The sequence below is a fragment of the Alkaliphilus transvaalensis ATCC 700919 genome, assembly GCF_000621485.1.
Taxonomy (GTDB): Bacteria; Bacillota; Clostridia; order Peptostreptococcales; family Natronincolaceae; genus Alkaliphilus; species Alkaliphilus transvaalensis.
Window position 1 is genome coordinate 1 of the sequence record NZ_JHYF01000006.1, and the last position, 57,671, is coordinate 57,671.

Sequence of the window (57,671 nt, forward strand, 5' to 3'; positions counted from 1 at the left end):
TCTCAGGTCGGCTACTGATCGTCGCCTTGGTGAGCCATTACCTCACCAACTAGCTAATCAGACGCGGGCCCATCCTGTACCGAAATTCTTTGACCCATAAGGGATGCCCCTTTAGGGTTTTATGAGGTATTAGCAACGGTTTCCCGTTGTTGTCCCTCTGTACAGGGCAGGTTGCCCACGCGTTACTCACCCGTCCGCCGCTAAGTTTATTAAATTCCATCCGAAGACTTCCTTTAATAAACTCCGCTCGACTTGCATGTGTTAGGCACGCCGCCAGCGTTCATCCTGAGCCAGGATCAAACTCTTAATAATAAAGTAGATAACCAAAATTTATATAAATTTTGTGTTAGTCACTTAGTTCAAAATCGATTTGCCAATTTCATTTATTTAAAATAAGTTTTGGCAATGAGATTGTTGAACATCATAAAACCTTTACAGTTTTATCATTGACGTAAAATTTTTGCTATGCTGGCTTAAATCTATACTGTTCAGTTTTCAAAGACCTACTTGTTTCAAGGGCTTACGCCCCATCGCCATCAACAGGCGACTTAACTACTATATCACATATAACTTAATGTGTCAAATATTTTTTTATGCTTTTTATTTTTTTAAGTTATTATAATCTCACTAAAAGAATTATCATAAAATTACTTTAAGATCTTAACCTAAAATTCTTTAAAATCTTAACCTTCTTCTAACTAATCCTCTATGTTAACTCCTTAGAAGTAGCTTTAAAGTTTATCACCTTATCGTTATTATCAATATTGTTGTGAAACATTATAATTTATATGAAATAACTTTCGGTAATCATTGAAACAGCTTGCTTTATGATACCACAGATATAATTGCCCTTTAGGGACGACTTGTACTACTATACAGGAACTTTAGCTTAAAGTCAATGGTTTTTAAAAGTCCAATTTAAGGTAAACATTTGATTTACCTATAACCTAAAGGGCTTACTTTATAGTAGACTTTGTTTGCTATTCTATTTTGTTAAGTTCTTTCCTAAACTTCTCTATTATTTTTTTCTCCATTCTAGAAACAGTCATTTGAGATACTTTTAGCTCATCGGCTACTTGCATTTGAGTTTTTTGATTAAAGAAGCGATCTTTTAGAACCTTCTTCTCTACTTCATTTAATTTTTCCATAGCCTTTTCTAAAAAGTCTTTATTTTCTAGGGTATCAAAATTCTTATCGGTTTCACCTATTAAGTCAATTAATTGAACATCTTTATCTTCACCATCATTATCGTAGGTAAGATCTAATGATTTTGGTGTGTAAACTTGACTTGCTTCCATAGCTTCCATAATTTCTTCTTCAGAACATTCTAGGTATTCTGCGATATCTTTAATCATAGGAGTTCTTTGGAGTTTTTGATGAAGGATTGTTTTAGCCCCATTAATTTTTTTAGATAATTCTTGTATTCTTCTTGGTACTCTAATTGACCAACCTTTGTCTCTAAAATGCTTTTTTATCTCTCCAATAACTGTTGGAGTAGCAAAACTTGAAAACTCGAAACCTTTAGTAATGTCGAATCTTTCAATAGCAAAAATTAAACCCATAGAAGCTACTTGATAAATATCTTCATAATCAATTCCTTTATTAACAAACTTTTTAGATAAAATTTCTGCTATATATAAATGACGATTAACCAATAGATTTCTTATTTCTTTATCACGACTTTGGGAATATAAATGAAATAAGTCCTTTTCTGTCATTGATTGAAGGGAGTCTACATGTTTAATATCTCCAGTAGCTTTTGCTACATTTCTCATTAGCGATCAACCCCCACATACTTTGTCATCATAATTGTTGTTCCGCAACCAACACTAGAACTGATTTTAACATCATCCATTAGTGATTTAATTATAAAAATCCCCAAACCTCCTTCTTTTTCTTGATTTAAATGGTCTAGATCGGGATTTTTAATGTCATTTATCATGCAACCTCTGCCACTATCACAGACTGTAACGACTAATTTGTTTTCTTCTATTACAAAACTAACTTTAAAATTATCATCGTCTTTATGTCCATGGGTAATAGCATTTGAACATGCTTCAGCAATAGCAACCTTTAGATCTTCAATCTCTTCGATATTAAAGCCCATACGATTAGCTATTCCTGTTACTGTTAGACGTACTACACTAACGTATTCTGGTTTATTAGGTATAGATAGCTTTATTTCGTCTTTGTTGGTTTTATTCATATCTTCTTGCTCCTTTACATTAACCATAATGTTTTTAACTTCACCCCTTAATGATAAAAATTTTATCCAGACCAGTAATATTTAATAACTTCTTAATACTTGGTTTAATATTAAAAATAATAATATTTTTATTTTCTTCTTTTAATCTTTTAAGTGCTCCTATTAATACACCTAACCCAGTGCTATCAATATAATCTAATCCTTCTGCATTGATCTTAATATTTTCTTTTCTTTCTTCAATTAATTTGATAAAGGTATCCTTTAATTGCCCAGCAGTATAGATATCAACTTCTCCAGTCAATTCCATACTCCACTGGTTTTGCTCCTCGTCAAAATGCTTATTAATCTTTAATGACATTAATACATTACCCCCTCCATCAACTCTCTCATAGTTATTACCCTTTAAAATAAATGTTAAACATTTTATTAATTACCTTCATTTACCTTTTTGACAACCTATACACATATATATTGTTTTTATATAAAGAAAACAAAAGTGCAGTTATGAACTTTTGTTTTCTTACTTGTACTCATTATTTTATACTAAAAATAATTGGTGTTATTCTATCTCTTCTTCTTCTTCTTCTGCTGCTTCGTGCTGAGGAATTAAAGCTACTGAAACAATTTTTTGCTCTAAATGGGTTTTCATTAGGGTTACCCCTTTAGTGTTTCTTCCCATTCTAGAAATATCCTTAACATTAAGTCTGATAACTGTTCCATCGTTATTGATTAGTAGAATATCATCTTCATTATCAACAATCTTTGCACCTACTAAACAGCCACTTCTTTCATTAACATTATAGGTTTTTACGCCTTTTCCACCTCTTGATTGTACACGATATTCCTTTAAGTCAGTTCTCTTTCCGTAGCCTTTTTCACTTACAACAAGAAGATCTTTTGATTCATCTGTTATTTCCATAGCTACTACAACATCATTTTTAGATAAGTTTATCCCTTTAACACCTGTAGCTCCCCGGCCCATATCCCTTACTTCTTTTTCATTAAACTGAATGGCCATACCGTTAGATGTTACAAATATAACTTCTTGTCCTTCGTTAGCTGATCTAACACTAATTAGTTCATCATCTTCTCTAATGTTGATAGCCATTAACCCAGACTTTCTAGTATTTTCAAACTGTCTTAACTGGGTTTTCTTAATAACACCTTTTTGGGTAGCCATAATTAAGTATTGTTGGTCACTATCTTTATTTACAGGTATAATCGCTGCAATTTTCTCATTAGCTGTTAATTGTACTAAGTTTACTATAGCAGTACCTTTTGCTTGTCTTTTAGCTTCTGGGATTTCATATGCATTTAACTTGTATACTCTACCTTTATTAGTAAAGAATAAAAGGTAGTTATGGCTTGATGTAATTACAAGCTTTTCTACAAAATCTTCTTCCCTAGTGGTTAGTCCAGATATTCCTTTACCACCTCTTTTTTGACTCTTATAAGTATCTAATGGCAATCTTTTTACGTAACCGAAATGAGTCAATGTAATTACAACATCCTCTTCATCGATTAGGTCCTCAATGTTGATTTCTCCTTCATCAAAGGCTATTTCAGTTCTTCGTTGATCTCCAAACTTCTCTTTGATTTCGGTAAGCTCATCTTTAATAATATTTAAGATAAGGGTCTCACTTGCTAAAATTTCTTTTAGCTCTTTTATAATTCTTAAAAGTTCTTGATACTCAGCCTCAATCTTCTCTCTTTCCAAGCCTGTTAATCTTTGTAAACGCATATCTAAAATCGCTTGGGCTTGTCTTTCAGATAAGCCGAATCTCTCAATTAAGCCACTCTTTGCCACGTGCACAGTTTCAGAGCTTCTAATTAATGAGATAACTTCATCCAAATGATCTAATGCTATTTTTAATCCTTCTAAAATATGAGCCTTCTCTTCTGCTTTTTGAAGATCAAAACGAGTTCTTCTTATAATGATATCTTTTTGATGTTCAATATAATGGCTTAAAATTTCCTTTAAATTCAATACTCTTGGTTGTCCATTAACCAAAGCAATCATAATAATACTAAAAGTATCTTCCATCTGAGAATGTTTATACAGCTTATTTAAAACTACATTAGCATTGGCATCTCGCTTCAACTCAATTACAATTCGCATTCCCTTACGATCACTCTCGTCTCGTAAATCAGAAATGCCTTCTATTTTCTTATCTCTAACAAGATCAGCAATTTTTTCTATTAATCTAGCTTTATTAACTTGATAAGGAATTTCAGTTACGATAATTTGCTGTTTGTTATTTTTTAATTCTTCGATACTGGCTACAGCTCTAACCTTTACTTTTCCTCGTCCAGTTCTATAGGCTTCTTTAATTCCATATTTACCCATAATAGATGCTCCAGTTGGAAAGTCAGGGCCTTTTATATGCTTCATAATATCTTCTACATCGGCTTCTGGGTTATCTATTAATTCTGTTACACCATCAATAACTTCAACTAAATTATGGGGTGGAATAGATGTTGCCATCCCTACGGCAATTCCATTTGATCCGTTTACCAGTAAATTTGGATACCTACTAGGTAATACAGAAGGTTCCTTTAATGAATCATCAAAGTTCGGAGTATAGTCTATTGTTTCTTTCTGGATATCTCTAATCATTTCCATAGAAATTTTGGATAATCGAGCTTCTGTATAACGCATTGCTGCAGCCCCGTCACCATCCACAGAACCAAAGTTACCATGTCCGTCTACAAGTAGATACCTAGTTGAGAAGTCTTGCGCCATTCTTACCATAGCATCATATACAGCGGAATCTCCATGGGGGTGATACTTACCTAGTACGTCCCCAACAATACGGGCTGACTTACGATGGGGTTTATCAGGGGTTACGCCTAACTCGCTCATAGCATAAAGTATTCTACGGTGAACAGGTTTTAATCCATCTCTAACATCAGGTAAAGCACGTCCTACAATTACACTCATGGCATAATCTATATAGGATTTTTTCATTTCATCTTCTATACCTATAGGGACAATCTTGTTATTTTCTTCGCTCATTTCTCTTATCCCTCCAATTACACGTCTAAGTTTTTAACGTATCTTGCATTGTTTTCTATAAATTCTCTTCTAGGTTCTACTTTATCTCCCATCAGGGTAGTAAAAATATCGTCTGCTGCTGCAGCATCATCTACATTTACTTGAAGTAGTGTCCTTGTGGCCGGGTCCATAGTTGTATCCCATAATTGCTCTGGATTCATCTCACCTAATCCTTTGTATCTTTGTATATCTGCCTTAGTCTCTCTACCTAGTTCATCTAGTCTCATATTTAATTCTTTTTCAGAGTAAGCATAATACTCTGTTTTTCCTTTTTTCACCTTATAAAGTGGAGGCTGTGCTACATAAATATGCCCTAACTCTATCAAAGGCTTCATATATCTAAAGAAGAAGGTTAACAATAATGTACGAATGTGGGCTCCATCAACATCGGCATCTGTCATGATGATGATCTTATGGTATCTTAATTTTTCAATAGTAAAATCTGCCCCTATTCCTGTACCAAAAGCAGTAATCATAGACCTAATTTCGTTATAGCCTAATATTTTATCTAATCTTGCTTTTTCTACATTAAGTATTTTACCTCTTAAAGGTAGAATAGCTTGGGTAGCTCTATCTCTTCCTTGTTTTGCACTACCACCCGCAGAGTCACCCTCTACTAAATAAATTTCGCTTAATGCAGGATCTTTTTCAGAGCAGTCGGCCAATTTTCCAGGTAGAGCTGTATTTTCTAATACACCTTTTCTTCTGGTTAACTCCCTAGCCTTTTTTGCAGCTTCTCTTGCTCTTTGAGCCTTTAAGCCTTTTTCTACTATTTGTCTTGCTTCCGTAGGGTTTTCTTCTAGAAAGGCTTCTAGATTTTCATTTGTAATGGTTTCAACAATTCCTCTAATTTCACTATTTCCAAGTTTTGTTTTTGTTTGACCTTCAAATTGTGGCTCTGTCAGTTTAACTGAAACAATTGCTGTTAATCCTTCTCTTATATCTTCACCTAATAGATTTAGATCTTTTTCTTTTAAAGCACCTATCTTTCGAGCATAGTCATTAATAACCCTTGTTAATGCTGACTTAAACCCGATTAGGTGAGTTCCCCCTTCATGGGTATTAATATTATTTGCAAAACTATAGATATTCTCGGTATAGGATTCTGTATATTGCATTGCAACTTCCACAACTGAATCATCTTTTTGTTTTTCGAAATAAACTACTTTATCATGAACATTTTCTCTATTTTTATTTAAGTGATTTACAAATTCTATAATCCCACCATCATAATGAAAAACATTCTTTTTGGGATTTTCTTCTCTTTCATCAATTAGGATAATTTTTACACCTTTATTTAAGAAGGCCAATTCTCTTAATCTATATTCTAATGTCTCATATTTATATTCTGTTTCATCAAAAATTTCAGCATCAGGTTTAAATAGTACAGTTGTTCCTCTTTCTTCAGTTTCGCCAATTAATGTTACATCTGATAGAGGGTTCCCTCGTTCATATCTTTGTCTATATAACTTACCGTCTACTCTAACTTCAACTTCTAATGATTCAGATAAAGCATTTACTACAGAAACCCCTACACCATGAAGACCACCTGAAACCTTATAGCCTCCACCGCCAAATTTTCCTCCTGCATGAAGAACAGTTAATACCGTTTCTAGTGTTGATTTACCTGTCTTAGGATGGGTATCAATTGGGATTCCTCTTCCATTATCTATAACTCTAATCGAATTATCTTTTAGTATCGTTACAACAATTTCATCACAAAAACCAGCTAGGGCTTCGTCAATACTGTTATCTACCACTTCATATACTAAGTGATGTAACCCCTTTGGCCCTGTAGAGCCAATATACATACCAGGTCTTTTTCTAACTGGTTCTAGCCCTTCAAGGACCTGTATCTGTTGAGCCCCATATTCTTGTGTGTTATTTTCCATTTCACTACCTCCTACTAACAAGTTGAGATCATCATTTGATTAAATGCTTCTACATAAATAAACTGCTACAAATATGTATCGGATTTTGACCGGAACAAATGTCTAGCAGATTAGAATTTATCTATATCATCTATAAAACCCGCTCTTTTTTGTAATGTTAATGCTGAAATGGGAGAATAATATATTATCGTTTTCCTAGTTTTCTTCCCATTTTTTGATGATTTTTCTAATCTTTCAGTAATGACAAAGGACCTTGCCTCTTCCTGTAATATTTCTTCTACAAATCCTTCTTCTTTACATATTTGCAAAAAGTACTGACTATGTTTTGATTTTGTAGTGGATTGCATATCAAAAATTGCGATAACTTCTTTAAGTGGAACAACAACTTCCCCCCCTAAATGAAGAAACATTCTAATCACCCCAATTGTTTTTTTCCATTCCTTTATTATAACCTTAATTTTACATGAATAACAAGACGATAGGGATAATTTTTTAAAATTAGTCTCTTTTTCTTATTTCTCCCTTTTCTACATTAAACACATATCTATTATCTTGATAAACAGCTTTTAGTTGTTCAATCATTGTGGTTGTTATAAAGGTTTGGACATTTTTTAAGTTATTGATTAAATAATTTTGCCTTTTTATATCTAGTTCACTCATCACATCATCTAAAAGTAGTATTGGATATTCTCCAACTTCACCTTTTATCAGTTCTAATTCTGCCAGTTTGAGGGACAATGCAGCGGTTCTTTGTTGTCCTTGAGATCCAAAGTTTTTTACGTCTAAACCATTAACCTTAAAAATAAGTTCATCTCTATGGGGCCCAACTAAGGTAGAACCCCTTCTCCATTCTTGGTCACTATATGATTTAAGTTCATTTGCAAAACTTTCTATGATCTCGTTCCTTTCGTCCTTCTCTTTAAAGGGCACGCTACTATCATAGTGTATTTCCAGTGTTTCAACTTCTTCTGTAATTTTCCGGTGCATAAGTTTGGCAAGAATGCCTATTCTTTTTATAAATTTTTTACGGTAAGTAATAAGGGTCGTGCCCGCTTCTATCAATTGTTGATTCCATATTTCTAAATCGATTTTTTTATTTCTATAGTCCTTAAGTAATTTATTTCTTTGTTGAAGAATTCTATTATATTGATTGAGGGTATAGTAGTATTTGGGGTATATTTGACAAATTTCGTTGTCAATAAATTTTCTGCGTTCTACTGGCCCACCTTTTATAATTTTTAAATCATCTGGTGCAAAGATGACAACATTTAAATTACCTAATAGTTCACCATTTTTTGTAAGTGGTATTTGATTTACTTTTAATTTCTTTTTTTGTAGGTAATCTAATCTAACCTCAATTATTGCATCTGACGATGCTTTTTTTACCGTCACTTTAGTATAGGATTGACTTTTGTTAATTTTTATCATTTCTTGGTCTTTGCTGGTTCTAAAGGATTTCCCCATAGAAGATAAATAGATCATTTCAATAATATTAGTTTTCCCTTGTGCATTTTCCCCTACAAATATATTTAATCTTGGATGAAGTTGTATATTTAATTCCTCATAATTTCTAAAATTAATTGCTTTAATTTCTTCTACAATCATTTTAATCCCCCTACCTCATCCTACCTTCTCATTCAACTTCTATTTCTATATCATCAAATACCACGATATCACCAGGTTTTATTTTTTTTCCCCTTTGAGTGATTACTTTTCCATTAACCTTTACTTCTCCACTTAAAATCATTAACTTAGCTTCTCCACCACTTCCAACTGCACTACTATATTTTAGCAATGAATCCAATTTAATATATTCGTCTTCAATTTTTATTTTCATATTTTACCTCCTTAAAAGGAACTCTTTAATACTATTGTATCGTTTTTGTCTCTTTGTTGATAGCTATATCTTCTCCTATTGGTTATAAAAATATAAACCCAGCAAAATACAATGCTGGGTTAGTAGCTTAGTGGGATCTAACAGGCAATACTAAATAAATAAAATTATCATTATGAATTGATCTTATTATACCTGGACTAACATTAGTTGTTAAATCTAGGTAAATTTCTTCGTCATCTATTGATTTTAGTGCTTCTATAAAATATTTAGCATTAAATGCAATTTCTAAATCTTTACCTGTCAAATGGATTCCGATTTCTTCATATACTTTACCTAGCTCAGAATTGGATGTGATTACCATCTTATCGTCACCTACACTAAACTTTACTAAATTACTCTTCCCTTCTCTACCTAATAGAGAAGCTCTCTCAATACTATTTAAGAAATTCTTAGTATTTATTTTGATTCTACTTTTGTATTCTTTTGGAAGAATTTGATTATAATTAATAAATTCTCCTTCTAATAGTCTAGAGATTAATTTAGTATTACCTATTGTAAATAATCCGTGGTTTTCTGTAAGGGCAATTTTTATAGGTTCTTCTTCATCTACATTCATAATTCTACTGATCTCATTTAAGGTTTTTGCAGGAATAACAACTTTATAACTACTATCAGCGGAAATTTTTCCTCTTCTTAAAGCTAATCTGTAGCCATCTAAAGCCACCATATTTAATTTTTCTTCTTCTATCTCCATCAATACGCCAGTTAATATAGGTCTTGATTCATCTTGAGAAGTTGCAAATACTGTTTGTCTAATCATATTTCTAAATAATTCTTGTGGTATTTCATAAATCTGTTCTTCTTCAACCACAGGTAGTTCTGGAAAATCATTTGCACTTTGACTTAATATGTTAAACTTTGAGTTCTCACATTTAATAAGTACTTGATGATCATCTTCAATACTAATATCAACAGTAGCATCTGGAAGTTTTCTTATAATTTCACTAAATAGCTTAGCATCTATGACAATAGATCCTTCTTGTAGTACTTCAGCTTCTATGATACTTTCAATTCCTATTTCTAAGTCTGTACCTATTAGTTTTAATTGTCCAGAAGTAGCTTCTAGATAGATCCCCTTTAAGATAGGTAGATTAGATTTAGATGAAACAGATTTTTGTACAATGGATATACTATTTAAAAGATTTTTTTGCGGACATGAAAAGCGCATTTGTGGATAACCTCCCTGGCTATTTTATAAATAAATAATATAAAAATATAGTAGTAATAGTAATAGGGCCTGTTAGTTTGTGAATAATGGCTTAAATCCCTTAGCTACACACAGATTGTACTGTGTATAAGTTGTGGAGAAGGAATCACATTTTATCCACATTTCTACAAAAAAAAATTTTCAAAAAGATATCAACAGGCTATACACAGAGGGATGTTAATGAATATTTCATTACATATCCCCCTTTAATTCCTTCATAATTGACTCAATCGTTTCCTTTAGATTTGAATCGGATAAAATATCATTTGATATTTTATCATGGGCATGCATAACTGTAGTATGATCTCTACCACCAAATTCCTCACCAATTTTAGGTAAAGATAAATCGGTTAGTTCTCGTGTAACATACATGGCTATCTGCCTTGGATATGCTATAGCTCTTGTACGTTTCTTAGAATCTATATCTTCAAGCTTAATATTAAATCTTTTAGATATTACTTCTTTAATTAATGGAATATTTAATTGTTTTGGCTTAGAAGAGAAAATTTCTTTTAATGCTTCACTGGCAAGGTCAACTGTTATCTCACTGTTGGTTAGAGAAGAGTAAGCAACTATACGAATTAAAGCTCCTTCAAGTTCTCTAATATTGGCCTGTATCTTTTTAGCAATAAAAATTGTCACTTCATTAGGTACATCTATATTCTCCATTTGAGCCTTTTTTCTTAAAATAGCGATACGTGTTTCGAAGTCTGGCGGTTGAATATCTGTTATTAACCCCCATTCAAACCTTGAGCGCAAACGATCTTCTAAAGTAGGGATTTCTTTTGGAGGACGATCACTTGAAATGATAATCTGTTTGTTAGATTCATGTAAGGCATTAAAAGTATGGAAGAATTCTTCTTGGGTTCTTTCCTTACCTGCTATGAATTGAATATCGTCTACTAAAAGAACATCTACATTACGATAGCGGTTTCTAAATTCAACGTTTCGATCGTCTCGAATTGAATTAATTAGTTCATTAGTAAAGGTTTCTGATGATACATAGGCAACCCTTGCTTTTGGATCGTTTTCAAGGATAAAGTGACCTATAGCATGCATAAGATGGGTTTTACCTAGACCTACCCCACCATAAATAAAAAGTGGATTATAGGCTTTAGCAGGTGCTTCCGATACTGCTACTGAAGCTGCATGGGCAAAACGGTTACTATTACCTATAACAAAGGTATCGAAGGTATATTTTGGATTTAAATTTGTTGAAGATAGACTTGTGTCTATTGATGATGATTTCTGAGATTTGGAATGTTCTTTTTTAATAGTCTCAATGTTATCTTCTGTAGGGATTACAAATTCGATTTCATATTTTTTAGAAGTAATTTGTTTTATAGCATTACTAATAAGTGTGACATAACGAGTATTTAAAATACCTTTAGTAAAGTCGTTCGGCACACCTAATATAATCTGATTACCCTCCATTGAGATTGGTTCAATAGCTTTAATCCAAGTATTGAAGCTTACTTCTGTCAACTCAGTTTTAATTAAGTTTTCTGTTTTATCCCAAATCTCAGATAGGTTGTTTAGCATAGAACAGCCCCCTAATATTTTATATTAATATAATAAATTATAATTTTTTTTCGTAACTTGTCCTCAAATTTATCCACAAAAAACATAAAAATGCAGCACAATATAATATAATACAAAGTTCATAAATTATCAACAGTGTAAAAAACATATAGTGTGGATAAACTATTCTATAAGGGGTTATTTAAATTATATAAAAAAGTTATCAACAATATCAATAACTATTTTATTCACATAAAAAAAAGTGGTAAATTCCATGCATAAATATTTAAATTATGGGGAATTTTTAAGTTATGCACAATGATATCCACATAATGTGCATAAACTGTGGGAAATGTGAATAAAATCTTAAAAGTTATCAACAAGTATTAATATAATATCAAATTTATATTTAATTTTCAACAATTATAATAAAATATCCACAAAATAACACATATCAACAACGTATTATCCACAATAGTGGTGATTTGTTTTATCTTGACATGATACTTTAATATCGTTATAATCTATTTGTATTACTATTTTTACTAGTCAATTAAGGAGATATTTTTCTTAATATCAAACTTATTAGATAGAAGTACTTATGCAGTACTTGAAGGGGGTGTTTTGAAGTGAAAAGAACATATCAGCCAAAGAAAAGACAAAGAAGTAAAGAGCATGGTTTCAGAAAAAGAATGAGCACTAAAAATGGTAGAAATATCTTAAAGAAACGTAGATTAAAAGGCAGAAAGAGATTGACTGCATAATGCTAATCGACTGCTCAAGGCCGCAATTTGTGGCCTTTTTCTGTAATTACGGGAGATGGTAAAATTTATGACGACCCAAAGTCCAATAACTACAATTAGAAAAGATGAAGAATTTCGACGTGTATATAAAAACAGTAATTCTATGGCAAATAAGTTACTGATTATTTATATACTTAAAAACCAGACTGAGTATAATCGGGTAGGCTTTACCGTTTCTAAGAAGGTAGGAAAAAGTGTAGTTAGAAGTAGGGTTAAGCGCTTAATGAAGGAAAGTTATCGTCTAAATCAGCATCGTATCAAACAGGGATACGATTTGGTTTTTGTCGCCCGTAATGGGTGTAGTACAGCAACCTATAAAGAGATAGAAAGTGCTTTGTTGCATCTTTTGAAAAAAAAACTGTTATTAAATTAATCAGTTAGGTAAATAATTAATTGGAGTGAGTAGGTTGGTTAAATTTTGTATCTTTCTTATTCGATTATATCAAAGATGGATTTCTCCAATAAAAGGACAAACCTGTCGATTTTATCCCACCTGTTCACAATATAGTATAGAAGCATATAAAGAATTCGGTTTTTTTAAAGGTACTTATTTAACCTTAAGAAGAATATTGAGGTGTCATCCTTTTCATCCAGGAGGATATGATCCCTTAAAGAAATAATAGTGATTAGGGGGTTTTATATTTGCAAGCGTTAGCACGTCCATTAGGAATGTTATTAAAATTTATCTATGACTTAATAAACAATTATGGATTATCTATAATTGTATTTACTATTGTTGTAAAGTTAATATTAGTACCATTGACTTTAAAGCAAATGAAGTCTATGAAGGAATTACAAGAAATTCAACCTAAGATTAAAGAAATACAAGAAAAGTATAAAAATGATAAAGAAAAATTAAATGTTAAGACAATGGAATTGTATCAAGAGCATAAGATAAGTCCATTTGGTGGATGTTTACCAATGTTAATACAATTACCAATTTTATTTGGTTTATTTGCTGTTTTAAGAGACCCTGGACTATATGTTTTTGGTTCGCAAGAAGTTTATGAAAGTATTAATACTAGCTTTTTATGGTTACCAAATTTAACCGATGCGGATAAGTTAATTTTACCTTTAATAGCTGGACTAACTACTTTCTTAACTAGTGCTACAACACCTTCTGCAAATAAAGGGGATCAAACCCAAAAAATGATGATGTATTTCTTCCCAGTCATGATATTCTGGTGGGGTAGGTCCTTCCCAGCTGGGCTTACACTTTATTGGGTAGTAAGTAACTCTTTCCAAGTAGTTCAACAATTGGTATTAGCTAGACCTAAGGCTAAAACGAAGGAGGGTGTCTAATAAGTATGAGCTTAATTGAAATCACCGGTAGAACTGTTGATGAAGCAATTGAAGCAGGTTTGAAAGAGTTGAATAAGAAAAGAGAACAGGTTAATATTGAAATTCTTGAAAAACCGACAAAAGGATTTTTAGGGCTTATTGGAAACAAGATGGCAAGAGTTAAATTATCTATTATTGATCAGCCAGAGGAAGATGCTAAGAAATTTTTAAAAGATGTATTACAAAACATGGGAATTGAAGCAGAAATTGATGCTCAACTTGAGAAAGATAATTTAAATATAACTGTAGAAGGCCCTAATATGGGTGTTATTATTGGTAGAAGAGGGCAAACGTTAGACTCTCTTCAGTATTTAGTTAGTTTGGTAGTGAATAAAGATCGAGATAAGTATTTGAAAGTATTTATCGATACTGAGAACTATAGGGAAAAAAGGGAAGAAACTTTAGTACGTTTGGCTAATAAAATGGCAAGAAAAGCTAAAAAAATTGGTAAGACGGTTTCTTTAGAACCTATGAATCCTTATGAAAGAAGAATTATACATGCAGCGCTTCAAGGGAATCCTTTTGTACAGACCTATAGTGAAGGGGATGAACCCTACAGAAAAGTTGTCATTACACTGAAAAAATAACAACTAACCCAGTATAATTTACTGGGTTTTTGTAATTGATTAAAAGATCAAAAAAATATGCTAAAAGATGATCCTTAAGTAATGGAAATTGCAATTATTTGGTATAATACTAATAGATTTTAAGATTATCTTAAGCTAAGATAAATAGATCGAAAAAGATGAGGTGGAAATATGTTTTTAGATGATACAATTACTGGTATTGCCACTGCCCATGGAGAAGCAGGTATTGGAATTGTCAGAATTAGTGGGGAGAAGGCATTAGCAATCGCAGATAAGATATTTAAACCCTTTAAAGGAAAAGAATTATTAAGCCAGTTTCCTTCTAGAAGACTAACTTATGGCTATATCATAAATCCATCAACAAACGAGAAAATAGACGAGGTTTTGATTGTTTATATGGATGCTCCCCACACCTATACCAAAGAGGATATTGTTGAGATAAACTGTCATGGTGGAATGATTTCCATAAAAAGAATTCTAGAACTCGTTATGAGACAAGGGGCTAGAATGGCTGAACCAGGAGAATTTACAAAGAGGGCATTTTTAAATGGACGTATTGATTTAGCCCAAGCTGAAGCCATTATGGACCTAATTAGTGCTAAAACCGATAAGGGTTTTGATGTGGCTCTAGACCAGTTGGAAGGTTCATTATCTAAAAGGGTAGAAGAGTTTAGAAATGAAGTTTTAGAACTTTTGGCCCACATTGAAGTGTCAATCGATTTTTCAGAGGAAGATGTGGATGAAATTGCACTAGACCTATTGCTAAATAGAAGTATAGAATTAGAAAAGAAGCTAAATAAACTCTTAGAAACAGCTGATACTGGCAAAATTATTAGGGATGGTCTTAGTACCGTTATTGTTGGAAAGCCAAATGTAGGTAAGTCTTCCCTATTAAACACCCTTCTTAGGGAATCTAGGGCAATTGTAACAGATATTCCTGGTACAACTAGAGATGTAATAGAAGAACATTTAAATATTAAGGGTATTCCTTTAAAACTAATTGATACGGCCGGTATAAGAGAAACGCAAGACATTGTAGAAAAAATTGGTGTTGAAAAAAGTAAAGCGTTTTTTAATAAAGCTGATTTAATTATTTTTATGCTGGATGCTTCGAGGGAGCTAACGGAAGAAGATCTAGAGATTATTAATTTAATTAAAGAGAAGAAAGCATTGGTTCTACTAAATAAAATTGATTTACCTGCAAAAATAGATTTAGAAAAAATTAGTAGTCTAATTAGTAAAAAGAGGGTTATCGAAATATCATTAGTTGATAAAGTAGGAATTGATCAAATCGAAGAATATTTAGAAGAGATGGTATACAAGGGTGAAGTAAAGGCTAAGGATACGCTATTGGTTACTAATGCTAGACATAAAAACGCATTAGAAAGAGCATTAACTAGCTTGCAAGATGGGATAAATGCTATTAGAAATCGATTACCGATGGATTTTATAGAAGTAGATTTTAAGAACACATGGGATTTTCTAGGAGAGATTACTGGAGATACAATGGGAGAAGATCTAATCGACCATATTTTTCAAAATTTCTGCATTGGTAAATAGGAAATTTCAAAATTTGATTGGAGGAGAACTTATAATGAAATATCATAGAGGCACCTACGATGTTGTCGTCGTTGGTGGTGGACATGCTGGTTGTGAAGCTGCCCTAGCATCGGCAAGAATGGGTTGTAAGACTTTATTACTTACCCTTACCTTAGATGCAATAGCCCTTATGCCTTGTAATCCTGCTATAGGAGGAACTGGAAAGGGTCACTTAGTAAGGGAAATTGATGCTCTTGGTGGTGAAATGGGATTAAATATAGATAAATCTTTTATTCAGAGTAGAATGTTGAATACTGCTAAAGGACCAGCGGTACATTCCCTAAGAGCACAAGCCGATAAAGTTAAATATCATGTAGAAATGAAAAAAACCATCGAAACCCAAGAAAACCTTGAGTTAATACAAGGGGAAGTTGTAGACCTAATTGTTGAAGGTGATGAAGTAAAGGGAGTTACTTTAAGATCTGGAGCACAATTTTTTAGTAGAGCAGTGATTTTAGCAACGGGGGTTTATTTAAAGAGTAAAATCTTCATTGGAGAATTTAATTATGAATCGGGACCCAATGGCCTATTCCCTGCTATGTTTTTATCTGAAAGATTAAGGGAATTAGGTTGTGATTTACGACGTTTTAAAACGGGTACTCCAGCAAGAATCCATGCCGATTCTATCGATTATTCTAAAATGACGATACAACCAGGTGATGAGGAAATTGTACCTTTTTCATTTCTCAATGATGAAATTAATATGGAGCAACAGCCCTGCTGGTTAACTAGAACAACTGGTGATACGTTACGAATTATAAAAGAAAATATACATCGGTCGGCCTTCTATAGAGGAGACATGAATAGTGTTGGACCAAGATATTGTCCATCTATAGAAGATAAGGTAATTAGATTTGAAGATAAGCCTACCCATCAGTTATTTATTGAACCAGAAGGCTTAGATACAAAGGAAATGTATGTACAGGGGATGTCAACAAGCTTACCTGAAGAAGTTCAGATTGATATGTTACGTTCCGTAGTGGGTTTGGAGGAAGTAAAGGTCATGAGACCTGCTTATGCTATCGAATACGACTGTATTAACCCAACCCAATTAAAGCCTTCATTAGAAATTAAACACATAAACAACCTTTTTAGTGCAGGACAGTTTAATGGGACATCTGGTTATGAAGAAGCAGCAGCTCAGGGTTTAATGGCAGGGATTAATGCTGTTTTAAAAATTAGAGGTGAAGAACCTTTCGTATTAGATCGCTCTGAAGCTTATATAGGTGTTATTATAGATGATTTGGTAACTAAAGGCACGAATGAACCCTATAGAATGATGACTTCTAGAGCAGAATATAGACTTGTTTTAAGACAAGATAATGCAGATTTAAGGTTAACAGAAAAAAGCTATCAATTTGGGTTAGCTTCAAAAGAACGATATGAAAAGGTATTGTATAAAAAAAATAAGGTTGAGGCAGAAATGGAGCGGTTAAAGAAAACATCAACTTCTCCTGATATTGCAAATCCAATCCTTGAAAAAATAGATAGTTCGCTATTAAAGGCGGGTATAACTTTGTATGAACTACTAAAAAGACCTGAAGTAGCCTATAAGCATATTTTAGAGATTGAAGATAAAAATGATACAGATCTACCTAAATATGTGATTGAACAATGTGAGATTGTTATTAAGTATGAAGGCTACATAGAAAAACAGCTAAGGCAAATAGATCAATTTAAAAAATTAGAGAATAAGAAGATTCCAGAAGAGATTGATTTTAATCAGATAGATGGATTGAGGTTAGAGGCGAGACAAAAACTATCAGATATACGTCCCTTATCTGTAGGACAAGCTTCTAGAATTTCTGGGGTTTCTCCTGCAGATGTCTCTGTGTTACTTGTATATCTAGAACAGAGGCGTAGACAAAAAGGAGGACAAGCTTAATGGACTTAAAGGAAATGTTAAAGGTTGGTTGTAACCAACTGAGGGTGGATGTAAATGAAGGTCAGATTGACCAACTGTTAACCTATAAAGATATTCTACTTGAATGGAATCAAAAAATGAACTTAACTGCTATAGAAGAAGACAGAGATGTCATTATTAAACATTTTTTAGATTCCATCACTTGCCTTAAGGTGAAGGAATTAAAAAACGACGGGAAGCTGATCGATGTTGGTACTGGTGCTGGCTTCCCTGGAATACCTTTAAAGGTTTGTTTACCCAATTTAGAGGTTACTTTACTAGATGCCTTAAATAAAAGATTAACCTTCTTAAAAGAAGTTTCTACACAGTTGAATTTAAGCAAGATAGAATTTGCCCATGGTAGAGCTGAAGACTATGGTCAAGATTTAGCGTATAGAGAACAATATGATTATGCTATTGCAAGGGCAGTAGCATCATTAAATGTATTAGCCGAGTATTGTCTTCCTTTCGTTAAAGTAGGCGGATTCTTTATATGCCAAAAAGGGCCTTTAGTTTCTGATGAGCTTAAGGATGCTGATAAAGCTATTAAGATTTTAGGTGGAGAAGTTGTTGAAAAGATGGATATACAACTACCTTTTAGCGATATAAACCATCGAATTGTTGTCATACAAAAAGTAAAAGGAACTCCGACAAAATATCCTAGAAAAGCCGGTAAACCAAGTAAAACCCCCATAATTTAGGGAAAAAAGTAGATTTTTGTAGGACGAAAATATATTTTCTACTAGATTTTTGCAGGAGTGAACTTTTTTTTAGCGAATAAATATAATGGAATTAATGAAGAAGAGAGGGATTATATCGATGAATACTGCGGAGAAACAAATTATCGAGGTTTCGATAAACTCTATCATTCCCAATCCTTATCAGCCAAGAAAGACTTTCTCTCAAATTAGCCTAGAGGAATTAAGTCAATCTATAAAAACTTACGGGATTTTACAGCCCTTAAGTGTTAGACAAATTGGCGATAATAAATTTGAATTAATTGCAGGGGAAAGACGTTTAAAAGCGGCAAAAATAGCTGAATTGGAAACAGTGCCAGCAATTGTTCATAGAGATTATAATGATAAAGACTCAGCCGTGTTAGCAATTATTGAAAACTTACAAAGGGAAGACTTAAATTTTATTGAAGAAGCTGAGGGGTATTATAATCTGATTCAAGATCATGGTTTTACCCAACAGGAATTAGCCCTACATATTGGCAAAAATCAATCTACTATTGCTAATAAGCTGAGAATTCTTCGATTAAGACCCGACATTAAAACGTCTTTACTTGAACATAACTTGACTGAGAGACATGCAAGGGCTCTCTTAAAGTTACCAGATGATGATTTAAGATTGATGGCTCTAGAGAAAATTATTAAGTATGATTACAATGTAAAAAAGACAGAAGAAATTGTTCAAGGAATGCTAGATGAAATAGGTCAAGAGAAGGACCCAAAAAGCAATCAAAAAATTAGAAGTTTTATGAACTATCGGATTTATATTAATACTATAAAACAGGCCTATGAGGCAATTAAAGACAAACAGGAAAAGGCGGAATTTAATCAAGTTGATAAGGGTGAATATATAGAAGTAACTGTAAAAATCCCTAAAAGCTAATTTCTTCAAGAACATTAAAAAGGTATTATTTATTTTTCTTTTAAAATTTTGCAGTAATTATATTACATAATAAAATAATACGAAATATATAAAACGCAATTGATAAATATAATTATACTTAATATATTTAGTTATATTAAGTACTCAATATTAAGCAATTGATTAGTCGAGTAAAATACATATATAGCTAAAAGATTACTATTTAATTAGTAATCTTTTTTTTGCAGAAAAATATGATTGGACAACTAAAAGCTAAAACCATGTAATAGCATGGTTTTATAGAGTGATAATTTCAGACCTTTTAAGTCTTAATAATTAAAGATATTATAGCTTGCCTGAGAGGGTAAGAAAGCCAATGATAATAAAGAGCACACCTGCTGCCATTTGTAGATATTGAGGGTTAATATACTTGGTGATGTAGGTTGCAGCAAATACCCCCACTAAAGAACTTAAGATTAATGCTAGGGAAGAACCAATAAAAACAGGCCATACAGATTTTGACTGAGTGGCTAATAGCATTGTTTGTAGTTGGGTTTTATCTCCTAATTCTGCTAAAAAAACAATTATAAAAGTAGTAAAAATAACTCTAAGCATTGTAATGCCCCCCTTAGTAAGTATCGGTAATAAATCTCTTTATATTTGTATGTTCTATATAGAAGAATTAGTAATTAATCAATAAAATAATTGTTATGGTTAGGTTTAAGAGATAAGGAGATTGGTTAAGTCCAGTAAAAAATAGTTGTGCATTATGTAAGGAATCTATAATAAAAGCCACAGGAATGAACTTATATTCAATTTATGTAAAAATAAAATCCAGTCGGCTATTGTGAAATGAGTAATTTACTTAATCAAAGGCATAAGTATATATCTTTCTACACTTTTTAGAATCAATTTTTTTTGACCACTTTAAGATTTATTTTATTAACAAGGGTTTTTATATATCTTTTTACTAAAATAATTGATAGAATAATTATAATGAGGGGCTATAGGATAGATAAGTATTTTTAAGTTTTCAATAGGTTTTGTAGAGGTTTTTATTGCCCTTATTACTTATATTGCTTATATGAATAGAACCATATATATTTTTAATCATCAGATTAGCCTTTTTAGAAGGTTAATTTGTTTATCCATCGAAATTAATTATATGAAGAATTCTGTATTGAAAGGAAGTGAGACTATGGGCAAGGTTATTGCAATATTTAATCAAAAAGGTGGAGTAGGGAAAACAACAACAAATGTTAACTTAAGTGCATGTATAGCCCAAAAGGGTAAGCGAGTTTGTGTTATAGACATCGATCCACAAGGAAACTCAACTAGTGGGTTTGGAATTGATAAGAGCAGGCTTGAATATAGTATTTATGATGTAATTGTAAATGAAGTAAATATAGATGCTGCAGTTCTTAATACTGAATATGAAAATTTAGATATTATACCTTCTAGTGTACAGTTGGCTGGGGCTGAAATTGAATTAGCAGCTATGGATCATCGTGAGAGTAAGCTAAGAAATGCTATTGAAAAAATTAAGAGTCGGTACGACTTTATTTTTATCGATTGCCCACCTTCCTTAGGACTTTTGACAATCAACTCTTTATCTGCTGTAGATAGTGTTTTAATCCCTATTCAATGTGAGTATTATGCATTAGAGGGAGTTAGTCAATTGATGAACACAATTCAATTGGTTAAAAAGAGTATTAATCCTGTGTTAGACATTCAGGGGGTTGTCATTAGCATGTTTGATGGTCGAACGAATTTATCAATACAGGTAGTAGATGAAGTAAAGGCTTATTTTAAAGGAAAAGTGTATGCTACTATTATTCCTAGAAATGTAAGATTAGCAGAAGCTCCAAGTTTTGGACAACCAATCATATATTATGATGAAAAGTCTAAAGGAGCAGAAGCTTATATAGAGTTGGCAGAGGAGTTTCTTGATTTAGAGGAGGACGTGATTTAAATGACAAAGACTAAGAAAAGAGGACTTGGAAAGGGTTTAGAAGCACTTATTCCCCAGACCAGTACGATCGAAGTAGATGAAAGTCTAGTAGATGATGGAAAGGTACAGAACATCAATATCAATAAAGTTTATCCTAACCCTAATCAACCAAGAAGAGATTTTGATCACGAAAGCATATTAGAGTTGGCACAATCAATTAAGGTCCATGGTTTTATACAACCGATCATTGTCATTAAAGAAAAGACTGGATATATGATCATTGCAGGGGAGAGAAGATGGCGAGCTGCTAAGGAGCTCCAATTAAATGAGGTGCCTTGTATTATTAAGAAGTATGCTGATGATAAAATTCTAGAAGTAGCCTTAGTTGAAAATCTTCAGAGGGAAGACTTAAATATAATTGAAGAAGCTTTAGCCTATAAACAGATTATTGATGATTATAAAGTTACTCAGGAAAAACTAGCTGATTTAATTGGTAAAAGTAGGCCATATATTGCAAATGCCCTAAGGCTACTTAACCTTGATAAACGAGTAATAGAAATGATTAAAATTGGAAAGATAAGTAGTGGACATGGTAGGGTTTTATTAAGAATAGAAGACTTTGAGAAACAATACCTTCTTGCAAACCATATTAGTGAAGCACAGCTGAATGTAAGACAAGTTGAGGAATTAATAGAATCCAGAAAAAATACAAAGAAAAATAACGATCAAAAGAAAAAAGCAAAAGATTATATGATAATGGAAATTGAAGATAATCTAAAGAAGATATTTGGTACTAAAGTTACTATAAATAAGGGGCCTAAAAAAGGAAAAATAGAAATCGAATACTATAATGATGAAGATTTAGAAAGAATTATTGAACTGTTAGATAAAGCTCAATAAAATCTTTTTACGCTAGTTAAAGAAGAAACTTTCTATAATAATTGTTTCACGTGAAACAATAGGATGCTTTAGCGTTATCCTTATTATTTAATTAAGGGTGGCAATAGATAAATTAATGAATAAGTTATATTAATAAAGAAAAAAGTTCCTTGAAAAAGCGAGGAGGATTACAGGTGATATATTTAGATAATGCAGCTACAACCTATCCAAAACCTGAAGAAGTATATAACGCAATGATGGATCAAATGAAGGGTTTTGGAGCTAACCCAGGAAGATCGGGTCATAAAATGGCCATTGAAGCGGGCAGATTAATTTTTAATACTCGTGAAATGATTGCAAGGTTTTTTAATATTGATAATCCAATGCAAATTATATTTACTGCTAATGCAACTGAATCTCTTAATTTGGCAATTAAAGGAGTACTAAAGTCGGGAGATCATGTTATAACCACAAGTATGGAACACAATTCTATTCTAAGACCTATTAAGTCTCTAGAGAAGATAGGTGTTGAGAATACGATTATACAGTGTAATTCAGAAGGAATTGTAAATATTGAAGATATAAAGGGTGCTATTAAAAGCAACACAAAGATGATTGCTATGACCCATGCATCAAATGTTACTGGTACAATTATGCCGGTAGAAGAGGTAGGCAGGATAGCTAAGGAGTCGGGTTTATATTTTTTGTTAGATGCAGCTCAAACTGCTGGGGTTTATGAAATAGACGTTAAAAAATTAAACATAGACCTATTAGCACTTCCTGGACATAAGGGGCTTCTTGGACCTCAAGGAGTGGGGATACTTTATATAAGAGAAGACTTAGATGTGATGCATATGAAGGAAGGCGGAACGGGTAGTAAATCTGAGGAATTAATTCAACCAGAAATGCTTCCTGATCGCTACGAAAGTGGAACTCCTAATACTCCTGGAATTGCAGGTTTAGCTAAAGGAATAGAGTTTATTCAAAAAACAGGGCTGGATCAAATTAGGCAACACGAAGAAATGTTAACTCAATATTTTATAGATGAATTGAAAAAAATAGAAATAGTAAAAATTTATGGGCCAAAAGATGCGAAAAAACAAGCTGCAGTAGTCTCGATTAATATAGGAGAAGAAGATTCTTCAGAAATCGCCTATATATTAGACAAAGTCTTTGAAATAGCAGTAAGACCAGGTCTCCACTGTGCGCCATATACCCATAAAACAATTGGAACTTTTGAACAAGGTACAGTACGGTTTAGTATAGGATATTTTAATACAAAAAATGATATTGATGAAGCAATTGCAGCAATTAAGAATATATGTCAACAGCTATAGGGATGCAAAGCGTCCCTTCTTTTATCTTTTATGATAAAATTTACTAGAAAATACAATATTATTTTTTGTCTATTGTAGAGGGAAACATGCTATTATTATAGAATACTACAGAATAATTTAATCGAAGGGAGTAACTATTAATGGAAAGTGTTCTTTTATTTGTCGAAGAATTTAGTGTTCCAATAATAATGGCAAGTGTAATTATAAATATCATACTTGTTTTTTTAATGGTCATTAATTATGGAATTACGTCTAATTTAAAAGATAAGTACAAGCGTTTAGTTAAAGGAACTAGTGGAAAAAATATAGAAGCAATTTTAATGGAACATTTAGATAAGGTTGAAAACACCCATGAAGAAATGAAGTCCTTATATAGAAAGTTTGATATACTAGAAAATAGAATAAGCTTCTGTATTCAAAAGGTAGGAATTATTCGATATAATGCATTTCAGGATACAGGAAGTGATTTAAGTTTTTCAATTGCCCTATTAAATGAAAGTAATGATGGTATTATTTTAACTGGAATTCATGGTAGAAACGAGAGTATGTCCTACGCCAAACCAATCAAAAATGGTAAATCAAACTATAGTTTATCTGTTGAAGAACTTCAAGCACTAGATCGAGCAAAATCAAATAAGTTAGATCACTTAGAAGTTCAAGGGTCTAGAAATAATAAAGAGGTAATTTAGGTGAAGGGGCGTTCATATCTATTTGTAATTAATCCAGTAGCAGGTAATCATAAAATAAAAAAATATATAAAAGAAATTGAAAATAAATTAATTGATAGTGGAATTAGTTACAAACTAGAGTATACATCAAGAAAAGGCAGTGTTGCAGAAATATTAAATAAAGTGGATGAAAAGCCCCAAGAAATTGTAGTTGCAGTTGGTGGAGATGGTACTGTTAATGAGGTAATTAACTGTCTAGTAGGAAGTGACAAAACATTAGGGATTATCCCCTGTGGTACAGGAAATGATTTAGCAAAGAGCCTAAACATACCATTAAACCCATTAGATGCATTAGATTTATTGTTAGCAGAAGAAGCTGTTTCTGTAGATTTAGGGAATGTAAGCGGCAATTATTTCTCTAATGTTGCATCTATAGGATTAGATGCAGAGATTGCCCATTGTGCTAATATGATGAAGCATAAGATATCAGGGACTAAAGCCTATATTCTAGCATTGTTGAAGGTTTTATTTTCTTTTAAAAGTTTCTCGATAGAAGCTTTAATTAATGGTAATTATATTTGTAAGGACGTCATGTTAGTAGCAATATGCAATGGTAAATATTATGGTGGTGGCATGAAAATAGCTCCAGATGCTAATATTCTAGATGGTTTACTAGATGTTTGTATAATTGAAAAAATGCCAAAATATAAATTGTTATTTCTGTTTCCAAGCGTCTATAAAGGGTATCATAATCAATTTAAAGAAGTAAAATATTTTAGAACTGATCGTGTTAGAATCAAAAGCAATCAAAAATTCATAAATGTTGACGGTGAAATAGTTGAAACGAAAGATAATGATGTAGACTTTTATATAAATTGTATAAAATTAAAAGTTATTATGAAAGCTATTGAGGAAAGGTCAACTATTGAAGAATTGGCGTATTAAAGGAATTTATAAATGAAGCCCATAGACTACTAAAATTTCAAAAACACTAAAAATAATAAAACTACTAAATCTGCAAAAATACTAAAACAACTAAACAACTAAACAACTAAAATAATTAAAGTCCCCATAAAAGTACAGATCTTTATTGGAATCTGCAACTTTTGGGGGCTTTATTATTGAGCTAGAATACCTCTACTTCGAAACTATTTAGAAGAAGAAAGACTTTATATAAATTTTTTAAGGTAGACAGTTGTATCATAATAATATGATTAATTATATGCCTACTACTATATTATTTGAGGAAATTGCATAATTAATATTAGATTTATATTAATACAAAATAAAAACTTCACTGCTTAGTGTTCAACGAGTAATTTATTGGAATATAAAGGAGATTACTCGCTCCAAAATGTGCGACTTCGTTTTTATTTTTTGCATAAATTGAATATAAATTCATTGTTATGGTATTATGCAATTTTCTCATTTAAGTATATTACATTAAATTATAATAATATATTTTGTTAAATCTTTACAGGATAAAATTCCTCAGTGGATTTCTTTAACCAAAAAGACGGTTATTATAGGTGAAAGTATTTCATAACTATACTAATAAAGAAATAATTGTGGTAATGTTGTATGAAAATCCCTTATAAATGAAAAAATACAGATATAGGGAGGTGGAATACTTGAAAAGAGTAGCTGTGCAGAATGATTTAATTGAAATTAGAAAAGCTTTAGAAGCAAGAGGATATATTGTTGTAGATTTTACCGATGAATCCCATGTAGATGCCATTGTTTATACTGAAAACTTATCAGGGATAGAGAGTTTAAACAGTAACGGACTTAATAATGAAATTGGAGCTGTTTTGATAAATGCAAAAAACAAACAAATAGAGGAAATAGAGTACATAATTGAAACAAGAAGGTATGGAAGTCTATTCTAGGTAGCCATAGGTCTAGTTAGAGGTATGATATCAGTTAGTAGATGAGGAAATTGCATAATTAATATTAAGTTTATATTAATGCAAAATGAAAATTGCGCTGTTTAGTGTTCAAAGAGTAATATAAATGATGTTAGAAACTTTCATACTAATAGTTCAATATTATAAACATTTGTAGTTAGTATTAAAGTTTAGAACAAAGTATTTCATAGGAAGATTTAAAGGTTGACGTTGTTGAAACTCATTTACGTAAAGTTCTTTTTTATATAATATCAAAGTAGAACTTTCCTATTCGTTATAACAAAGCGACTGCCTCGAAATCTAAGATTTCGACCATCTGATTTCACAATGCACGACTTAGCTTTCATCTTTGCATAATACGAATATAAATTCAGATTTATGGTATTATGCCATTTCCTCAGATAAATAGATATTAATTTAGTAAAAAGAATAAATAGAAATAAGAATAGAAATAAAATTAATCCACCGTCAGTTTTTGGTGGATTAATTTTTTGGAATTCAAATGGGGACAATCCATATTGCATGCTATAAAGTCAGCGTAGATTATTAATAAGTGAAGCATAGTTTTTGAATCTAATATAGTTAGTATTAGATCAATACTTAAATCTTTACAAAGCTATATTTCATATACAATCAAAAATATAGAGATAAATTGATTAATTTTACTTAAAATATGGTGTGGTTAGTATCAACACATAGATCAAGGAAGGTAGCCTATTAAACAAGTTGGTGTTGTTGCTTCATTTTCCATAAAGCAAACCTTATTCCTTCAGAAATGGTGTCAGCCATCTTCATTACAAGATTTAATCTGGTATTTTGAAGAACAAGGTATTCCATATAACCACTAAGATTAACAATACCTGTAATATGAATATTTCCTATACTGGGAAGGTCTTTATTTACACCTGCACCAGGCTTTAATGGTCCATAACCAATTTTAACAAATCCAATTCGATCCATTTTACCAAGACATGCATCTATAGCAATAATAAAAGGGTTACTATAGGTTTTATAGATCGTATCAATTTTTTCTTGGAGGTTTTTAGCATGTACTGGGTCATCTAGTGTACCCCAGAGATATGTATTACTATAATTTTTCATATGGCTACTAAGTTTGTAGCCTATAAGGGGACCGAGGGAATCACCAGTTGAACGATCGGTTCCGATACAAAGGAAAACAATTTCATTATAAGGGTAGGTATAGTGTTCTTTAATAAAGTTAAGGAGTAAAACACTAAAGTCAATATGAGCCATTGGAATATTTACATTAACAGAGTTAGTGGTTTCTGATTTGGTAATAGACATTCAAAAGTTCCTCCTTGAAAAATTATAGAATTAAATTAAGTGAATATAGATTAAACTCTCTGATAACGAGAAGAAGTGATCATCTAGGATCGTTCAGAAAATAATGTAAATTAATAAAACATATTATATAGAGCAGGAAAATATGTTGTTATAAATAGAGTTTGCCCAAAAATTATTCTTTGATACCTTCATCAATATTCCAAAAAGCTATAGTTAAAATTTGGGTATATCCTTCAACTTAGAATTAATATATTGTCTATATAGAATAAGGGGGGAGAAGGAATGAATAGTCGCCAATCGGTTCTAACATTAGGAAGTGTTTATATAGGTACAGTGATAGGAGCAGGTTTTGCTTCAGGACAAGAAATTTTACAATTCTTTGGAAAATATGGAAAGCTTGGTTTGCTAGGGGTAGCGGTTTCTACCCTTCTATTTTGCCTATTAGGTGCTAACTTGTTACAGTTAGTTTATAATAGAAGGATTAATAGCTTTAATGATTTTCTTAAACTTTATTTTAATGGGCAGAGTAGCCTAATAATAAATTGTTTACTAACCTGTTTTCTTTTAATAGGTTATATTGTAATGTTAGCAGGAGGGGGAGCTATACTAACTCAGTTATTTGGAATAGATGGGATTTATGGCATAATAATAATGTCCACCATGTCATTTTTTACTTTTATTTTTGGGGTAAAGGGAATTGCAAAAGTAAATAGCGTTATCGTACCCCTTTTAATGATATTGGTAGTGATATTTACGATAATGATTTTACATAACAACACATTCTTATTTAATCATTTTAAAGATCAACCAATTGATGAAATAAAGATGTGGATTACTGATTTTATTAATGATTTAGAGGGAAAAACTTTTTTTACTAAGATATATATGCTTATAGGCTGGTTATGGTCTTCTATTTTGTACGTTTCATTTAATAGTCTAGTAGCAATTGTTGTATTAACAACTTTATATCCATTTATAAAAAGTAGAAAATGTGGCAGGCTAGGAGGAATACTAGGAGGAATCGGATTAGGAGTTATGGCTTCATTATTATTAATTAACTTATTGTTTCACTATACCTCTGTGCATAGACTAGAAGTACCAATGATTGCGGTTACTCAGAGTCTTGGAGTTGTACCACGGAATTTATATAGTATTTTACTGTGGTTTGCAATGTTTACTACTGCAATAGCCAATGGATTTGGTTGTATTAAAAATGTAGTGAGTTTTACAAAAGCACCTGAAGGAATGACGAGATTAATGATATGCTGTGGGTCAATACCTCTAGCTTTGATCGGATTTAAACGGCTAGTCACTTTTTTTTATCCTCTATTTGGATATATGGGGCTTTTATTTTTAATATTAATTTTATTTGGAAGAAAGAAATAGAGACAGGAAAATTAGAATTTATAGGGAATATATTAAATTACTGGCTGAACAATAAGTAATAAAGCATTTATTTTGTATTTATATAGATCTAATATTAATTATGCAATTTCTTTAATTATGTAATTTATACCAACAATATCTGTCAAGTCTAATGAAACATATCGAAAAGGATGCATTACTGAGGCATCTAAGTTCGTTACGAATATGAAAAAATTGTTTCACGTGAAACAAGGAGGTATAAGATGAAAAAAAACAAAAGAATTTTGATGATCCTATTAGGTATATCGATTTGTCTTTTAATATTTAATCCTAAATCATTAGGTTATTTGAAAAGTATTATAACGGGAGAGATACAACAGGTTACAAATATATTGGAGTTAGAATTACCCCATAGTAGCCAGATACTCCATATTAAACAAAAGGATCAAATATTGCAATATTGGGATGGTATCCTATATGCATATGATGTGAGGGGAAATCAAAGTTGGAGTATTAACTTAGGAATTAATTCACCAGTTATAGAGTCTAACGATGAGTATATTTACGTAATTGATGGAGGAAAAAATCAGATCATTAAGATTTTAAACTCTGGTAATATAGAGTATAGAACGGTACTTAATAAAAGTGTTAACTTTATTAAACCAGGTGATGATAAGTACTTGTTTGTACATCATCATCCAGAGCAAAATAGACTTCGAAATGTCTCTGTATTAAACGAAGAGGGCAAAGTTGTCTCAGAAATACTAGTAAGTGAAGGAGAAGTTATAAATGCATTAGTTTCAGAAAAAAATGATAGGGTGATACTACATACTGTAGTAATTAGTGATGGGAAAGTTGAAGGAAAGCTAATTTATTATAATCTAAAAGGAGAGGTCGTAAGGCTAGAGAGTACGGGTGATCAAATTGTAGTTAATATGTTTTTTGATAACAAGGGAAATCTAATGGTCTTTTATGAAAATAAGATAGCCAGTATTAATAGTGAATACCAAAATAATTGGCAGGTTGATACAGAAGAAATTACAAGTGTGGCCTTATCAAATGATTATTTGATAACTTATCATTCCAATGAAGGCAGAGGAGGGATTATTCAAAGACAAAGGGAAAGTTTAAAAATTATAGACTTTAGTGGTAAAATAATTGGAGAAAATAGATCTCTTGAAAAAATTATAGGAGTAGATACCTTTAATAACGATATAATCGCTTACTCATCAAGAACGATATACCTCCTTAACGGTAAAGGTGAAATATTAATGGAATACAAAATAAGCGGAGATCTACAAGACGTATTACTTCTACCAAATAAACATATAGGTGTAATTACAAAAGAGAAATTATCTATTATGAAAATACAATAGAATTGAGGGTATACTATGACAGTGATTGATATGATAATAATAGGTTGTGTTGTCATTAATGTGGCAATGGGTTATAAAAAAGGATTAATTTGGACAATTATAGGTTTAAGTAGTTATTTGATTGCAGGATTTTCTTCTAAAATATTTTATAAAGACTTATCTTTATGGATTCAAAATTATACTGATGTATTTAATAAGTTAGAAAACTTTATTGATAATAACTTTTATAGTATATTCCAAGGAAGTACTTTAAACCCAGCTACAGGAGAAATGCCTTTTGAGGGGATGGGAGTATTGAGTAACTTTTTACTAAAAAATGCAGATGTTCAAAGTTATGCTCATAATACTGTAGAACTTATTAAAACTGAAATTGTTGAAGGAGTGGCTACTCTTTTACTAAACTTAATCAGTATTATTATAATATTTATCGTGGTTAAGGCAATTGTTTTGATTATTGGAAAAGTCTTAGAACAGATATTTAAGTTACCGGTACTAAATAGTTTTAATAAAACGGGTGGCATTATTATAGGTGCTTTAAAAGGTGTTATACTTTCTATAATGATTTTAATGGTTCTATTTGTTTTCTCAGCTATTTCGCCAGAGGGCCTTATTGCAACAAGTATTGAAAAGTCCATTATTCTTCAGTTTTTTTCTGGAGGTAATTTTACGCCTTTGTTAAATTGGTTATTATAATAGAAAGTTAAATGACATTAAATTAATCCTTGTGATATAATGTTTATATTCAAATTAGTGAAGGTGATAAAATGACTTATCAAGCATTATATAGAAAATGGAGACCAAAAGTATTTGAAGATGTAGTTGGTCAAGACCATATTACAACAACATTAAAAAATCAAATTAAATCTCAAAACGTATCCCACGCTTACCTTTTTTCGGGAACAAGGGGAACAGGAAAAACTTCTACTGCTAAAATTTTTGCAAGGGCAGTAAATTGTCTTGAACCTGTAGGCAATGATCCTTGTAATGAATGTGATGTTTGTCGTGGTATTATAACTGAGAATATTATGGATGTTATGGAGATTGATGCGGCTTCTAATAATGGAGTAGACCATATAAGGGAAATTAGAGAAAATGTTAAGTATCCCCCTTCTAAAGGTAAATATAAGGTTTATATAATAGATGAGGTTCACATGCTTAGCTCTGGAGCATTCAATGCTTTATTAAAGACATTAGAAGAACCCCCAAGCCACATCATCTTTATTTTAGCAACGACAGAACCTCATAAGTTGCCAGCTACAATTCTATCTAGATGTCAAAGGTTTGACTTTAAACCTGTCAAAATTTACGATATTATAGGGTTATTAGCTAAAATTTGTAATAGTATGGAGCTTGAATATGAAGAAAAGTCCCTAAGGGTGATTGCTCAAAATGGGAAGGGTGGTTTGCGGGATTCATTAAGTATACTAGAACAATGTATTTCTTTTAGTAACGGAAAGCTTACCTATGAAGAAGTTGTCAGTATTCTGGGATTAACAAATGAAGAGGTTTTAATGAAGCTACTAAATTGTATATTAGAAAAAGACTCTTCAGAAGCTATCAAATTGATCCAAAGGCTAATTTTAGAGGGGAAAGATGTTCAACTTCTAATTAAAGACTTAATTGCTTATATAAGACAATTAATGCTTCTAAAAATGAAGATTTATGATGAAGAGGGTAGTGAAGATGCTACTGAAATTAAAAAAATGATGGAGAAGCAAAGTCAAGATTTTAATGAACAGGAGCTTATTCGTTGTATTTATGATCTTTCAGAGGCAGAAGCTAAAGCTAAATATGCGTCACAACCCCAAATCATTTTAGAAGTAGCTATAGTAGGGTTATGTAATCCCCAAACAAGTCAATCAATTGAAGGGCTATTAGCTAGAATAGAAGAGTTAGAAAAGAAGCTAGAATCAGGTATGGTAGCGACACCTAAAGTAGAATCTGCTTATAGGTACAATCAATCTTCAAGTAATGTTAATCAGCAACAAAAGAAGAGTAGAGATGGTGGAATCGCAGCTGTAAAATCAGAAGAAGAAGGAAGACCCAGTAATCCAAAACCAGAAAGGGTTAGTACTTCTCCATTAGATTTTAAAAAGATCAAATCTAAGTGGGCAGATGTATTAGAGATGATTAGACAAAATAAAAAAGCACAGATTAAAGCTTTTTTAATGGAAGGCTCATTAGAAGATTTAAGGGGAGATACTTTAATTATTGGATTTAAAGATGGTTTTGGGTTTCATCGAGAAGCTCTTGATAAAGAGAAGACAAAAGATTATATATCTGAAGTTATAAATCGAGTCACTGGTCAACAGGTGCAGCTTTCTTTGGTAATGGAGACTGATAATTATAGTAATAACAAACAAAAAATAGAAGATCCTATCGATAAATTAAAAGAAATTTTACCAGAAGAAATTTATGAGATTGTGGAAGATTAACTAAATTGAAAACACTTATGATATAATGTGTTAGAATAAGATGTTATTGCTCCAAAGATGCTGATGATTGATTATCGTTGGATTTAAGGGGAGATACTTAAGTTATAGTAGATCTAATATATAAGAATTAAAGGAGGAATTAAGATGGCTAAAAAGGGTTTTCAAGGAATGGGTGGAATGCCTAACATGAATAATATGATGAAACAAGTTCAACAAATGCAGAAAAAGATGGAACAATTACAAGATGAATTAAATAGTAGAGAATTAGAAACAAGTGCTGGTGGTGGTGCTGTTACAGTAAAAATTAATGGAAAGAAAGAAATTGTAGCTATCGACATTAAGCCAGAAGTTGTTGATGCTGATGATGTTGAAATGCTACAAGACCTAATCTTAGCAGCTGTTAACGAAGCAATTCGATCTGCTGAAGAAATGACAAGTAAAGAAATGTCGAAGGTTACTGGAAACATCAGTCTACCAGGATTATTCTAACCTATAAGAGATCGAGGGGAAGAAAATGAATTACTATTCTACACCTATAGCAACCCTAATTGATGAGTTTACAAAGCTTCCTGGTATAGGAAGAAAGACGGCCCAAAGATTAGCTTTTCATGTAATTAGTCTATCGCAAGAAGAGGCAGATCAATTGTCAAGTGCTATTATTTCTGCAAAAAGAAATGTTAAGTACTGTGAGATCTGTACAAACTTAACGGATATGGACACCTGTTCTATTTGTAAAGACAAATCAAGGGATGCATCATCCATATGTGTTGTAGAAGACCCAAGGGATGTTGTTGCTATGGAAAAAACAAAAGAGTTTAGAGGATTTTATCATGTTCTACATGGAGCTATATCACCATTAGACGGTGTGGGGCCAGAAGATATAAAGATAAAAGAATTACTATCTAGGGTTGGTGATGGGGTAGTAAAAGAGATCATTTTGGCAACTAATCCTAATATTGAAGGAGAAGCGACTGCCATGTATATTTCTAGATTATTAAAGCCTATGGGGATAAAGGTGACTCGGATAGCCCACGGAATACCTGTTGGTGGCGATTTAGAATATGCAGATGAAGTAACTTTAACTAAGGCTTTAGAAGGTAGACGAGAATTATAGAGGCTTTATCTAAAGTTGAAAAATAATTAAATAAATCAATTATACTTAAAACATGAGAAAAAAGGTATCTTTTTTCTCATGTTTTTTTTGTAAATAACACAATAGGCTAATGATTTTAAGTGGGGAACCTGCACAATGAAACTGCATAATATCATAACAATAAATTTATATTGCATTTATACAAAAACAAAAACTATGGAGCCCATCGTGAAAAGTAGATGAGGAAATCTTTGGTTTTGAAGGCAGTTGCTTTGTTATATTTATAATATTGAACGATTAGTATGAAAGATTCTAACATCATTTATATTATTGGTTGAAGGCTAGGAGATGTTTTTTTATATTAATATAATCTACGATAAATCTAATATCAATTATGCAATTTCCTCAAGTATAAAAATATACATTCATAAAAAGAAAACCACATAAATATATTAATAAAACATAAATAATTATTTTTACTCAAGGTATTCGAATAGGGAAATTAAATACTTGAAAGCAAAAATACTTAATAATCTACGGTTAAGCTTTTTAAAAACTCTACAAATAAATTAAGATTGAGATAGGTTATAGAATAATAAGCTCTATATACTTAATAGCCATGACATTATGAACAGGAAAGGACGGTGAACCCTTTTATAAGGGGATGTATGGGAAAAACTTTCGTATTGGATACAAGTGTATTATTGCACGATCCAAACAGTATTTATGCTTTTGGTGACAATTTAATTGTGATACCAGCAGTTGTGATAGAAGAGATTGATAAAAAGAAAAACTTACAAGATATTATTGGGAGAAATGCTAGAGAAGTTGCGAGAGAGCTGGATAACTTAAGAGAGAGTGGACGATTAAGTAAAGGAGTTAGATTAAATAATAATGGTAGTCTTAGAATCGAACTGAATCATAAGAATTTAAATACATTAGAGGACACTTTTAGTGAAGTAAATAATGATAATCGAATATTGGCCGTGGCTCTAAATTTACAACTGGAAATGCCGATAAATCAACAGGATCATGTCATCTTAGTAAGTAAAGATGTAATTATGAGAATTAAAGCAGATTCTTTAGGGATCAAGAGTCAAGACTATATACACGATACAATTGATTATGATAGTGAAATCAATAGAGGATATAGCGAAGAATATATACCAACTGAAAAAATAGATGAATTTTTTCAAAAAGGATCTCTTGACCTTACAGATATTGAGGAGGAAGGAAAGAAAAAACTACAATTATATCCCCATCAATTTTTACTACTTAGAGACTATAGTAATCCTAGTAAAACTGCTATAGCTAAATATGATTATCGTCTTAATAAGTTAAACACGTTGCATTATGGGGAAGATACTTACTGGGGAATTAAAGGCAAAAACTTAGAGCAAAGAATGGCGTTTGAGGCACTATTAGATGATGAAATTAAAATTGTAACTTTAACGGGTAAGGCGGGTACAGGAAAAACTTTATTATCCCTAGTAGCGGGTCTGTACCAAACAAATGATAAAAAGAAGTATCAAAAGCTATTAATTACAAAACCTGTTATCCCCGTAGGTAGAGATATTGGCTATTTACCAGGAGATAAAGATGAAAAACTAAGACCTTGGGTGCAGCCTATTTATGATAATTTAGAGTTAATACTAGGAACTAAAACAATCTCCAAAATGGAGGATACCTTAATAGGAATGAATCGAATTGAGATTGAAGCCATGACCTATATAAGGGGGAGGAGTATCCCTAATCAGTATGTTATTATTGATGAAGCCCAGAACTTAACAAAGCATGAAATAAAAACACTAATTACTAGAGTCGGAGAAGGGACAAAAATAGTATTAATGGGGGATACTGAACAAATAGATCATCCATATTTGGATAGTATATGTAATGGATTAACTTATACAGTAAATAAATTAAAGGACCAACCCATAGCTGCCCATATTCATTTTAAGAAGGTGGAAAGATCACCATTAGCTCAATTGGCTGCAGAAATTTTATAATAATGCAGTTCTAAAGCTCAAAAAAACATGATAGAGAAAGCTTAAAAGCGCTAAAATATTTTTTGAAATATACAAATGATAAGTTTAGGTAATTTTTATTTTTTCATCAGAATTGTATTAAACAAGAAAAAATTGGATAACCTAATTGATAAACGAAAGTAATCAAAAAGGGGCGATCCATTATGAATGAAGAGAAGGCTATAAATAAAAAAGATAGTGTATTTGGCTATATTGGAAATTATCTTGGGGAACTATATCACAAAGTAAATGCTTTGAAGGAGGAAGAAGTAGATGAAAATCAGAGCTTTCTTCAGATCATAGCACAAGCCCATGAAGAATGGAAAAATGCTGAAGCATTATTTCATGACGTAACTGACCCAGATTTAATTGATCATGCAATTTATAAGGTAGAGGCGGCACGAAGCAGATATATTTACCTCTTAAAGAAAGCGAAAGAGGAAGGGATCAGGGTTAACTTTAATTAGCTTGTCATATTAGATAAATATTTACTATATAATAATAGGAGTAGTGATGAGCTGCTCCTATTATTAATAATAAGTACTTTATAAAAAAGTATTTAACTATGAACTAAATTTTGAGGTGAGATAATGAATATGGGATTAGAGATTAATATTATATTGGCTTATGCCCTTGGCTTAATCCTACTTTATGTTGTGGGATGGTTACTATTAGTACCTCTTAAATTACTAATGAGACTTATTTGGAATGGCATTATCGGAGGAGTCGCACTTATTATCTTCAATTTTATTGGAGGGTTTTTAGGGATGCATATAGTGGTTAATCCCTACACAGCCTTAGTAGTAGGCTTTTTAGGAATACCGGGAATCATATTAATTCTTGCCCTTGGAACTTTATTATAGGTAAAATATATAACTATACATGATGTATGTGAAAGACAGTATAAATGCTAATGTGAAAAAAGGTCGTATTAAACGATCTTTTTATTTTGGACTAGTTGTAAAGAATGAGGGTAGAACATGGCTTCTAAAAGAAATGTTTTTAGGATATTTCAAGAGGAAGAAAAATATTATATAATGTTAGTGAAGAGTAACTCTCTTCCCATCACAACTAATACTAAACATACTAAACCGAGGTGAAAGAAATGAAGATTGGTCTGAGGACCATAAAAACAGGTATTGCAGTAAGCTTATCAATGTTAGTGGCAAATCTATTGCAAATAGGATCTCCCTTTTTTGCAATGGTGGCAGCACTAATAGCTATTCAACCTACTATTACAGATTCTTGGAAAATTGGTTTTAACAGAATGCTAGGCACATTAATAGGTGCGATTATGGGTGTGGTATTTGCCATCATTTTACCATCTAACTTTATTCTCGCAGGTATAGGAATCATTATATTAATATACTTAATGAATAGACTTGGGTGGAATGAGGCAATCAATATTGCAGGAGTTGTATTTATCGTAGTATTTTTAGGGGAAGATAGTGACCATATATCCTATGCCCTTAATCGTCTATATGACACATTTATAGGCATCGGAATTGCAGTAATTGTAAACTATTTAATTTATCCACCAACCTATGATTCTAAAGCGGTATTAGAGCTAAAAAAAGTCTCTAGGGACATTTGGAAGTATCATCTTATGGCCCTTAAAATCTTGTTAAACCAAGATGATCTAGAAATTTCTGAGAATGATATTAATCTTATTGATGAAGAAATTAAGGAATCAGAGAAATTTTTAAACTTACAGTTAAAAGAAGAAAAGGTATTAGTTTATGGTGAACGAAGTAGTAAAGAAATTGTTTTAACAATGAAGTTGTTAAAGGAGAATTTTCAACATTTCCTTAACCTATATGGCGTATTAACCAAGGGAATATCTCCAGAAGTAATTAATTTAGTAAAGAAGGATTTTACTACAATTAAAGAAACATTGGAAGCCATTAAGAAAGAAGAACTGGAGATACTTGATGGAGGAAAAGCAGTAGATTTAAAGCCAGTGATTAAATCAATTCAAACAATTAAAAAGCAACTGAAGTTTTCTCCCGAGATCAATAACTATCCTACAGATGAAGTTGTAAAAATGTTAGTAATACTGTACAATTTAGAAGAGACTTTGTCAAAGTTTAATATAATTAAAAGTTTTTAAGCACGGACAAATCGTGCTTATTTACTTATACAGGTAGTTTTATTTAATGATGCTCTAGTTTAATATAAAATAAGAGAAGGAAAAACCACGGAAAAATAGAATATTTCAATTATGGGGGTATTATAAAAGATTTATAAAAATTTAAAATAATGACATGAAATGAGGCTTAATAATTAAATATACATAATAGGCTAATGCACTTAAGCATTTGTTTCAACTTATTTCTTGGTTATGAATTATTTTTTCAATGAGATAGGGATGATATAATTAGGGGTGAAAATATGTCAAACAGAAATAATATTGATATTGGGCGAAATATAAAAATGATAGAGTTTTTAAAATGTGAATTATTGAATAGTATCGCTATTCTTTTTGATACATTAACAAAAGGTGCAAAACAAGGGAAAGATACAGTTATTGAGGTTTTGGCTAATATTATTATGGTTACTTATTCTTTGGGAAAAAGATTAGGGCTAGATTATCGGGAAATTGATAAAAAAGTACAAGAAATGGCAAAACTTCATATGTTAGAAGAACACCACTTAGAAAAGTGGTATGGCGATTTATCAAGTCTAAATCAGTATTTAAAAAATAGAGAAAAATAATATTTAGGAGTGAGAAAAATTGAATACTTTACCTAGCAATAGGGGTCTAGTAGAGGCGGCTATGATTGCTACTATAGCATCTTTTTTTGGAATTGGATATTACTATATGCCTACCTTATTTTTACTTATATTTCTAGTACCCGTACCCTTCATTATAATAACAACAAGACAAAGTCTAAAATATGGGTTATTTTCATTAATTGTTTCTAGTTTAATCACTGGTATTTTAACTGATATTCTGTTTACATTATTCTTATTAATTTTCTTTGGTCCATTATCTTTAGTTATGGGACATTTGATAAAAAAGGACCGTGATGATTTTACTGTAATAGGTATTGGCTCGGCAGTGAGTATTTTAACTATTTTTCTTTTTATACAAGTAATCTCTTTAATAGGAGGAGTAAACATACTTGAACACATTGGCATGATTGTCAGAGATGCAATAGATAATCAAGCGGCAGCTCTAGCAAGTATGAACCTAGAACTAATAGATATCCATTACTTCTTTAATTACATGATGATGATTTTTCCTAGCTTAATCATTATTCAATCTATATTTGTAACATTTATAAATTATTATGTAAGTTTGTCTATTCTTAGAAGATTAAGATTTAGTGAACGAACATTACCAGAGTTTAGTGAGTTTAAATTACCAGCTAACATTGTATTAGGTTCATTCTTGATAATGATATTGAGTTATTTAACAAGGTACTTTGAAAATATCCATACAGATAATTTAATTAATAATGTTTTTCTTATATTTGCCGTAGTATTCTTCATTCAAGGGATGGCATCCGTAAGTTTCTTCTTAAAGAAAAAAGGTATTTATAAAATTGTTAGGGTATTTATTTATATACTAATCATTTTAATTAGTCCCTTATTATTACTAGTTTCATTACTTGGATTGTTAGATTCAATGATTGATATGAGAAAAATAAGACAGAAGCAGTAAAGGTTATTTAGGAGGAATCCCCATGAGAAATAACAGGTTTTTTAAGCTATTAATACCCGATACCCGAATATACTTAATTATTATCTCTGTATTTATCATTATTATTTCTTTTTATAATTACATCATAGGAATAATAGGGGTTTTCCTATTAGCTTACTTAATCTATTACAATCTTAAAATCAGTAATATTAGGAGAGAAGAATGGACTAGGTATATTGAAGGCTTGTCTTCGGATATTGATTCCGCAACAAAGCAGGCTGTTTTAAATCTGCCAATTCCATTAACAATTATTGAGTTTGATGGGAGGATCACTTGGTATAATTCTAAATTTATTGAGGTAATTGATCGAAAAGATATTTTAGAAAAATATGTACAGGACATTATACCAAATTTTGATTTAAGAAACGTTTTACAGAATAAAAAAGAAAAAATAAATGAAATAAAGATACAAGATAGATATTTCAAAGTGTTATATAATATTATAAAGCTTTCTAAAGAGCATACTTCTAATTACATAATTATGTTATATTGGGTGGACCAAACAGAGCTACAAACAATTAAGAAAAAATATGAAGATGAAAAGTTTATCGTTGCCTTAATCCAAGTTGATAATTATGATGAAGTTATGCAAAATACAGAGGAATCTACGAGGCCTATGGTACTTGCGGAAGTAGACCATCGTTTAAATCTTTGGGCCAATAAACTTAATGGAATCATGCGAAAGTACACCAATGATAAGTTTATATTGGTATTTGAAAAAAAGCATTTAGAAAAGCTAGAATCTAAGAAATTTGAACTTTTAGATGAAATTAGAGAAATTAATTTAGGTAATAAGATTCCTATTACGTTAAGTATAGGGATAGGAAGTGAAGGAGAAACCCCTTTACAGTCTTGTGAATTCGCCAATATAGCTAAAGATTTAGCCCTTGGTAGAGGTGGAGACCAAGCGGTGGTTAAGAAGAACCAAAAAATAAGTTTCTACGGAGGAAAAACTAAAGCTGTAGAAAAAAGAACAAAAGTAAAGGCAAGGGTAATTGCCCACGCATTAAAACAATTGATAGAACAGAGCGAAAATGTAATTGTAATGGGGCATAAAAATGCTGATTTAGATTCTTTAGGTGCCGCCATCGGAATACATCGTGCTGCTAGAAACCTTAATAAAGACTCTAATATTGTGTTGAAGGGGTCAAATCCATCTATAAAGGTACTAATGGATCGAATATTAGAGAAAGAACATTACAGAAAAGCAATTATTGATTGTGAAGAAGCAGAAAATAAAATAACATCCAACACTTTGTTAGTAGTGGTGGATACCCATAGACCTAGCTTTACAGAATGTCCAAAATTATTGGATGCTACTGATAATGTTGTTGTAATAGATCACCATCGTAGAGGCACCGAGTTTATAGAAAATACAGTTTTGAGTTACCACGAGACCTATGTTTCCTCTACCTGCGAACTAGTAACTGAAGTATTGTTTTATATGGAGGATAAAGTCGCAATAGAACAGGTAGAAGCGGATGCATTATTAGCAGGGATAGCTGTAGATACAAAGAATTTTACCTTTAAAACAGGGGTAAGAACCTTTGAAGCGGCCTCTTTATTAAGAAGGGCAGGAGCAGATACTGTTTCAGTGAAGCAACTTTTCCAAGATGATTTAGATACGATTTTGTGTAGAGCAGAGGTTATAAAAGGAGCAAAAGTTATACAAGAAACTGTAGCCATAGCTACTTATGAAAAAACCAATAGCGTACAGTTAATTGCAGCTCAAGCAGCTGATGAGCTATTAAATATTAGAGGGATTACTGCTTCATTTGTACTTGGTAAAAGAGAAGATGAAACAGTGATTATAAGTGGCCGATCAATGGGGGATGTCAATGTCCAAGTGATTCTTGAAAAGTTAGGCGGAGGTGGTCACTTGACAGTGGCCGGAGCTCAACTGGAGGGGATAACCCTTGAAGAAGCCAAGTTACAACTTGAGAAAATTATTGAAGAATACTTTGAGGAAGGTGAAGAAATATGAAGGTAATATTAAATCAAGATGTTAAAGGATTAGGAAAAAAAGGTGATGTTGTTAATGCCAGCGATGGCTATGCTCGTAACTTCTTATTCCCAAAAAAACTAGCTGTTGAAGCTACATCTGGTAATGTTAGAAGTGTAGAGGAGCAAAAAAAATATCAACAAATTAGAAAAGATAAGGAATTAGATGAAGCTAAGGCATTAGCTGAAAAAATAGAAAAATTAACTGTTGAACTAAAGGCAAAGGCCGGTGATGGTGGGCGTCTTTTTGGTTCGGTAACAGCTAAGGAAATTGTTGAAGCCCTACAAAAGAAACATAAAATTAAAATAGATAAGAGAAAAATGAACTTACCAGATCCTATTAGAGAATTAGGAGTAAGGTTAGTAGAAATTAAAATCTACCCAGGTGTAGTAGCAAATCTAAAAGTACATGTAGTTCAAGAGTAAGTTTTAGGGTTGGAGAAATCACTCCAGCCCTTCATTGGAATTAGGAGGATTTTTATGGAAGCAGTGAATCAGTTTAGTAAAGTACCACCCCACAGTATTGAAGCAGAACAATCTGTTTTAGGGTCTATGCTTTTAGATAGAGAAGCGATCTTGATTGCTCTTGAGGTACTTAATCCAGATGATTTTTATAAAAAAGCCCATGAAGAAATCTTTGAGGCTATTTTTAACCTATTTAACAAAAATGAACCTGTTGATCTCATTACAATTACTGAAGAATTAAAAAGCAGAGGTACTTTGGATGCTATTGGAGGAATTACTTATCTAACCAGTCTTTCATCAGCAGTATTCATTGCTACCAATGTAAGGTATTATGCTGAAATTGTTGCAGAAAAAGCTACCCTTAGAAGACTAATTAATTCATCTGAGGCAATTATTAATTTAGGTTATCAATCAGATTTAGAAGTTAATGAAATTTTAGAACAGGCACAAAAAAGCATCTTCGATCTTTCACAGAATCGCTCACAAGAAGGATTTACACCTATAAAAGAGGTTTTATCAACGACTTTTGATCAAATTGAAAGACTATACGAAGATAAGACTGGTTTAACTGGTTTATCTACTGGTTTTATTGATTTAGATAAAAAGCTAAGTGGACTCCATAAAACTGACTTAATTTTAGTTGCTGCAAGACCTGCTATGGGTAAATCTGCCTTTTCCCTTAACTTAGCTCAAAATGCAGCAGTTAAGGGTGGTGCATCAGTAGCTGTATTTAGTTTGGAGATGTCAAAGGAGCAGTTAATGTTAAGGATGTTGGCTTCAGAATCAATGGTAGACTTGAGTAAGATACAAGTAGGAAATTTAGATGAAGAAGAGTGGGGAAAGATAGCTCAGGCCATGATCCCATTATCCCAAGCTAAAATATTTTTTGATGATACACCAGGGATTTCAATTATGGAAATGAGATCTAAGTGTAGAAAATTGAAAATGGAACAAGGACTAGATTTGGTCCTGGTGGATTATCTTCAATTAATGCAAGGAGACAGAAGATCAGAAAATAGACAGCAGGAGATTTCTGCCATATCTAGGAACTTAAAAATAATGGCTAAGGAGTTAGATTGTCCTGTAATTGCATTATCACAGCTTTCTCGTGCACCTGAATTAAGAGCAGATCATAGACCTATTCTTTCCGACTTGAGGGAGTCTGGAGCTATTGAGCAGGATGCTGACCTAGTAATGTTCTTATATCGTGATGAGTATTATCATGAGGACAGTGATAAAAAGAATTTAGCAGAAGTTATCATAGCTAAACATAGGCATGGTGAAACAGGTTCAGTAGAGTTAATTTGGTTAGGTAATTTTCAAAAATTTGCTGATTTTGAGAGGTATAGAGAGGGTTAAGTTAATCACATATAATATTGATATATTAAAGTTTATTTTATTAAATTTAATATAGGGGGCATATTAGTGGTTATTAGGGGGAAAAATACTTATATTACTAAGCTTAAAAGGGAACATGTTGATGAGATGCAATTTTGGGGTGCCCATGAAGACCCATTATTTTATAGCTATACCTTTCCAAAGATGAATAAAAAAGAGAAAGATTACTGGTATGCTATAAAAAGACACTCATTAAAAAGAAAGAGCTTTGCTATTTATAATGAGTCAAATATCTTAGTAGGATACATTTCCCTAAGAAACATTAAGTGGTTTAGGAAAATTAGTGAGTTGGGGATCGTTTTTGACCCTAATCATATTAATAAAGGGTATGGAACAGATAGTCTTAAAAGTTTTATTCGATACTATTTTGAAGAAATGAAAATGAAGCGACTAGATCTAAAGGTAGCGGAATTTAATACAAGGGCTTATCGATGCTATATTAAATGTGGTTTTTTTGATAATGGTATTGAATTAGATGAATTTGAAGATCAAGGATTAGCTATCTACGAAGATGAAAAATTGAAAGAATATCAAACTTATTTTAAAAAAGTAGGGGATATATTAAAGTGTAGATTCATAAAAATGTCAATAACTAGAGAAATCTATGAACAAAACAAAGAAAGTTATCCACATTATCCACCGAACACCTGTGCATAGGTTTGTGGTTTATGTGAATAACTTTTGGGTATAGGTAAAAATATAATCAAATTAGATGATATTAATATGTGGATAAGTTAATATTTTAAATGTTATTAATTAATCATTATTGATAAATTCTACAAAGAATGGTAATATTACTAATATAGAAGTATATTAAGGAGGGAATTAAAAATGGCTAAAATTACTGAAAGCATGACAATTATGGACGTTTTAAGAATGGATCGTGAAGTAGCAGCTGTATTTATGAAACACGGTCTACATTGCCTTGGTTGTCCAGGAGCAACTATGGAAAGTATCGGCGATGCCGGTAGAGTTCATGGAATAGATGTAAGTAAATTGATTGAAGACTTAAACAATCACTTCGAAGGTAAATAAGTTAATTTCAATAAAGTTAAGGGAAACCTTAGCTTTATTTTTTTGGCTTAAAAGATAGTATATTTTTTTAGTTATGAAAAAAACTACTATTAATTAACTATCGTGTTAGAATTTAAATCAAAAATCAATAGAGGTCATAAAATGAATGTCGTATGTTTATTAAAAAAAATAACTTATTGTTTGTAATACATATCGTAAATAATGGATTAATATGATAATATAAAAGGTAAGTTCGTAAAACATTAAGACGAGGAGTGGAATAATGCCATCAGTTGTAATTATTGGTGCCCAATGGGGCGATGAAGGTAAAGGTAAAATTATTGACTATTTAGCTGGAGAAGCTGATGTAGTTGTAAGGGCACAAGGTGGAAATAACGCAGGACATACGGTTATCGTTGAAGATAAAAAATATGCATTTCATCTAATGCCTTCGGGAGTATTATATAATGACAAGAAAAATGTTATTGGTAATGGCGTAGTTTTTGATCCAGAAGGGTTTTTAAAGGAAATTGATATTTTAGAAGCCCAAGGTGTGGATACATCAAATGTTATGATTGATGAAAGGGTTCATGTGATATTCCCTTATCATAAAAAGATAGATGCCCTTGAAGAAGATGCTAGGGGAGAAGATAAGATAGGGACAACAAAAAAGGGCATAGGTCCTTGTTATATGGATAAAATTGAGCGTTCCGGTATTCGGTTAGGGGAGCTTTTAGATCGTGAACATTTTAAATCTAGACTGTTTTCTCAAGTTGCAAGAAAAAACAAATTAATTGAGAAATATTATGAAAGCCAGGGATTTGACCCTCAGGAAATATTTGATACTTATTGTGGATATGCTGATAGACTAAAGAAGTACATTACAGATACAACCGTAATAGTTCATGAAGCCTTAGTAGAAGAGAAGAAGGTTTTATTTGAAGGAGCGCAAGGAACCTTATTAGATATTGATTTAGGTACTTACCCTTATGTGACCTCTTCTCATCCAACATCAGGAGGGTTTTGTATTGGAGCAGGTGTTGGGCCAAATATGATAGGTGAAGTGATTGGTGCAGTTAAAGCATACACTACAAGGGTTGGAAGTGGACCTTTTCCTACAGAGCTACATGATGAGACAGGCAATTTAATAAGAACTAAAGGAAATGAATTTGGTACGACTACAGGAAGACCTAGAAGATGCGGTTGGTTTGATGGCGTTATGGTAAAGTATACTTCAAGAATTAATGGACTAACAGCAATTTCATTAATGCTTTTGGATGTTTTAAGTGGCTTTGATAAAATAAAAATGTGCGTAGGATACCAATATAAAGGGGAGATAATTCATCATTTCCCTGCTGATTTAAATAAATTAGCTGAATGTAAACCTGTATACAAAGAACTAGATGGCTGGCAAGAGGATATTACATCAATTGAAAGATATGAAGATCTTCCTGAAAATGCAAAAAAATATATTAAAGCTATTGAAGAATATACGCAAGTACCTGTTAAAATTATTTCTGTAGGACCAAAAAGAAGCCAAACCATTATTAGAGAAGCAATATTTTAATGGTTAATTAGCTTTATTGATTAATTTAATACTAAACTTAAATAAATGAACCCAAAACTATAACCAATTAACTACGGTTATAGTTTTGGGTTTTTTAATTAATTAATGATAGTTAAATGGCATCATAGAAAATAAACACCAAATTATGTTAATGGAATACTATGTAGTAGGAAAAAGACAGCAGAAGTTAATGCTCAGCAAAAAAGGGTAAGTAGGAGGATCAATAATATGGATAGTAGAGAAGTTTATATTGATAAAAAGAATAATGGATCTTATGTAACTAAATATGAAAACGCTGTAGTACCTCCAAAATCAGAATGTAAAGACTTCTGTGTGAAGGTTAAGACTGAAACTATAGGCGAATGTGATAATGTTCCTGTAACAATAGATCCAATTACAGCAGGCGTTGTCGCTAGAATCCCAGTTGTTTTGGCTGATCTAGTTGTTCAATTTAATGTAATATCAAAAATAGACCTACCAGAACCGGCAATTGAAATTAAGCATATTAAAAAGCGAATTAAAATAACTCAATGTATGCTTCTGCAAGATACTAATATTTTATTTATTAAAGGTTTTGTTCGCAAAAATATTGATTATTCAACAAAAGATTGCTCTAGTAGAAAAGGGATATGCGGAGATATTCGCCACTGTACAGTAGACGTACCGTTTGAATGTACTACACCTGTAACATTCAATGGAACAGTTCCTGCCCCACCAATTCCTACCACATCAACTGAGTTTGAATATTTAAGAACTAAAGATTTACCAAACACCTTCGCAGAAAAAGATAAGTTACTAGCAGGAGATTTATCAGAGTTTAACCAAATTAGCACAGAGTTTTTTAATGAGTTACCATTCTGCAAATTAATAAGTTCTAGGATCGTAGAGTTTGATGAGTATCTACACCGTGAGCATCCACGTCATGCTGAACTACCTGTAGGAGAGAAATTATTTTCAAAGATTGAAGAAAAGATGGTCATTACCCTAAGACTACAATTATTACAAGATAGACCAGTAGCTATTGGGCCAACTGTTGCTGTAAGACCGTGTAACGAGTAACTGTATTGGGTGTATTTATATATTATGTAGTAAAATTTTAAATGTGCCAGAAATAAAATCATTTTTTAAATAATGTGCCCTGTAGAGGTGATTGACTTAGTCTACCCTATAGGGTACTTCTTTATTTAAAACATATTTTAAGGAGATTGTATAACTTGTATAGTTAAGGTATTATGGTTAAGAATTATTCTTCTTCATCATTAATAAATATACGATATTAATAACTTTAAAATTCAATAAAAGATTATCTTTATAATGTGTTGACATTTGTCGAAGAAACGTATAAAATATATAACTGTGGTTACAGGCAAGACCCATTAGCTCAGTCGGTAGAGCACCTGACTTTTAATCAGGGTGTCCCGCGTTCGAGTCGCGGATGGGTCACCAATTTATATTCAGTGGTTCTTGGTGAGGAATACTGGGGGTTACTGAATCTAAACTCTTATAGGTATTGATTATAATAATTGATTATAATAAGAGTTTATACCCTAAGGGGTTACCAATACATAAAAAAGCCTTACTCTTTTGAGTAGGGCTTTTTTATGTATTTTTATGTCTGCCATCTTAAATCGTTCCCAAAGAACTTTAATAAAGTATATTTTGAAAAGAGTCTAGAAAAAATCCTGTCATCGTAATTGTTCATAATCTCTTTTAATGTAAGATTTGTAGAGATAAGGGTTTTTTTATTAGATAACAGCCTGCTATTAATAATATTAAATAATTCGCTATTAGTGAAAGTATTTGTAATTTCGGTACCTAGGTCATCTATTATTAATAAGTCTGCATCAAATAATAATTGATAATGATCTTTATCTTGAGAATTATGGAAGCGTATTGCCTCTAATACTTCAAAAATTTTAAAGGCTGTTTGATAAACAACAATTTTGCCCTTATCTAGTAGGGCTTTAGCAATACAATTAGTTAAAAAAGTTTTCCCTAATCCAGTAGGACCATAGAATAAAAGATTCTCTTCATTTTGTTTATCAAAGTTGAAGACAAACCCTTCACAGATGTTTAAAACCTCAAGCATATTATTTTGTGGGCTAGTTTCTTGTCCTGGAGCTATTTCATTTGAAAATAGATTAATATTAAAGCTCTGGAAGTTCTCTTTCTTTAGAATATCTGAGAGATTAGACATAGAATATGCCTTATTAATTAATTGCTGTTTAAAGCAACTACATTTCTCCCCAGAAGGAAGAAAACCTCTATCTTGGCAGTGACTACATTGATATTGTACCTCTAAGTATTGTACAGGAATATTATTTTCTGTTAAGAGATAAGCTTTCTCCTGTTTTAAAGCATTTAACTTATCTTTTAAACTTTGTAACGCTTTTTCAGGATCCTCTGATTGATTTAAAATTGATCTTGAGATGCCGATACTAACCTTCGTAATCTCTTGATCAATTTCAGCAATTCTTGGTATTCTATGATAGATGTCTTCTACTCTCATTTCTTTTTCTCTTAGGGCTCGATCTCTTTTTCGTTCATAGTCTCGTAAAATTTCGTTTATAAAGGTTTTTGTATTTACCATCAGTTTTCATCCTTTACTCAAATTTCTTTTTATTCTTTTTTAAAAGAATATTTTCGATTTCGTCATTTGTGTATTTTTCTCCACGACTTTCTGAAAGATGAAATCTTGTTTTAAAGCGATGTTCTTTAACGTTGGAGACTTGTTTCTTGTAAGAATTAGGTTCTTTATGATCTAGCTTACTTATGTCTTCAATAGTTTTAATTCCTTTATTAAACCAGTCCGTCAATATACTATTAATATAATTAATATTTGGATTAGATGTTTTACTAGAATTCTCACAAGCTTTTAGAATTAAGTCTAAGGAAAATTTAAATTCTTCCACCCATTTATTCATGATTTTCATATCAGACTCTGTAGGTTCTCTGAAGTTGAATCCTAATGCTTTATAGACACGCTCGTAAAGGCCATATCTTTCTCCTGTTTTTAGAAGATATTCTTGTAGTTGTTCGACGGTTGTAATGTCAAGATCATACCAATTACGTAGGACGCCGCCCACATAAGTTACATTTTTTTTGTTTTTCTTGTGTTTACAATAACTAAAGGCCTTTACAATTAATGGTGGCTCTATATTATATTGATGAAACCATTCTAAAATTTGCCGTTTCTCATTTGGGACAAGTGGTCTATTAATGATGGCGTTAATTTGTAGAAACATATCTTTTATTATTGGTATTTGATTTGCTTCAACAAGATCCTTGGTTGATAATGCAAAATCTCCTTCATTTTCCTGAGATGATACAGCGCTTTTCTTTTGGTTTGGTCTGTAATGATTATCGATGAGCAACTGTTTTAGATTGACAAACTCAACTGAATAATTAGTTTCGTCTTCATCTGAAAGAAAGCGCTTTTTAATGATTTGCTTACTTTCCCAGAAGTCCCAAGCAGCTAATACATCTGATAAAGGAATATTTAGGTTTTTAGATATTGTCATGTTATCTACCTTCATGCTCTTTTCAGCATCTAAAGAATACTTATAGGCTAATAAATAGACTTTAACAAAGGTACCATTAGCCATAGGCATGTAGACATCAATAAATATATTCTCAATAGGAGTATCACCTAAATCGATAGACGGTGGATTTTTGATAAAACCCATAAATACATCACTCCTGTTTATAATAACTTTGGTTCTATTATATCATACCTATCGACTTTTATCCTTTAGAACATAATATACCATTAAAATACATATTAATAAATATCACCATTAGATAGGGGGGATTGAATTGAAAGTCAGTAGAAGACTAAAGTTACTATGTATAGTATTTAGTGTACTATCTTTTACAATAGGAATACAAACAGTATTTGATCATCCACATATAGAAAATGTTGCAAGTAGAAAAACAAATGAAAATTTACTAACCCAATATAAGATAGAGGCTACTTTCCTTGAAGAATCTATGACGATTGAAGCTAAGCAGAATATTGCGTTTAAAAATAATATGGATATAGATTTTGAAAATATCTATTTTCATATCTATCCTAATGCCTTTAGGAATAAAGGGCAAGTGCCCTTCGATGGCGATGAAAGAGAATTTGCTTATCCCAATGGGTTTAACCCTGGATGGATAGAGATTATAGAAGTAAAGGAGAACAATAAAAGGGTTTATTTTAAGGTTATGGGAGAAGGAGAAACTATTCTTCGGGTAAGTCCTCAATCCTCTATAAAACCAGGAGAATTAAGGGAGTTTACAATAGAGTTTGAAGTGAAAATACCCAACGTATTGGCAAGAATGGGTTATGGAGAACATACTGTTAACATTACTAATTGGTATCCGATTTTAGCAGTTTATGACCAGTACGGGTGGAATTTAGACCCCTATTACTCTATTGGAGATCCTTTCTACAGTGAAGTAGCTAATTACGAGATTATATTTAATGCACCTAGTAACTTTGTTTTAGCTAGTACAGGAAATATGATAGATGAAAACAAAAAAAATAATATGACCACATATAGAATTAAAGCAGAGAAGGTAAGGGATTTTGCAGTTATATTAAGTAAGGATTTTGATCTGCAACAGTCTAATATAGATGGTATTACAGTAAAGTCCTATACAATTAAAGGAGAAAAGAACAAAGAGGCTCTTCAAGTAGCTTTAGATTCAGTTGCAATATTCAACAGGATCTTTGGTAAATATCCCTATCAGCAACTTTCGGTAGTTGCCTGTGATTTTTTCTTAGGGGGAATGGAATATCCAAACTTGGTAATGATCGGTTCTAAGTTATATGAAATGGAGGAAGATTTTCCACTAGAGTATGTTATTGCCCATGAAATAGCCCATCAATGGTGGTATGGGATTGTTGGCAACAATGAAGTGAAAGAACCATGGTTAGACGAAGCTTTAACAGAGTATTCTACAATGCTATATTTTGAAGAAAAATATGGTGAGCATATTAAGGAGCAAATACTAGAAAAAATGATAAAGGCCCAGTATGATAACTTTTTAGATTTAAGATCTGATCGAGGAGAAGGGATTTTAAGAAGCTTAAAGGATTTTGATGATGCTTTAGAGTATAGTAGTATCGTATACAGTAAAGGGGCTTTGTTTATTGAAGAACTTAGAAAAGAAATGGGAGAGGATGAATTTAGAGAGAGCATTAAAGAATATTATAAAATGTACCAATTTAAAAATGCTACAACTTTAGATTTTTATAACATATTAGAAAAAAATACTGATAAGGACCTTAGGCCTATATTTGAAGAATGGCTTCATGTAAAATTTGAATAATAAACAAAAATATGGGAAAAAATAGTTTTGTTAAAAAAACTTCAGTTTGGGGTTGAATTAACAGAAATAATTATTATATAATAATAGGGTGAATTATTACAAAACAATTACAATTTATTTAAGAAATTATAAGGAAAATATAAAAGAGTACGTACAGAATAATAGATATAGATATACAAAACAATAAAAATGCAAGCCCATACTTGAGAGGAGTTTGAAAAATGAACCAAAAGAATATGGAGCTTTACAAGAAAAAACTAAAGCTAATGTTAAAAATGGCAAATATAAAGCTAATTAAAACTACCCATTCGATAAAACGTAATATACATAATCTAATGATTACCTATCATAAACAAAGTCCCCAGAACTTAAAGAAGTACAAAATAATTGCTGCTTCAACGGTTGTAGTGTTTATCCTATCAATAGCTCTGCTTACAAATTATTGGATGAACCAGTCTTTAGCAGCTATTTCAATAGAAATTGATAATCAGGTTATTGGAGTCGTTAGAGCAGAAGAAGACTTTTGGAATGCAGTTGATATCGTAAAAGGTGAAATTGAAGGTACCTTTCAACAGGAAATGTCCATAGCAGATAACGTAACCATTAAGACAGTAAAAGCTGATGACACAGAAATTACTAATCACGAAATAATTGTTAGAAACATAAAAAAACAATTAGATCTTCAGGTGAAGTCTGTAGCTATAGTAATAGATGGAACTGAAACCATATTAGTAAAAGATTATGAAACAGCAGAAGCCATATTAGAAGCATTAAGAGAACCCTTCAATAATCAAGAGGGGACTGAATATTTAGAGATAGACTTTAGTGAATCAGTTGAGTTAGTGGCTCAAGAAACAGCCGTTGGCGATGTGAGAAGTTTTGAAGATGCCCTTAATTACATTATAAAAGGGTCTGATGAAGAGCAGATTCATGAGGTTGCTAGTGGAGAAAGTACTTGGACTATTGCAAGAAAGTACAATTTAACTGTTGAAGATATAGCAAAAGCAAATCCAGATTTAAACCCAGAAAGACTTAGTATTGGTCAACAGATTAGCTTAGTAGTTCCAAAACCCTTTATTACTGTTAGAACTAAAGAATATGCAGAATTAATAGAGACGATTCCTTATGAAACAACCTACGAAGAAACTACTACTCTTTATAAAGGAGACCAAAAAATAGTTAAGCAAGGGATAGAGGGAGAACGGGAACTAAAGGCATATATTATAAAAGAAAACGGGGTTGAGATAAAACGGGAAGTATTAGAAGAAAAAGTTATTTCTCAGCCAACTGAAAGGGTAATTGCCCAAGGAACTACCCCTAGACCGGCAACAGTTGCAACTGGCGTATTTGCTAGTCCAACTCGTGGGACACTTACTTCTAGATTTGGAATGAGATGGGGATCGATGCATCAAGGTATTGATGTCGCAGCCTCTACTGGAACACCTATTAATGCAGCAGATGCTGGTAAAGTTACATTTTCAGGAGTTAATGGTGCTTATGGTAACTTAGTAATTATTGATCATGAAAATGGATATCAAACCTACTATGCCCATGCAAATAGATTGTTGGTTAAAAAGGGAGATAGAGTCCATAAAGGGCAACAAATTGCAACAGTAGGAAGTACTGGGCGAAGTACTGGACCACATCTACATTTTGAAGTTAGAAAAAATGGTCAGCCTTTAAATCCTTTAAATTTTGTTAGATACTAAGGTAGATACTAAAAACGTGACCTTTTACGGGTCACGTTTATTTTAGTTATATTAACTTTAAAGAACTTTTTGTTATAGTATAATTAATATGATCACTAATATGAGTACCCAGAACCAGCTACCACGGTTACCGATTAATCCTTGGGGCTTTTTTGTATGGGGACTATTTGGAGGATTATTGGGTGATGGTTTAGGGGACATTCCATTAACAATTTTTTTGATATCCAATAAGCCAGCACCCTGACTATCTGGATTAAAACCAAGGGGAAGAGCATGGCTGGTGATTTGGTTTTTTACTTGCAAAGGAGTAGTTTCAGGATTCTTTTCCCATAATAGAGCAGCACATCCGGCAACGATTGGAGTAGCCATTGAGGTTCCAGAAAGACTACGATAATTATTACCTTCATTACTTAAGGAATTAATATTAACTCCAGGGGCTAGAATATCAGGTTTACTTAAACCATCTATTGTTGGACCTCTACTAGAAAAATCTGCTATAGTGACATCTTTAGGAGCTTTTGACTTACGGTCATCACAAGCACCAACAGCGATTACGTTAGGGCTAATAGCAGGAGAATTTATAGTGGATTCTTTTGGTCCGTTATTACCAGCAGCTACAACTACCGTAATTCCTGCCGCAGTAGCTGCATCTACAGCTTGACATAACGGGTCCTGTTGATAGTTCTTTTTAGCAGCTGTACCTAATGAGAGGGTAAGCACTTTAATATTATAACGTCTACGGTTATCAACAGCCCATTGGATACCAGCAATTACATCGGAGATACTTCCTCCCCCGTCTTGGTTTAATACTTTAATACCTATAATATTGGCATCTGGGGCAACCCCCATATACTTACCTCTTGAGGCAAAGCCATTTCCTGCAATACAACCCGCAACATGAGTACCATGACCGTCATCATCATAGGGTTGATTCTTGTTATTAACAAAATCTTTAAAGGCGATAATTCTGTTATTAGGAGTAACGAGGTCACTATGGGGATGAACTCCTGTATCAATTACTGCAACCCCAACTCCTTTTCCAGTTAATCTAAGCTCATTGGCATAGTCTGAACCAACAGTAACAGAGGCGACATCCATTAACTTAAAAGCCATATCGTCAAAAAAGATCTTCTCAATAACTTTTTCTCTGGCAACATTTCTAACTCCAACCGTTGGTAGATATACAGCTACAGCATTAATAATATTTAATTTATGCTTTACCTTTCCCCCTAGACTATGGACGAAAGCCTCCAAATCATCACATTGGCAGTCTTTTCCTGTTATGATTACAGGGATATGTTCATCTTCTGAGACCATTAACTTTTCAATCAATATATCCTCTATAACACCTCTATATCCAAACACAAGTAGGCCTCCTTTTCTAAATATTCTAATATAGAGTATGCAGGAACAATGAAAAAGTGATAAAAATATATTATCTTACATATTACACCAGTATTAAATACTTGGAAGTTTACATAATTGTATGTTATACTATTAAAGAACTATCCCTTTACATAGCAAAAAGGGAGGGGTAGCTATGATAAAATCACTAAGAAATAACACAAGTAATTTGAAATTAAAGATTTGTATAACTTTGCTTATTTTAATCATGTCTGTTGGTGGTTATCTGGGACAAGTAGAGGTGCTTAGGGTCATGCGCCCTATTATAAGAAATGTTGAAAATCTAGCAGTATCTTTTCAGGTAAGAAACTATCATCAATTGGAAACAGATCATTTTATAATTAAATATAACAATATAGACGAAGATATTTTAGCGTTAGTTGCATATACTGCTGAGAGTAAGTATCAGCAGGCTGTTAAAATATTTCAGTATGAACCTAAAAGTAAAATTTCCTTAGTATTATATGATGAACCAGCACCTATGATGAAGGTAACAATGCTAAGGAAGGGTACACCACCAATGGGTGTCTACTATGGTGATACCTTGCATATTCTTGACCCAACCCATTGGGTGAAGGATGAAGAGAGGTTAGAAGAATTATTTTATAATGAAGGACCTGTCCTTCATGAGCTAATCCATTTGTTCACCGACCATCTAGGTAAAGGAAACTTTCCTATTTGGTTTACAGAGGGGGTTAGCCTTTACTTTGAATATGAGATTGATGGTTATGAATGGGGTAAATGGGTGGAATTCAGAGATGATGAATTTAATCTTACAGATCTGACCAACTCATTCCATCAGTTAGACCAATTTAAAGCTTATACAAGATCCTTTAGGATCATTAAGAACTTTGTAGAGGAAGAAGGAATTAATACCCTTATTCAGCTTATTCATGATTTGGGTAATGGTGAAAACTTAGAGAATTATTACCACTTATTTAAATATTAATTAATAGAAGTCAAAAATTTTTGACTTCTATTAATTAAATATTGTGGACAGCAGGAAAAAAGGATCTCTAAGTAGAATGTTTATCTATTAAAAAAGTCTGGGGTGGTTTGAAGTTATGGAGAAAAAAGTTTTAGTCGTTGAAGACGAAAAAACAATTGCTGATATTGTGAAGTATAACTTGGAAAAGGAAGGCTATACAGTTGAAGTTGCAGGAGATGGAGAAGAGGCATTACATAAAGTTGCCAAATTCAATCCTGATTTAGTTCTCTTGGATGTAATGTTACCCAAGCTGGATGGATTTCAAGTTTGTAGAAAAATAAGAGAAAATTTCTCCATGCCTGTTTTGATGCTAACAGCAAAGGAAGAGGAACTAGATAAGGTTTTAGGGTTAGAGATGGGTGCTGATGACTATATTACTAAACCTTTTGGAATGAGAGAATTATTAGCTAGGGTTAAAGCGAATTTAAGACGTGTAAATATATCCGATGGAGATAAAAATGCAGGTGTCATTTCTTCAGGTGTTCTTACAATTGATTTTAATAAATATGAAGTGAAGAAGGAAACAAGTGTTATAGAATTAACGTCTAGGGAGTTTGAATTGTTAAGATTCTTAGCAACTCAAGCCGAATTAGTTTTTACAAGAGAACAATTACTAAAAGAGGTTTGGGGATATGAGTACTATGGAGATATACGAACGGTTGATGTAACGATTAGAAGACTAAGAGAAAAAATAGAAGATAACTCCAGTAGTCCAAAATATATTATGACTAAAAGAGGAGTCGGGTACTATTTTAGGAGGGCATAGGGATGTTCAAGAGCATAAGGTGGAAATTTATAACAATTTACTTCCTCCTTGTATTTATCGCCATGATCATAATAGGGGTCTTTTTGATACAACAATTCCAACAATACCATTTTGGGGAAGTTAGTAAAAATATTGAAGAGACAGCCAACTATGTAATGATGGCATTAAAGGATTTGGACTTAGAGAAAGATCGTAATGATATACAAGCCAACATAAGCCCATACGAAATGATGGGTTTAGAGATTTATGTTATTAAAAATGATAGTAGCTATACAATTGCTGCAACTACAAACACTGGTTATATCTCATATAATGCGACAGACATTTTAGAGCCAGATTTAATTTTAGCTGCATTTTTTGGAGAAAAATCAGAAAAAGGGACCCTAAGAAATAATAGAAGTACGATGAATAATGTATATCCTATATATGATGAGCATAGTAGGATTATTGGAGCCCTTTATTTAAGAAAAGATTTAACCGATATAAATGAAACACTAGAACAATCAAAGAGAATATTAATAAATGCAACTTTTCTAGCATTATTAATTACCATCGTCTTAGGATTTTTTATTGCAAAAAGTATAACGGGGCCAATTCAAGATGTTACTACCAAAGCAGAAAAGATGTCTAAGGGTGATTTTGATCAATATGTAGAAGTAAAGTCTGATGACGAAATTGGCCAGTTGGCATCTATGTTTAATTTATTGACAGGGAAACTTAAGGCTACTCTGCAGGAAATGTCTAGTGAAAAGCAAAAAATGGACACCATCATTACCTATATGGCCGATGGATTAATAGCAGCTAACGGAGAAGGTAGAGTAATTCATGCAAATCCAAGAGCTATTGAGATGTTAGGATTAAATGAAGAAAAACTTTTAAATATGGGTTTTGATGAAATTTTTAATCCCTTTAATGAAAGACTAACTATTTCCCAACTAAAATCAATTGTCAATGGAGAGTCTAAAAGTGAAATGATGGTCATGCAGGATGGGATCACCTTACGAGCTAATTATGCATCATTTATTAACGAGAAGAGTGAGTTTGGAGGAATCATTGTTTTACTGCAGGATGTTACAGAACATGAAAAGTTAGAGAAAATTAGAAAAGAATTTGTTGCTAATGTTTCCCATGAACTGAAAACTCCTTTAACAACTATCAAAAGCTATACTGAAACATTAATTGATGGCGTAATAGATGAAAAGGAAATGGCATTACAATTTCTTCACGTGATAGATACTGAGGTTGACCGTATGAATCGTTTAGTTAGGGACTTACTTCAGTTATCTAATATCGATTTTAAAAAAGGCGCTTGGGATAAAAAAGCGGTTGATTTAAATGATGTAATTAAAAAAGTTGTTTTAAAATTAGATGTATCTGCAAAGAA

At 32.0% G+C, this 57,671-nt stretch carries 54 protein-coding genes, 1 tRNA gene and 1 rRNA gene (1 of these 56 running past the window's edge); 40 read left to right on the plus strand and 16 right to left on the minus strand.

The window, feature by feature from the left end; genetic code table 11:
- The 11 genes from T335_RS0106075 to dnaA form a co-directional block, all read right to left on the minus strand.
- Positions 1–312, minus strand: a 16S ribosomal RNA gene (locus T335_RS0106075); the annotation flags it as partial.
- 668 nt (positions 313–980) lie between these two features.
- Complete coding sequence (locus tag T335_RS0106080; protein WP_026476747.1) at positions 981–1,775, minus strand: SigB/SigF/SigG family RNA polymerase sigma factor; 795 nt, start codon at positions 1,773–1,775, stop codon at positions 981–983.
- On the minus strand, positions 1,775–2,206 hold the full coding sequence (locus tag T335_RS0106085) for an ATP-binding protein (RefSeq protein WP_026476748.1): 432 nt from the start codon (positions 2,204–2,206) through the stop codon (positions 1,775–1,777). Before T335_RS0106085 ends, T335_RS0106080 begins: the two co-directional genes overlap by 1 nt.
- 40 nt (positions 2,207–2,246) lie before the next feature.
- Positions 2,247–2,564: an STAS domain-containing protein gene (locus T335_RS0106090; RefSeq protein ID WP_026476749.1), complete on the minus strand. Its 318-nt coding sequence runs from the start codon at positions 2,562–2,564 to the stop codon at positions 2,247–2,249.
- Between the two features lie 201 nt (positions 2,565–2,765).
- Positions 2,766–5,222 carry a DNA gyrase subunit A gene (gene gyrA / locus T335_RS0106095; protein WP_026476750.1) on the minus strand — a complete coding sequence of 819 codons (2,457 nt, stop codon included), beginning with the start codon at positions 5,220–5,222 and terminating at the stop codon, positions 2,766–2,768.
- Between the two features lie 17 nt (positions 5,223–5,239).
- Entirely contained in the window at positions 5,240–7,153 is a 1,914-nt protein-coding gene (gene gyrB, locus T335_RS0106100; protein WP_026476751.1) for a DNA topoisomerase (ATP-hydrolyzing) subunit B, read from the minus strand.
- Positions 7,154–7,263: 110 nt separating this feature from the next.
- Positions 7,264–7,563: an extracellular matrix regulator RemB gene (gene remB / locus T335_RS0106105; RefSeq protein WP_026476752.1), complete on the minus strand. Its 300-nt coding sequence runs from the start codon at positions 7,561–7,563 to the stop codon at positions 7,264–7,266.
- A gap of 88 nt (positions 7,564–7,651) precedes the next feature.
- Positions 7,652–8,758, minus strand: a complete 1,107-nt coding sequence (gene recF, locus T335_RS0106110) for a DNA replication/repair protein RecF (RefSeq protein ID WP_026476753.1) — start codon at positions 8,756–8,758, stop codon at positions 7,652–7,654.
- A 28-nt stretch (positions 8,759–8,786) separates the two neighbouring features.
- Entirely contained in the window at positions 8,787–8,990 is a 204-nt protein-coding gene (locus T335_RS0106115) for an RNA-binding S4 domain-containing protein (RefSeq protein ID WP_026476754.1), read from the minus strand.
- 127 nt (positions 8,991–9,117) lie between these two features.
- Entirely contained in the window at positions 9,118–10,218 is a 1,101-nt protein-coding gene (gene dnaN, locus T335_RS0106120) for a DNA polymerase III subunit beta (protein WP_026476755.1), read from the minus strand.
- Positions 10,219–10,449: 231 nt separating this feature from the next.
- A complete protein-coding gene (gene dnaA / locus T335_RS0106125) occupies positions 10,450–11,799 on the minus strand; it encodes a chromosomal replication initiator protein DnaA (protein ID WP_026476756.1) in 1,350 nt (449 codons plus the stop codon).
- A gap of 608 nt (positions 11,800–12,407) precedes the next feature.
- On the opposite strand from dnaA, the gene rpmH reads away from it, so the two are divergent.
- From rpmH to noc, 9 genes are all read left to right on the plus strand, one after another.
- Positions 12,408–12,542, plus strand: coding sequence for a 50S ribosomal protein L34 (rpmH, locus tag T335_RS0106130; protein WP_026476757.1), 135 nt, complete (start codon positions 12,408–12,410; stop codon positions 12,540–12,542).
- A 67-nt stretch (positions 12,543–12,609) separates the two neighbouring features.
- Positions 12,610–12,954, plus strand: coding sequence for a ribonuclease P protein component (gene rnpA / locus T335_RS0106135; protein WP_026476758.1), 345 nt, complete (start codon positions 12,610–12,612; stop codon positions 12,952–12,954).
- Positions 12,955–12,988: 34 nt separating this feature from the next.
- A complete protein-coding gene (yidD, locus tag T335_RS0106140) occupies positions 12,989–13,201 on the plus strand; it encodes a membrane protein insertion efficiency factor YidD (protein ID WP_084281027.1) in 213 nt (70 codons plus the stop codon).
- 22 nt (positions 13,202–13,223) lie between these two features.
- A complete protein-coding gene (locus tag T335_RS0106145) occupies positions 13,224–13,883 on the plus strand; it encodes a YidC/Oxa1 family membrane protein insertase (RefSeq protein WP_026476760.1) in 660 nt (219 codons plus the stop codon).
- Positions 13,884–13,888: 5 nt separating this feature from the next.
- Positions 13,889–14,509 (plus strand): RNA-binding cell elongation regulator Jag/EloR, encoded by a 621-nt coding sequence (gene jag / locus T335_RS0106150; protein ID WP_026476761.1) that lies wholly within the window; start codon positions 13,889–13,891, stop codon positions 14,507–14,509.
- A gap of 171 nt (positions 14,510–14,680) precedes the next feature.
- A complete protein-coding gene (mnmE, locus tag T335_RS0106155; RefSeq protein WP_026476762.1) occupies positions 14,681–16,069 on the plus strand; it encodes a tRNA uridine-5-carboxymethylaminomethyl(34) synthesis GTPase MnmE in 1,389 nt (462 codons plus the stop codon).
- A gap of 34 nt (positions 16,070–16,103) precedes the next feature.
- Positions 16,104–17,993 carry a tRNA uridine-5-carboxymethylaminomethyl(34) synthesis enzyme MnmG gene (gene mnmG / locus T335_RS0106160; protein ID WP_034327888.1) on the plus strand — a complete coding sequence of 630 codons (1,890 nt, stop codon included), beginning with the start codon at positions 16,104–16,106 and terminating at the stop codon, positions 17,991–17,993.
- Positions 17,993–18,712 carry a 16S rRNA (guanine(527)-N(7))-methyltransferase RsmG gene (gene rsmG / locus T335_RS0106165; protein WP_026476764.1) on the plus strand — a complete coding sequence of 240 codons (720 nt, stop codon included), beginning with the start codon at positions 17,993–17,995 and terminating at the stop codon, positions 18,710–18,712. The genes mnmG and rsmG overlap by 1 nt, the downstream gene beginning before the upstream one ends.
- 118 nt (positions 18,713–18,830) lie before the next feature.
- Positions 18,831–19,628 (plus strand): nucleoid occlusion protein, encoded by a 798-nt coding sequence (gene noc, locus T335_RS0106170; protein ID WP_026476765.1) that lies wholly within the window; start codon positions 18,831–18,833, stop codon positions 19,626–19,628.
- Positions 19,629–19,952: 324 nt separating this feature from the next.
- Here noc and T335_RS0106175 read toward each other — a convergent pair whose 3' ends face one another.
- The gene (locus tag T335_RS0106175; RefSeq protein WP_026476766.1) at positions 19,953–20,222 is read right to left on the minus strand and encodes a TMEM165/GDT1 family protein; all 270 of its coding nucleotides are present in this window, start codon (positions 20,220–20,222) and stop codon (positions 19,953–19,955) included.
- A gap of 583 nt (positions 20,223–20,805) precedes the next feature.
- On the opposite strand from T335_RS0106175, the gene T335_RS0106180 reads away from it, so the two are divergent.
- The 6 genes from T335_RS0106180 (at position 20,806) to T335_RS0106205 (ending at position 26,331) form a co-directional block, all read left to right on the plus strand.
- Positions 20,806–21,579 (plus strand): ParA family protein, encoded by a 774-nt coding sequence (locus tag T335_RS0106180; protein ID WP_026476767.1) that lies wholly within the window; start codon positions 20,806–20,808, stop codon positions 21,577–21,579.
- Positions 21,580–22,458, plus strand: coding sequence for a ParB/RepB/Spo0J family partition protein (locus T335_RS0106185; protein ID WP_026476768.1), 879 nt, complete (start codon positions 21,580–21,582; stop codon positions 22,456–22,458). It begins immediately after the preceding gene.
- A 173-nt stretch (positions 22,459–22,631) separates the two neighbouring features.
- Positions 22,632–23,774 (plus strand): aminotransferase class V-fold PLP-dependent enzyme, encoded by a 1,143-nt coding sequence (locus tag T335_RS0106190; protein WP_026476769.1) that lies wholly within the window; start codon positions 22,632–22,634, stop codon positions 23,772–23,774.
- Between the two features lie 140 nt (positions 23,775–23,914).
- On the plus strand, positions 23,915–24,463 hold the full coding sequence (locus T335_RS0106195) for a DUF4446 family protein (RefSeq protein ID WP_026476770.1): 549 nt from the start codon (positions 23,915–23,917) through the stop codon (positions 24,461–24,463).
- Positions 24,464–25,387 (plus strand): diacylglycerol/lipid kinase family protein, encoded by a 924-nt coding sequence (locus T335_RS20030; RefSeq protein ID WP_051569172.1) that lies wholly within the window; start codon positions 24,464–24,466, stop codon positions 25,385–25,387.
- Between the two features lie 686 nt (positions 25,388–26,073).
- Entirely contained in the window at positions 26,074–26,331 is a 258-nt protein-coding gene (locus T335_RS0106205) for a YkuS family protein (protein WP_026476771.1), read from the plus strand.
- A gap of 735 nt (positions 26,332–27,066) precedes the next feature.
- Here T335_RS0106205 and yyaC read toward each other — a convergent pair.
- On the minus strand, positions 27,067–27,654 hold the full coding sequence (gene yyaC, locus T335_RS0106210; protein WP_026476772.1) for a spore protease YyaC: 588 nt from the start codon (positions 27,652–27,654) through the stop codon (positions 27,067–27,069).
- Between the two features lie 282 nt (positions 27,655–27,936).
- Between yyaC and T335_RS0106215 the strand changes: the two genes are divergently transcribed.
- From T335_RS0106215 to T335_RS0106315, 20 genes are all read left to right on the plus strand, one after another.
- A complete protein-coding gene (locus T335_RS0106215) occupies positions 27,937–29,040 on the plus strand; it encodes a YkvI family membrane protein (protein ID WP_026476773.1) in 1,104 nt (367 codons plus the stop codon).
- A 242-nt stretch (positions 29,041–29,282) separates the two neighbouring features.
- On the plus strand, positions 29,283–30,395 hold the full coding sequence (locus tag T335_RS0106220; protein ID WP_026476774.1) for a DUF5711 family protein: 1,113 nt from the start codon (positions 29,283–29,285) through the stop codon (positions 30,393–30,395).
- Between the two features lie 15 nt (positions 30,396–30,410).
- The gene (locus T335_RS0106225; RefSeq protein ID WP_026476775.1) at positions 30,411–31,088 is read left to right on the plus strand and encodes a CvpA family protein; all 678 of its coding nucleotides are present in this window, start codon (positions 30,411–30,413) and stop codon (positions 31,086–31,088) included.
- Between the two features lie 71 nt (positions 31,089–31,159).
- Complete coding sequence (dnaX, locus tag T335_RS0106230; protein ID WP_026476776.1) at positions 31,160–32,830, plus strand: DNA polymerase III subunit gamma/tau; 1,671 nt, start codon at positions 31,160–31,162, stop codon at positions 32,828–32,830.
- Positions 32,831–32,974: 144 nt separating this feature from the next.
- Positions 32,975–33,319 carry a YbaB/EbfC family nucleoid-associated protein gene (locus tag T335_RS0106235; protein ID WP_026476777.1) on the plus strand — a complete coding sequence of 115 codons (345 nt, stop codon included), beginning with the start codon at positions 32,975–32,977 and terminating at the stop codon, positions 33,317–33,319.
- A 25-nt stretch (positions 33,320–33,344) separates the two neighbouring features.
- Positions 33,345–33,944 (plus strand): recombination mediator RecR, encoded by a 600-nt coding sequence (gene recR / locus T335_RS0106240; RefSeq protein WP_026476778.1) that lies wholly within the window; start codon positions 33,345–33,347, stop codon positions 33,942–33,944.
- A 647-nt stretch (positions 33,945–34,591) separates the two neighbouring features.
- Positions 34,592–35,932 (plus strand): PhoH family protein, encoded by a 1,341-nt coding sequence (locus T335_RS0106245; protein ID WP_026476779.1) that lies wholly within the window; start codon positions 34,592–34,594, stop codon positions 35,930–35,932.
- A 182-nt stretch (positions 35,933–36,114) separates the two neighbouring features.
- Positions 36,115–36,417: a YaaL family protein gene (locus T335_RS0106250; protein ID WP_026476780.1), complete on the plus strand. Its 303-nt coding sequence runs from the start codon at positions 36,115–36,117 to the stop codon at positions 36,415–36,417.
- 123 nt (positions 36,418–36,540) lie between these two features.
- Entirely contained in the window at positions 36,541–36,813 is a 273-nt protein-coding gene (locus tag T335_RS0106255; protein ID WP_026476781.1) for a pro-sigmaK processing inhibitor BofA family protein, read from the plus strand.
- Between the two features lie 242 nt (positions 36,814–37,055).
- Positions 37,056–38,060: an FUSC family protein gene (locus tag T335_RS21560; RefSeq protein ID WP_026476782.1), complete on the plus strand. Its 1,005-nt coding sequence runs from the start codon at positions 37,056–37,058 to the stop codon at positions 38,058–38,060.
- A 281-nt stretch (positions 38,061–38,341) separates the two neighbouring features.
- On the plus strand, positions 38,342–38,665 hold the full coding sequence (locus T335_RS0106270; protein ID WP_026476783.1) for a MazG-like family protein: 324 nt from the start codon (positions 38,342–38,344) through the stop codon (positions 38,663–38,665).
- Between the two features lie 19 nt (positions 38,666–38,684).
- Complete coding sequence (locus T335_RS0106275) at positions 38,685–39,617, plus strand: DUF2232 domain-containing protein (protein WP_026476784.1); 933 nt, start codon at positions 38,685–38,687, stop codon at positions 39,615–39,617.
- A 22-nt stretch (positions 39,618–39,639) separates the two neighbouring features.
- Positions 39,640–41,640 carry a DHH family phosphoesterase gene (locus T335_RS0106280; RefSeq protein ID WP_026476785.1) on the plus strand — a complete coding sequence of 667 codons (2,001 nt, stop codon included), beginning with the start codon at positions 39,640–39,642 and terminating at the stop codon, positions 41,638–41,640.
- Complete coding sequence (gene rplI / locus T335_RS0106285; RefSeq protein ID WP_026476786.1) at positions 41,637–42,083, plus strand: 50S ribosomal protein L9; 447 nt, start codon at positions 41,637–41,639, stop codon at positions 42,081–42,083. Before T335_RS0106280 ends, rplI begins: the two co-directional genes overlap by 4 nt.
- Before the next feature lie 63 nt (positions 42,084–42,146).
- Entirely contained in the window at positions 42,147–43,481 is a 1,335-nt protein-coding gene (dnaB, locus tag T335_RS0106290) for a replicative DNA helicase (protein WP_334291164.1), read from the plus strand.
- 66 nt (positions 43,482–43,547) lie between these two features.
- The gene (locus T335_RS21565) at positions 43,548–44,177 is read left to right on the plus strand and encodes a GNAT family N-acetyltransferase (protein ID WP_242837257.1); all 630 of its coding nucleotides are present in this window, start codon (positions 43,548–43,550) and stop codon (positions 44,175–44,177) included.
- Between the two features lie 174 nt (positions 44,178–44,351).
- Positions 44,352–44,555, plus strand: a complete 204-nt coding sequence (locus T335_RS0106300; protein WP_026476788.1) for a DUF1858 domain-containing protein — start codon at positions 44,352–44,354, stop codon at positions 44,553–44,555.
- 262 nt (positions 44,556–44,817) lie between these two features.
- Positions 44,818–46,101, plus strand: a complete 1,284-nt coding sequence (locus T335_RS0106305; protein ID WP_026476789.1) for an adenylosuccinate synthase — start codon at positions 44,818–44,820, stop codon at positions 46,099–46,101.
- Positions 46,102–46,329: 228 nt separating this feature from the next.
- A complete protein-coding gene (locus T335_RS0106310) occupies positions 46,330–47,160 on the plus strand; it encodes a CsxC family protein (RefSeq protein WP_026476790.1) in 831 nt (276 codons plus the stop codon).
- A 311-nt stretch (positions 47,161–47,471) separates the two neighbouring features.
- A tRNA-Lys gene (locus tag T335_RS0106315) sits at positions 47,472–47,547 on the plus strand.
- A gap of 163 nt (positions 47,548–47,710) precedes the next feature.
- Here T335_RS0106315 and T335_RS0106320 read toward each other — a convergent pair.
- Both T335_RS0106320 and T335_RS0106325 read right to left on the minus strand, forming a co-directional pair.
- On the minus strand, positions 47,711–48,691 hold the full coding sequence (locus T335_RS0106320) for an ATP-binding protein (RefSeq protein WP_026476791.1): 981 nt from the start codon (positions 48,689–48,691) through the stop codon (positions 47,711–47,713).
- Positions 48,692–48,704: 13 nt separating this feature from the next.
- The gene (locus T335_RS0106325; RefSeq protein ID WP_026476792.1) at positions 48,705–49,787 is read right to left on the minus strand and encodes a DnaD domain protein; all 1,083 of its coding nucleotides are present in this window, start codon (positions 49,785–49,787) and stop codon (positions 48,705–48,707) included.
- Between the two features lie 130 nt (positions 49,788–49,917).
- Between T335_RS0106325 and T335_RS0106330 the strand changes: the two genes are divergently transcribed.
- On the plus strand, positions 49,918–51,420 hold the full coding sequence (locus tag T335_RS0106330; RefSeq protein WP_242837258.1) for a M1 family metallopeptidase: 1,503 nt from the start codon (positions 49,918–49,920) through the stop codon (positions 51,418–51,420).
- A 221-nt stretch (positions 51,421–51,641) separates the two neighbouring features.
- The gene (locus T335_RS0106335) at positions 51,642–53,129 is read left to right on the plus strand and encodes a peptidoglycan DD-metalloendopeptidase family protein (protein WP_051569174.1); all 1,488 of its coding nucleotides are present in this window, start codon (positions 51,642–51,644) and stop codon (positions 53,127–53,129) included.
- Positions 53,130–53,201: 72 nt separating this feature from the next.
- On the opposite strand, the gene T335_RS0106340 is transcribed toward T335_RS0106335, so the two are convergent.
- On the minus strand, positions 53,202–54,494 hold the full coding sequence (locus tag T335_RS0106340) for a S8 family peptidase (RefSeq protein ID WP_026476795.1): 1,293 nt from the start codon (positions 54,492–54,494) through the stop codon (positions 53,202–53,204).
- A gap of 175 nt (positions 54,495–54,669) precedes the next feature.
- Between T335_RS0106340 and T335_RS0106345 the strand changes: the two genes are divergently transcribed.
- The 3 genes from T335_RS0106345 to T335_RS0106355 form a co-directional block, all read left to right on the plus strand.
- Positions 54,670–55,482 (plus strand): peptidase MA family metallohydrolase, encoded by an 813-nt coding sequence (locus tag T335_RS0106345; protein ID WP_026476796.1) that lies wholly within the window; start codon positions 54,670–54,672, stop codon positions 55,480–55,482.
- A gap of 115 nt (positions 55,483–55,597) precedes the next feature.
- Positions 55,598–56,287, plus strand: coding sequence for a response regulator (locus T335_RS0106350; protein WP_026476797.1), 690 nt, complete (start codon positions 55,598–55,600; stop codon positions 56,285–56,287).
- A gap of 2 nt (positions 56,288–56,289) precedes the next feature.
- A protein-coding gene (locus T335_RS0106355) for a sensor histidine kinase (protein ID WP_026476798.1) crosses the window boundary here: on the plus strand, positions 56,290–57,671 show its 5' portion. It continues 421 nt past the right edge of the window; only the first 1,382 of its 1,803 coding nucleotides appear in the window; the start codon lies at positions 56,290–56,292; its stop codon lies off the right edge, out of view.

Excerpts from the sequence above, each read along its gene's own strand:
- dnaN (WP_026476755.1), bottom strand. The coding sequence starts at position 10,218 with ATGCGCTTTTCATGTCCGCAAAAAAATCTTTTAAATAGTATATCCATT.
- T335_RS0106215 (WP_026476773.1), top strand. The coding sequence starts at position 27,937 with ATGAATAGTCGCCAATCGGTTCTAACATTAGGAAGTGTTTATATAGGT.
- dnaA (WP_026476756.1), bottom strand. The coding sequence starts at position 11,799 with ATGCTAAACAACCTATCTGAGATTTGGGATAAAACAGAAAACTTAATT.
- T335_RS0106280 (WP_026476785.1), top strand. The coding sequence starts at position 39,640 with ATGAGAAATAACAGGTTTTTTAAGCTATTAATACCCGATACCCGAATA.
- recR (WP_026476778.1), top strand. The coding sequence starts at position 33,345 with ATGAATTACTATTCTACACCTATAGCAACCCTAATTGATGAGTTTACA.
- T335_RS0106320 (WP_026476791.1), bottom strand. The coding sequence starts at position 48,691 with ATGGTAAATACAAAAACCTTTATAAACGAAATTTTACGAGACTATGAA.
- T335_RS0106225 (WP_026476775.1), top strand. The coding sequence starts at position 30,411 with ATGACAGTGATTGATATGATAATAATAGGTTGTGTTGTCATTAATGTG.
- mnmE (WP_026476762.1), top strand. The coding sequence starts at position 14,681 with ATGTTTTTAGATGATACAATTACTGGTATTGCCACTGCCCATGGAGAA.
- rsmG (WP_026476764.1), top strand. The coding sequence starts at position 17,993 with ATGGACTTAAAGGAAATGTTAAAGGTTGGTTGTAACCAACTGAGGGTG.
- T335_RS0106250 (WP_026476780.1), top strand. The coding sequence starts at position 36,115 with ATGAATGAAGAGAAGGCTATAAATAAAAAAGATAGTGTATTTGGCTAT.
- T335_RS0106300 (WP_026476788.1), top strand. The coding sequence starts at position 44,352 with ATGGCTAAAATTACTGAAAGCATGACAATTATGGACGTTTTAAGAATG.
- rplI (WP_026476786.1), top strand. The coding sequence starts at position 41,637 with ATGAAGGTAATATTAAATCAAGATGTTAAAGGATTAGGAAAAAAAGGT.
- T335_RS0106175 (WP_026476766.1), bottom strand. The coding sequence starts at position 20,222 with ATGCTTAGAGTTATTTTTACTACTTTTATAATTGTTTTTTTAGCAGAA.
- T335_RS0106195 (WP_026476770.1), top strand. The coding sequence starts at position 23,915 with ATGGAAAGTGTTCTTTTATTTGTCGAAGAATTTAGTGTTCCAATAATA.
- T335_RS0106305 (WP_026476789.1), top strand. The coding sequence starts at position 44,818 with ATGCCATCAGTTGTAATTATTGGTGCCCAATGGGGCGATGAAGGTAAA.
- yyaC (WP_026476772.1), bottom strand. The coding sequence starts at position 27,654 with ATGTCTATTACCAAATCAGAAACCACTAACTCTGTTAATGTAAATATT.
- T335_RS21560 (WP_026476782.1), top strand. The coding sequence starts at position 37,056 with ATGAAGATTGGTCTGAGGACCATAAAAACAGGTATTGCAGTAAGCTTA.
- T335_RS0106325 (WP_026476792.1), bottom strand. The coding sequence starts at position 49,787 with ATGGGTTTTATCAAAAATCCACCGTCTATCGATTTAGGTGATACTCCT.
- rnpA (WP_026476758.1), top strand. The coding sequence starts at position 12,610 with ATGACGACCCAAAGTCCAATAACTACAATTAGAAAAGATGAAGAATTT.
- T335_RS0106185 (WP_026476768.1), top strand. The coding sequence starts at position 21,580 with ATGACAAAGACTAAGAAAAGAGGACTTGGAAAGGGTTTAGAAGCACTT.
- T335_RS0106245 (WP_026476779.1), top strand. The coding sequence starts at position 34,592 with ATGGGAAAAACTTTCGTATTGGATACAAGTGTATTATTGCACGATCCA.
- T335_RS0106335 (WP_051569174.1), top strand. The coding sequence starts at position 51,642 with ATGAACCAAAAGAATATGGAGCTTTACAAGAAAAAACTAAAGCTAATG.
- remB (WP_026476752.1), bottom strand. The coding sequence starts at position 7,563 with ATGTTTCTTCATTTAGGGGGGGAAGTTGTTGTTCCACTTAAAGAAGTT.
- gyrA (WP_026476750.1), bottom strand. The coding sequence starts at position 5,222 with ATGAGCGAAGAAAATAACAAGATTGTCCCTATAGGTATAGAAGATGAA.
- dnaX (WP_026476776.1), top strand. The coding sequence starts at position 31,160 with ATGACTTATCAAGCATTATATAGAAAATGGAGACCAAAAGTATTTGAA.
- T335_RS0106080 (WP_026476747.1), bottom strand. The coding sequence starts at position 1,775 with ATGAGAAATGTAGCAAAAGCTACTGGAGATATTAAACATGTAGACTCC.
- mnmG (WP_034327888.1), top strand. The coding sequence starts at position 16,104 with ATGAAATATCATAGAGGCACCTACGATGTTGTCGTCGTTGGTGGTGGA.
- T335_RS0106235 (WP_026476777.1), top strand. The coding sequence starts at position 32,975 with ATGGCTAAAAAGGGTTTTCAAGGAATGGGTGGAATGCCTAACATGAAT.
- T335_RS0106180 (WP_026476767.1), top strand. The coding sequence starts at position 20,806 with ATGGGCAAGGTTATTGCAATATTTAATCAAAAAGGTGGAGTAGGGAAA.
- T335_RS0106085 (WP_026476748.1), bottom strand. The coding sequence starts at position 2,206 with ATGAATAAAACCAACAAAGACGAAATAAAGCTATCTATACCTAATAAA.
- noc (WP_026476765.1), top strand. The coding sequence starts at position 18,831 with ATGAATACTGCGGAGAAACAAATTATCGAGGTTTCGATAAACTCTATC.
- T335_RS0106310 (WP_026476790.1), top strand. The coding sequence starts at position 46,330 with ATGGATAGTAGAGAAGTTTATATTGATAAAAAGAATAATGGATCTTAT.
- T335_RS0106115 (WP_026476754.1), bottom strand. The coding sequence starts at position 8,990 with ATGAAAATAAAAATTGAAGACGAATATATTAAATTGGATTCATTGCTA.
- T335_RS0106270 (WP_026476783.1), top strand. The coding sequence starts at position 38,342 with ATGTCAAACAGAAATAATATTGATATTGGGCGAAATATAAAAATGATA.
- jag (WP_026476761.1), top strand. The coding sequence starts at position 13,889 with ATGAGCTTAATTGAAATCACCGGTAGAACTGTTGATGAAGCAATTGAA.
- T335_RS0106345 (WP_026476796.1), top strand. The coding sequence starts at position 54,670 with ATGATAAAATCACTAAGAAATAACACAAGTAATTTGAAATTAAAGATT.
- recF (WP_026476753.1), bottom strand. The coding sequence starts at position 8,758 with ATGATTGTAGAAGAAATTAAAGCAATTAATTTTAGAAATTATGAGGAA.
- gyrB (WP_026476751.1), bottom strand. The coding sequence starts at position 7,153 with ATGGAAAATAACACACAAGAATATGGGGCTCAACAGATACAGGTCCTT.
- T335_RS0106350 (WP_026476797.1), top strand. The coding sequence starts at position 55,598 with ATGGAGAAAAAAGTTTTAGTCGTTGAAGACGAAAAAACAATTGCTGAT.
- T335_RS0106255 (WP_026476781.1), top strand. The coding sequence starts at position 36,541 with ATGAATATGGGATTAGAGATTAATATTATATTGGCTTATGCCCTTGGC.
- T335_RS0106090 (WP_026476749.1), bottom strand. The coding sequence starts at position 2,564 with ATGTCATTAAAGATTAATAAGCATTTTGACGAGGAGCAAAACCAGTGG.
- T335_RS0106220 (WP_026476774.1), top strand. The coding sequence starts at position 29,283 with ATGAAAAAAAACAAAAGAATTTTGATGATCCTATTAGGTATATCGATT.